45 protein-coding genes and 1 tRNA gene (2 of these 46 running past the window's edge) are annotated in these 57671 nt (G+C 66.9%); 17 read left to right on the top strand and 29 right to left on the bottom strand.

Annotated elements, in window-relative coordinates; translation table 11 throughout:
• Together ACODTJ_RS15220 and ACODTJ_RS15215 are read left to right on the top strand one after the other, a co-directional pair.
• Positions 1-108 carry the 3' portion of a glycosyltransferase gene (locus ACODTJ_RS15220; protein ID WP_454656799.1) on the top strand. Its footprint begins 1125 nt before the window's first position, so 108 of the gene's 1233 nt are visible here — the last part of the coding sequence; its start codon lies beyond the left edge, outside the window; its stop codon occupies positions 106-108.
• A gap of 89 nt (positions 109-197) precedes the next feature.
• Positions 198-824, top strand: coding sequence for a DUF2155 domain-containing protein (locus ACODTJ_RS15215; RefSeq protein ID WP_454656800.1), 627 nt, complete (start codon positions 198-200; stop codon positions 822-824).
• Positions 825-848: 24 nt separating this feature from the next.
• Here the strand turns inward: ACODTJ_RS15215 and aat are convergent, their stop codons facing one another.
• Positions 849-1493, bottom strand: coding sequence for a leucyl/phenylalanyl-tRNA--protein transferase (aat, locus tag ACODTJ_RS15210; protein ID WP_488849277.1), 645 nt, complete (start codon positions 1491-1493; stop codon positions 849-851).
• Between the two features lie 381 nt (positions 1494-1874).
• The gene (gene gyrA / locus ACODTJ_RS15205) at positions 1875-4598 is read right to left on the bottom strand and encodes a DNA gyrase subunit A (RefSeq protein ID WP_454658989.1); all 2724 of its coding nucleotides are present in this window, start codon (positions 4596-4598) and stop codon (positions 1875-1877) included.
• 292 nt (positions 4599-4890) lie between these two features.
• On the opposite strand from gyrA, the gene ACODTJ_RS15200 reads away from it, so the two are divergent.
• The gene (locus ACODTJ_RS15200) at positions 4891-5523 is read left to right on the top strand and encodes a MarC family protein (RefSeq protein WP_454656801.1); all 633 of its coding nucleotides are present in this window, start codon (positions 4891-4893) and stop codon (positions 5521-5523) included.
• A 421-nt stretch (positions 5524-5944) separates the two neighbouring features.
• On the opposite strand, the gene ACODTJ_RS15195 is transcribed toward ACODTJ_RS15200, so the two are convergent.
• Positions 5945-6274, bottom strand: coding sequence for a hypothetical protein (locus ACODTJ_RS15195; protein ID WP_454656802.1), 330 nt, complete (start codon positions 6272-6274; stop codon positions 5945-5947).
• A 276-nt stretch (positions 6275-6550) separates the two neighbouring features.
• On the opposite strand from ACODTJ_RS15195, the gene ACODTJ_RS15190 reads away from it, so the two are divergent.
• From ACODTJ_RS15190 to ACODTJ_RS15180, 3 genes are read left to right on the top strand one after another with little or no spacing between them, the layout of a single operon-like run.
• Positions 6551-6883, top strand: a complete 333-nt coding sequence (locus ACODTJ_RS15190) for an ArsR/SmtB family transcription factor (protein ID WP_454656803.1) — start codon at positions 6551-6553, stop codon at positions 6881-6883.
• Complete coding sequence (locus tag ACODTJ_RS15185) at positions 6880-7239, top strand: SRPBCC family protein (RefSeq protein WP_454656804.1); 360 nt, start codon at positions 6880-6882, stop codon at positions 7237-7239. Before ACODTJ_RS15190 ends, ACODTJ_RS15185 begins: the two co-directional genes overlap by 4 nt.
• 50 nt (positions 7240-7289) lie before the next feature.
• Positions 7290-7901: an ATP-dependent Clp protease proteolytic subunit gene (locus ACODTJ_RS15180; RefSeq protein ID WP_488849273.1), complete on the top strand. Its 612-nt coding sequence runs from the start codon at positions 7290-7292 to the stop codon at positions 7899-7901.
• Positions 7902-8041: 140 nt separating this feature from the next.
• Here ACODTJ_RS15180 and ACODTJ_RS15175 read toward each other — a convergent pair whose 3' ends face one another.
• From ACODTJ_RS15175 to ACODTJ_RS15140, 8 genes are all read right to left on the bottom strand, one after another.
• A complete protein-coding gene (locus tag ACODTJ_RS15175) occupies positions 8042-9220 on the bottom strand; it encodes an E22 family MetX-like putative esterase (RefSeq protein WP_454656805.1) in 1179 nt (392 codons plus the stop codon).
• A gap of 76 nt (positions 9221-9296) precedes the next feature.
• On the bottom strand, positions 9297-11051 hold the full coding sequence (locus tag ACODTJ_RS15170) for an AsmA family protein (protein ID WP_454656806.1): 1755 nt from the start codon (positions 11049-11051) through the stop codon (positions 9297-9299).
• Positions 11052-11147: 96 nt separating this feature from the next.
• On the bottom strand, positions 11148-12806 hold the full coding sequence (locus ACODTJ_RS15165; RefSeq protein WP_488849271.1) for an ABC transporter permease: 1659 nt from the start codon (positions 12804-12806) through the stop codon (positions 11148-11150).
• Positions 12807-12829: 23 nt separating this feature from the next.
• Entirely contained in the window at positions 12830-13840 is a 1011-nt protein-coding gene (locus ACODTJ_RS15160; RefSeq protein ID WP_488849269.1) for an extracellular solute-binding protein, read from the bottom strand.
• A 440-nt stretch (positions 13841-14280) separates the two neighbouring features.
• Entirely contained in the window at positions 14281-15384 is a 1104-nt protein-coding gene (locus ACODTJ_RS15155) for a DUF2865 domain-containing protein (RefSeq protein WP_454656809.1), read from the bottom strand.
• A gap of 142 nt (positions 15385-15526) precedes the next feature.
• Positions 15527-15937 carry an MAPEG family protein gene (locus tag ACODTJ_RS15150; RefSeq protein WP_454656810.1) on the bottom strand — a complete coding sequence of 137 codons (411 nt, stop codon included), beginning with the start codon at positions 15935-15937 and terminating at the stop codon, positions 15527-15529.
• A 70-nt stretch (positions 15938-16007) separates the two neighbouring features.
• Positions 16008-17501: an IMP dehydrogenase gene (guaB, locus tag ACODTJ_RS15145; protein ID WP_454656811.1), complete on the bottom strand. Its 1494-nt coding sequence runs from the start codon at positions 17499-17501 to the stop codon at positions 16008-16010.
• Positions 17502-17684: 183 nt separating this feature from the next.
• Entirely contained in the window at positions 17685-18011 is a 327-nt protein-coding gene (locus ACODTJ_RS15140; RefSeq protein WP_454656812.1) for a hypothetical protein, read from the bottom strand.
• A 317-nt stretch (positions 18012-18328) separates the two neighbouring features.
• On the opposite strand from ACODTJ_RS15140, the gene ACODTJ_RS15135 reads away from it, so the two are divergent.
• Together ACODTJ_RS15135 and ACODTJ_RS15130 are read left to right on the top strand one after the other, a co-directional pair.
• Positions 18329-19768 carry a DHA2 family efflux MFS transporter permease subunit gene (locus ACODTJ_RS15135; protein WP_454656813.1) on the top strand — a complete coding sequence of 480 codons (1440 nt, stop codon included), beginning with the start codon at positions 18329-18331 and terminating at the stop codon, positions 19766-19768.
• 36 nt (positions 19769-19804) lie between these two features.
• Positions 19805-20425: a hypothetical protein gene (locus tag ACODTJ_RS15130; RefSeq protein WP_454656814.1), complete on the top strand. Its 621-nt coding sequence runs from the start codon at positions 19805-19807 to the stop codon at positions 20423-20425.
• Between the two features lie 279 nt (positions 20426-20704).
• Here the strand turns inward: ACODTJ_RS15130 and ACODTJ_RS15125 are convergent, their stop codons facing one another.
• Complete coding sequence (locus ACODTJ_RS15125; RefSeq protein ID WP_454656815.1) at positions 20705-21439, bottom strand: RlmE family RNA methyltransferase; 735 nt, start codon at positions 21437-21439, stop codon at positions 20705-20707.
• A gap of 10 nt (positions 21440-21449) precedes the next feature.
• Positions 21450-22529, bottom strand: a complete 1080-nt coding sequence (locus ACODTJ_RS15120; protein WP_454656816.1) for a Ppx/GppA phosphatase family protein — start codon at positions 22527-22529, stop codon at positions 21450-21452.
• A gap of 257 nt (positions 22530-22786) precedes the next feature.
• On the opposite strand from ACODTJ_RS15120, the gene glpK reads away from it, so the two are divergent.
• A complete protein-coding gene (gene glpK, locus ACODTJ_RS15115; RefSeq protein WP_454656817.1) occupies positions 22787-24289 on the top strand; it encodes a glycerol kinase GlpK in 1503 nt (500 codons plus the stop codon).
• A 201-nt stretch (positions 24290-24490) separates the two neighbouring features.
• Here glpK and ACODTJ_RS15110 read toward each other — a convergent pair whose 3' ends face one another.
• The 5 genes from ACODTJ_RS15110 to ACODTJ_RS15090 form a co-directional block, all read right to left on the bottom strand.
• Complete coding sequence (locus ACODTJ_RS15110) at positions 24491-25657, bottom strand: Gfo/Idh/MocA family protein (protein ID WP_454656818.1); 1167 nt, start codon at positions 25655-25657, stop codon at positions 24491-24493.
• Between the two features lie 200 nt (positions 25658-25857).
• A complete protein-coding gene (locus ACODTJ_RS15105; protein WP_454656819.1) occupies positions 25858-26142 on the bottom strand; it encodes a hypothetical protein in 285 nt (94 codons plus the stop codon).
• 17 nt (positions 26143-26159) lie between these two features.
• The gene (locus ACODTJ_RS15100; protein WP_454656820.1) at positions 26160-26426 is read right to left on the bottom strand and encodes a hypothetical protein; all 267 of its coding nucleotides are present in this window, start codon (positions 26424-26426) and stop codon (positions 26160-26162) included.
• A 60-nt stretch (positions 26427-26486) separates the two neighbouring features.
• Positions 26487-29618 carry an efflux RND transporter permease subunit gene (locus tag ACODTJ_RS15095; RefSeq protein ID WP_454656821.1) on the bottom strand — a complete coding sequence of 1044 codons (3132 nt, stop codon included), beginning with the start codon at positions 29616-29618 and terminating at the stop codon, positions 26487-26489.
• Positions 29619-29622: 4 nt separating this feature from the next.
• Positions 29623-30846, bottom strand: coding sequence for an efflux RND transporter periplasmic adaptor subunit (locus tag ACODTJ_RS15090; protein ID WP_454656822.1), 1224 nt, complete (start codon positions 30844-30846; stop codon positions 29623-29625).
• Here ACODTJ_RS15090 and ACODTJ_RS15085 point away from each other — a divergent pair.
• Positions 30845-31597: a TetR/AcrR family transcriptional regulator gene (locus ACODTJ_RS15085; protein WP_454656823.1), complete on the top strand. Its 753-nt coding sequence runs from the start codon at positions 30845-30847 to the stop codon at positions 31595-31597. The genes ACODTJ_RS15090 and ACODTJ_RS15085 overlap by 2 nt on opposite strands.
• A gap of 104 nt (positions 31598-31701) precedes the next feature.
• Here the strand turns inward: ACODTJ_RS15085 and ACODTJ_RS15080 are convergent.
• Positions 31702-31775, bottom strand: a tRNA-Gln gene (locus tag ACODTJ_RS15080).
• Positions 31776-32017: 242 nt separating this feature from the next.
• Between ACODTJ_RS15080 and ACODTJ_RS15075 the strand changes: the two genes are divergently transcribed.
• Positions 32018-33130, top strand: a complete 1113-nt coding sequence (locus tag ACODTJ_RS15075; protein ID WP_454656841.1) for a M20 family metallopeptidase — start codon at positions 32018-32020, stop codon at positions 33128-33130.
• A 231-nt stretch (positions 33131-33361) separates the two neighbouring features.
• Here the strand turns inward: ACODTJ_RS15075 and accC are convergent, their stop codons facing one another.
• The 4 genes from accC to ACODTJ_RS15055 all read right to left on the bottom strand — a co-directional run bounded on the left by accC (position 33362) and on the right by ACODTJ_RS15055 (position 36679).
• Entirely contained in the window at positions 33362-34723 is a 1362-nt protein-coding gene (gene accC, locus ACODTJ_RS15070; protein WP_454656842.1) for an acetyl-CoA carboxylase biotin carboxylase subunit, read from the bottom strand.
• A gap of 35 nt (positions 34724-34758) precedes the next feature.
• Complete coding sequence (gene accB, locus ACODTJ_RS15065) at positions 34759-35223, bottom strand: acetyl-CoA carboxylase biotin carboxyl carrier protein (RefSeq protein WP_454656843.1); 465 nt, start codon at positions 35221-35223, stop codon at positions 34759-34761.
• Positions 35224-35296: 73 nt separating this feature from the next.
• A complete protein-coding gene (aroQ, locus tag ACODTJ_RS15060; protein WP_454656844.1) occupies positions 35297-35752 on the bottom strand; it encodes a type II 3-dehydroquinate dehydratase in 456 nt (151 codons plus the stop codon).
• 120 nt (positions 35753-35872) lie between these two features.
• Complete coding sequence (locus ACODTJ_RS15055) at positions 35873-36679, bottom strand: DsbA family protein (protein ID WP_454656845.1); 807 nt, start codon at positions 36677-36679, stop codon at positions 35873-35875.
• A gap of 185 nt (positions 36680-36864) precedes the next feature.
• On the opposite strand from ACODTJ_RS15055, the gene ACODTJ_RS15050 reads away from it, so the two are divergent.
• Positions 36865-38055 carry a pyridoxal phosphate-dependent aminotransferase gene (locus ACODTJ_RS15050; protein ID WP_488849262.1) on the top strand — a complete coding sequence of 397 codons (1191 nt, stop codon included), beginning with the start codon at positions 36865-36867 and terminating at the stop codon, positions 38053-38055.
• Positions 38056-38143: 88 nt separating this feature from the next.
• Entirely contained in the window at positions 38144-40453 is a 2310-nt protein-coding gene (locus tag ACODTJ_RS15045) for a mechanosensitive ion channel family protein (RefSeq protein ID WP_488849260.1), read from the top strand.
• Positions 40454-40496: 43 nt separating this feature from the next.
• On the opposite strand, the gene ACODTJ_RS15040 is transcribed toward ACODTJ_RS15045, so the two are convergent.
• Positions 40497-40898: a hypothetical protein gene (locus tag ACODTJ_RS15040; RefSeq protein ID WP_454656848.1), complete on the bottom strand. Its 402-nt coding sequence runs from the start codon at positions 40896-40898 to the stop codon at positions 40497-40499.
• Between the two features lie 158 nt (positions 40899-41056).
• Positions 41057-43825 (bottom strand): Rne/Rng family ribonuclease, encoded by a 2769-nt coding sequence (locus ACODTJ_RS15035; RefSeq protein WP_454656849.1) that lies wholly within the window; start codon positions 43823-43825, stop codon positions 41057-41059.
• Between the two features lie 713 nt (positions 43826-44538).
• Here ACODTJ_RS15035 and ACODTJ_RS15030 point away from each other — a divergent pair.
• The 3 genes from ACODTJ_RS15030 (at position 44539) to prfB (ending at position 49839) form a co-directional block, all read left to right on the top strand.
• Positions 44539-45744, top strand: a complete 1206-nt coding sequence (locus ACODTJ_RS15030) for an N-acetylmuramoyl-L-alanine amidase (protein WP_488849258.1) — start codon at positions 44539-44541, stop codon at positions 45742-45744.
• Positions 45745-46092: 348 nt separating this feature from the next.
• Positions 46093-48543, top strand: a complete 2451-nt coding sequence (locus ACODTJ_RS15025) for a penicillin-binding protein 1A (RefSeq protein WP_488849256.1) — start codon at positions 46093-46095, stop codon at positions 48541-48543.
• Between the two features lie 167 nt (positions 48544-48710).
• A protein-coding gene (gene prfB / locus ACODTJ_RS15020; protein ID WP_454656852.1) for a peptide chain release factor 2 occupies positions 48711-49839 on the top strand; the annotation gives its coding sequence in 2 pieces (ribosomal slippage) (positions 48711-48779 and positions 48781-49839; 1128 coding nt in all).
• A gap of 75 nt (positions 49840-49914) precedes the next feature.
• Here prfB and ACODTJ_RS15015 read toward each other — a convergent pair.
• A complete protein-coding gene (locus ACODTJ_RS15015; RefSeq protein ID WP_454656853.1) occupies positions 49915-51228 on the bottom strand; it encodes a M23 family metallopeptidase in 1314 nt (437 codons plus the stop codon).
• Positions 51229-51332: 104 nt separating this feature from the next.
• Positions 51333-51797: a peroxiredoxin gene (locus ACODTJ_RS15010; protein WP_454656854.1), complete on the bottom strand. Its 465-nt coding sequence runs from the start codon at positions 51795-51797 to the stop codon at positions 51333-51335.
• A 231-nt stretch (positions 51798-52028) separates the two neighbouring features.
• Here ACODTJ_RS15010 and ACODTJ_RS15005 point away from each other — a divergent pair, with 231 nt between their 5' ends.
• Positions 52029-55466 carry a hypothetical protein gene (locus ACODTJ_RS15005; RefSeq protein WP_454656855.1) on the top strand — a complete coding sequence of 1146 codons (3438 nt, stop codon included), beginning with the start codon at positions 52029-52031 and terminating at the stop codon, positions 55464-55466.
• A 150-nt stretch (positions 55467-55616) separates the two neighbouring features.
• Here ACODTJ_RS15005 and tyrS read toward each other — a convergent pair whose 3' ends face one another.
• Together tyrS and ACODTJ_RS14995 are read right to left on the bottom strand one after the other, a co-directional pair.
• Positions 55617-56870: a tyrosine--tRNA ligase gene (gene tyrS / locus ACODTJ_RS15000; RefSeq protein WP_454656856.1), complete on the bottom strand. Its 1254-nt coding sequence runs from the start codon at positions 56868-56870 to the stop codon at positions 55617-55619.
• Between the two features lie 146 nt (positions 56871-57016).
• A protein-coding gene (locus tag ACODTJ_RS14995) for an alpha/beta hydrolase (RefSeq protein WP_454656857.1) crosses the window boundary here: on the bottom strand, positions 57017-57671 show its 3' portion. Its footprint extends 17 nt past the window's final position; 655 of the gene's 672 nt are visible here — the last part of the coding sequence; its start codon lies beyond the right edge, outside the window — the gene reads right to left on this strand; it ends in the stop codon at positions 57017-57019.

Raw genomic sequence — 57671 nt, 5'->3', positions numbered from 1 at the left:
CAGGTGCCGGAAGTGCGAAAGCGCGCCGCTGAGCTCGGGAAAGTGATCCGCGCCGAGCAAGGGGTCGAGGCTGCGGTCATCGATATCGAAGAGCGCATGAGCTGTTGACGAAGCAGAGCGCCCTTTTTCCGCTGCCTTTGCCGTGTTACTGCGCGCCATCGCGGTCCTTCCGCGCTGTCGAAGAGATTCGCGCCCGCATGCCGTCGTTCTTTCGTTTCCCGATCCTGGCAGGCCTCGCCTCGAGCGCGCTGGCAACATTGGCCGCCACAGGCCCGGCGCACGCTGATCGCATCCGCAATCCGACGGCCGTCTTCGCCGGGCTCGACAAGATCACCGGCCGCATCATCTCCTTCGAGGTGGCGATCGACGAGACCGTGCAGTTCGGCGCTCTCCAGTTGACGCCGCGCGTCTGTTGGACGCGGCCGCCGACCGAGGCTCCGCAGACCGACGCCTTCGTCGAGGTCGACGAGGTCACGGTCAAGAACGAGTACCGGCGCATCTTCACCGGCTGGATGTATGCGGCGAGCCCGGGCCTGCACGGCGTCGAGCACGCGATCTACGATGCCTGGCTGACCGACTGCAAAGGCGGCACCGAACTCGTCGTCGATCCCAAAGAGCCGGAAGCGCCACCGGTCGAGGACCCGCGCCGCCCGCGCACGCCCAACCAGCCGCTGCCTGGACAGCAAGCCGCTCCGCCGCCGCCCGGCGGGCGCATCGATGTCGAACCGCCGCGCGGTGTGCCCGTGCAGCCGCAGCGGCCGAGCCAGCGCTTCTTCCCGACCAATCCCGCCCCCGGCCGCGACCCGTATATGGGCGGCAACTGATCCAGCAGGCTCGCGGCAAGGCGCTCAGAGCGAGGCGAGCGCCTCGCGGCCGCTCAGCGGCCTGACCTGCCAGTCGCCCGGGTGCCGCAACGCATCGTCGAGCAGGCCGCGATAGCCGTCGCGCGGGATTTCGATCGTGCCGAACTGGGCGAGGTGGCCGGTCTGGAACTGGGTATCCAATAGCCGGTAGCCGCCCTGCCTGAGGCGGGCGACGAGATGGACCAGTGCGACCTTCGAGGCGTCGGTCTCGCGGTGGAACATGCTCTCGCCGAAGAAGGCACCGCCGAGCGAAAGCCCGTAGAGGCCGCCAACCAGCCGGCCCTCGCGCCAGCACTCGACCGTATGGACATGGCCGAGCGCGAAGAGCTCGCCGAAGATCTCGCGGATGCGCGTATTGATCCAGGTTTCGGCCCTGTCCGGCTTGGCCTCGGCACAAGCCGCGATGACGGCGTCGAAGGCGGTGTCGACCCGGATCTCGAAACGGTCCGAGCGCACGGTGCGGGCGAGCCGCGCCGAGAGATGGAAGCGGTCGAGCGGGATGATGCCGCGCAGTTCCGGCTCTACCCAGAACAGGCTGGGGTCGTCGGCGCTCTCCGCCATCGGGAAGATGCCGGCGGCATAGGCGCGCAGCATGATCTCCGGCGTGATCGCAGGGGAACGGACGGGCACGGAACGAGCCTTCATGACCGGATGGGAGCGTGAGGCGGGCTTTGAGTCAAACGGAAGCGGTGAGGGTTGATCGTACTTGCGAGGAGCGAGGCGACGAAGCAATCCAGGGGGCTGGTGAGACGTTCGACCCAGTTTCCTGGATTGCTTCACCGCGCTCGCAATGACGGCTGGTGCCGAGGTTGCGCAAGGGAGCCTCCGCGTCATCCCGGACAAGCGGCGGAGCCGCGCCGATCCGGGATCCATCGTAGGATGGTGCGCTCTACGATGGATTCCGGGTCAAGCCCGGAATGACGGCGAGGTTCAGTGCGAACTTGAGGCTCCCGCAGCAGGCGCCATGGCTTCAGATCAAGCCTGAAGCCATGGCCGCAAGCGGCTGATGGATCAGCCTTTCGTCGGCTCGGCACCCGGCGTTTCGTTGCCAGCCTCGCCGTCCTCGTCTCCTTCGCCGTCGTCGTTGATGCACTCGACCGAGACGACCTTCTCGTCCTTGGCGGTGTTGAACACCGTCACGCCTTGCGTCGAGCGTCCGGCGATGCGGATGCGATTGTCCGGGCCGGCATCGACGGGGACGCGGATGAGCTGGCCGCCATCCGTGACCAGCATCAGCTGGTCGCTGTCGAGGGCCGGGAAGGAGGCCACGAGCTTGCCGTTGCGGTCGTTGACGACCATGGCGACGATGCCCTTGCCGCCGCGTCCGGTGACCCGATACTCGAAGGACGAGGTACGCTTGCCGTAGCCGCGTTCCGAGATGGTCAGGATGAACTGCTCGGCTGCGCCCATCGCGGCGTATTTCTCCTGACCGAGCTCGATATCGCCGGCGCTTTCCTCCGCATCGGCCTCGGTCGCCGCCGTGGTCTCCGCACCGTCCTCGGCCTCGCCGGTCAGCGCCCTGCGGGCGGCCGCGGCGCGCTTGAGATAGGCGGCGCGCTCGTCCGGTGTCGCATCGAGATGGTGCAGGATCGCGAGCGAGATCACCTCGTCACCCTTGGCCAGATTGATGCCGCGCACGCCGGTCGAATCGCGGCCCTTGAAGACGCGAACCTCCTGCACCGCGAAGCGGATGCACTGGCCGTCGGCCGTGGTCAGCAGCACGTCGTCGTTCTCGGTGCAGATCTGCACGTCGACGATATGGTCGCCCTCGTCGAGCTTCATCGCGATCTTGCCGGCGCGGTTGACGTTGACGAAGTCGGAGAGCTTGTTGCGACGCACGCCGCCCGAGGCGGTGGCGAACATCACGTCGAGCGTCTCCCAGCTCGCCTCGTCCTCCGGCAGCGGCATGATCGTGGTGATGCGCTCGCCGGCCTCGATCGGCAGCATGTTGACCAGCGCCTTGCCGCGGGCATTCGGCGCCGAGAGCGGCAGGCGCCAGACCTTTTCCTTGTAGACCTGGCCTTCGGAGGAGAAGAACAGCACCGGCGTATGGGTGTTGGCCACGAAGAGCCGGGCGACGAAATCCTCATCCTTGGTCGCCATGCCGGAGCGACCCTTGCCGCCGCGGCGCTGCGCCCGATAGGTCGAGAGCGGCACGCGCTTGATGTAGCCGCCATGGCTGACGGTGACGACCATGTCCTCGCGGGCGATCAGATCCTCGTCGTCGAGGTCGGAACCCCAATCCTGGATCTCGGTGCGGCGCGGCGTGGCGAAAGCGGCCTTCACCTCGGCGAGTTCGGTCTTGACGATCGTCTGGATGCGAAGGCGCGAGCGCAGGATCTCGAGATAGTCGGCGATTTCCTTGGCGAGCTTCTCCAGCTCGTCGCCGATCTCGTCGCGGCCCAGAGCGGTCAGGCGGGAGAGGCGCAGTTCGAGGATCGCCTTGGCCTGCGCGTCCGAAAGCCGGTAGGTGCCGTCCGGATTCATCGGGTGGCGCGGATCGTCGACGAGCGCGATCAGCGGGGCGATATCGTCGGCCGGCCAGTCGCGCGCCATCAGCGATTCATGCGCCGCGGCAGGCGTCGGCGCCGTGCGGATCAGGCGGATGACCTCGTCGATATTGGCGACGGCGGTGGCCAGGCCGCAGAGCACATGGGCGCGCTCGCGGGCCTTGTTCAGCAGGTAACGCGTCCGCCGCGAGACCACTTCCTCACGGAACTCGACGAAGGCCGAGATGAAGTCCTTGAGGTTCAGCACCTCGGGCCGCCCGTTGTTCAACGCCACCATGTTGGCGCCGAAGGAGGTCTGCAGCGGGGTGAAGCGATAGAGCTGGTTCAGCACGACATCGGCGACGGCGTCGCGCTTGACCTCGATGACGACGCGCACGCCCTCGCGGCTCGATTCGTCACGCAGGTCGGAGATGCCCTCGATGCGCTTCTCGCGCACGAGATCGGCGATCTTCTCGACCATCGAGGCCTTGTTCACCTGATACGGGATCTCGGTGACGATGATCGCCTCGCGCTCCTTGCGGAGCTCCTCGATATGCGTCTTCGCGCGCATCACGATCGAGCCGCGGCCGACATGGTAGGCGGCATGGATGCCGCTGCGGCCCATGATCGAGGCGCCGGTCGGGAAGTCGGGGCCGGGGATGATCTCGATCAGGTCGTCGATCGAGATCTCGGGATCGTCGATATAGGCGACGCAGGCATCGATGACCTCGCCGAGGTTATGCGGCGGGATGTTGGTCGCCATGCCGACGGCGATGCCGCCCGCGCCGTTGACGAGCAGGTTGGGGAAGGTCGCAGGGAGGACCTTGGGCTCCAGGCGGCTGTCGTCGTAAGTGGGCTGGAAATCGACCGTGTCCCGGTCGAGGTCGCTGAGCAGGGGCATGGCCGGCTTGGCCAGCCGGCTTTCGGTGTAACGCATGGCCGCCGGGGGGTCGCCATCCATCGAGCCGAAGTTGCCCTGGCCGTCGACGAGCGGCACGCTCATCGAGAAAAGCTGGGCCATACGGACGAGCGCATCATAGATCGCCTGGTCGCCATGCGGATGGTACTGACCCATGACCGCGCCGACGATGTTCGCCGATTTGACGTGCTTCTTCTCCGGGGTCTGGCCGTTCTCCCACATCGAATAGAGGATGCGGCGGTGGACCGGCTTCAGGCCGTCGCGGACATCGGGCAGAGCGCGGCTCACGATCACGCTCATGGCGTAATCGAGATAGCTCTTCTTCATCTCGTCGGTGATCGCGATCGGCTTGATGTCGCCGCCGAGATCCGGGGCTCCGTCGCGCTTGTCGTCGGTATCGTCGCTCAAGGAGAAATGTCCCGATTCCTGCTGGTTTTTCAGCCTTCTGGCTAGCCGATTCCAGCAGGAGAAGCCAGCAAAAGCGGGTGCTGTCCCGGCAAAAATTACGCCAATAAATTCAGCGCGTTAGAAGGCGTTCTCGAAGGTCTTCCGGCGCGCTGCCTCATTCCGGCCTTTCTTGGCGCGTGACGGCGGGCTTTCGGCATGCTGATGTGCCGCCATGTTCATCGAATTCGCCACTGCAGCCCTGGTCACCATGCTGGTGACGCTCGATCCTCCGGGCCTCGCGCCGATCTTCCTGTCGCTGACGCGCGGGATGTCGGAAGGCGAGCGCAAGCAGGTCGCGATCCGTGCCTCGATCATCGCCTTCTGCATCATGGCCTTCTTCGCCGTGGCCGGCGACATCGTGCTGAAGGCGCTCGGCGTCTCGCTGCCGGCCTTCCGCATCGCGGGCGGGCTGTTGCTGTTCTGGATCGCCTTCGAGATGGTGTTCGAGCGCCGCACCGAGCGCAAGCAGCAGACGGCGGACACCGCGATCACGCAGGATCATATCCGCAACGTCGCGGCCTTCCCGCTGGCGATCCCGCTGATGGCGGGGCCGGGCGCGCTGACGGCGATGATCCTGCTCGCCGGCCGCGCCCATGGCGATCCGCTGCTGCTGGCGACGCTCGCGGTGATCTGCGGGCTGGTGGTGCTGTCCTGCCTTGCTGTCTTCCTGACGGCGACGCCGATCGCGAAGCTCCTGGGCGTCACCGGCAATATCGTGCTGACGCGCCTGCTCGGGGTGATCCTGGCGGCGCTGGCCGTGCAGTTCGTGATTGATGGGATCAAGGCTGCCGCGCAGGGGGGGTAGGCGGAGGGGATTTGCCTGCTTTCGACCCATTGCGGAAGTCCATCGATCACCATGGTTTGCTATGATCGCGACGGAACTGCTTGAGCCAACGATTTCGCAGGAACCGGCGAACGGCCAGAATGCCCATGAGGGTAAGCAATACAAAGAAGGCGAGCCAGCCTGACAACCCCAAGAAAAACCAAAAGGGGCTGTCTCCAATCGAATAGTAGCGGCTAACTCCCTTGGGACCTGCCAAGATTGAGCCTTGCCGAACAACGTGGATCAATTGCCATCCTGAAAACGCCCAGAACGAGAGACCCACAAGACAGAGGAAAATCGCTTTCAACTCAGGCCCTCGGCGGTTTCCGACTGAAATGTGCCGCAGATGCCGTCAATGATTAGTTACGACCCGTTGCGGACCTCGCAGCACAGCGTACACCAATCAGCGCTTCGGCCCCATCGTCCCAACCGTTCGCAACCGCGCCGACCTGACCCAGCCGCTGATGTCGTTGCTCGTCCGCGGATTGAGATACATGATCGAGGACCAGCCATCCCGCATTTGCACATAGGCGATGACTTCTTCCTTGGGGATGATGAAGACGCCCTTCATCGGACAGGCGCTGTCCGGCGCCGAATGGAATTGCAGGCGGCCTGAGCCGATCACGATCGGGCTCAGCGGCGGTGAGAGGGCGGGAGCCCGGTCCGAGCCGGCCTGCGGCTCGGTGCAAGCGGCCTCTGCGGCATGGGATATAAGCGCCCATGCGAGGAACATGGCTGGCCCCGTCATCCTCAGGGCGTGCTCTTCCGCGCTGTAGGCCGGTTTCGCGAGCACGCTAGAGCATGCCGGCGTCAACGGAACCGCGCCGTCATCCCGGACAAGCTGCGCAGCAGCGCCGATCCGGGATCCATCGTAGAGTTCCGGAACTCTCCGATGGATCCCGGGGTAAGCCCGGGATGACGATGTGGTTCCGAGTTCAAGCCGCGAGCGGGAGGGGCGCCGTCACAGGGCTAGCGGTTTCCGAAACAGCCTCTTGCGATTCACATAAGTATGTGCTTATGTATCGCCATGATCGAGAACGAGGTCTTCAAGGCGCTGGCCGACCCGACGCGGCGCGCCATCCTCGACAAGCTTACTGCGGGCAGCCTGAACGCCAGCGCATTGCGCGAGGGCATGACGATCAGCCAGCCGGCGATGTCGCAGCATCTCGCCGTCCTGCGCGGCGCGGGGCTCGTCCGTGAGGAGCGGCAGGGGCGCTTCGTGAACTACCGGGTCGATCCGGAGGGGCTGGCGCTGGTCGCGCAATGGCTGACGAAATACCGCGCTTTCTGGCCGGCACGGATCGGCGATCTCAGGACCTTGCTCAAGGAGATGGATCAATGAGCGGCGATGACGGCCAGGCGACGATCGATCCTCTCGTCTTCGAATTCCGGTTCGAGGAGCCGCCCGAGAAGCTCTGGCGCGCCCTCAGCACGCCCGGCCTGCGCGAGCACTGGCTGCCCGATGCGGAACTGGCCGATCCCGAACCGAGCGTCGTCACGCCGGGGGCGGCGCTCCGCTATCACATGCGCGACAGCGAGCCGCCCTTTCTCGAAAGCGTGGTCACCTTCCGCATCGACGCCAGCGAGGCCGGCGGAAGCAGCCTGCAGGTGATCCATGAATTGACCGATCGGCGCGTGGGGCTGGAGCTGACCCCGGCGAACAGCAATGCGCCGCCGGTGATGCGCGCCGCCGCCTGAGGCGACGCGAAACCACACCATCCATTTCCCCGAGCCTTTGGAGTTCGCCGATGCGCGAAGCGATGCAACTCGTCCCTATGGTCGTCGAGCAGTCGAGCCGCGGCGAGCGCTCGTTCGATATCTACTCGCGGCTGCTGCGCGAACGGATCATCTTCCTCAACGGCGAGGTCAACGACGCGATGAGCGCGCTGGTCTGCGCGCAGATCCTTTTCCTCGAGGCCGAGAACCCGAAGAAGCCGATCCATCTCTACATCAACTCGCCGGGCGGCGTGGTGACCAGCGGCTTCGCCATGTACGACACGATGCGCTACATCCGCTCGCCGGTGCATACGCTGTGCATGGGCACGGCGCGCTCGATGGGCTCGTTCCTGCTGATGGCCGGAGAGCCGGGCGAGCGCGGGGCGCTGCCCAATGCGAGCCTGCATGTCCACCAGCCGCTCGGCGGCTTCCAGGGGCAGGCCTCCGACATCTTCATCCATGCCGAGGAGATGCGGCAGACCAAGCATCGCCTGACCCGGCTCTATGCCGAGCACTGCGGGCGCAGCTACGAGGAGGTCGAGCGCACGCTCGACCGCGATCGCTTCATGACGGCGGAGGAGGCGCTGGAATGGGGCCTGATCGATCGGATCGTCCATCGGATGGAGGAGCCGGCCGCGGCGTGAGCCCTACACGCGAGGTCATCCCGGGCGGAGCGAAGCGTAGACCCGGGATCCATGCCGGAACGATTCAGGCATGGATCCCGGATCGGCGCCGCTGACGCGGCTTGTCCGGGATGACCGCTCGGGTGAACGAGGGCGTCCGGCTACTTTTCCAGGAACGCCCGGATCGCGCCTTCCGCCTGCTTCATCGACACCACGCCGTCGAGATGGCCGCGGGCGCCGTCGATGGTGGCGTGGGTGATGTCGCGCCCGGCCGCCTTCGCCGTCTTCACCGTCGTCGCGACCATGTCGGGCGTGAAGACGAGGTCCTTCGGCTGGGTGATCAGCAGCATCGGTGCCTTGATCTTCGCCATGCCGTCGGCAAGCGAGGTGCCGCCCGCCGCGAAGAGCTGGTTCGCCTTGACGAGATAGAGGAAATGGTTGGCGTCGGAGAGCTTGGCGCGGGCCATGCCGGCATTGTCGAGCACGCTCTGGACCTGGAACTTGTTGGCGAGTGCCTTGCCGGGTTCATCGCCCTCCTTGGCCGGACGGCGGCCGAAGGTGGCGTTGGCCCAGTCCTGGTGATTGGCCTGCAGCGTCACCGCCGTCAGCGCCTTGGCAAGACCGGCGAGAGGCGGGGCCTTGCCGTAGTAGTCGCCGTTGTTCCAGTTGGGATCGACGAGGATGGGCGCGGCCCAGACGTCGAGCCAGGCGATCAGCATGGCATCGGCCTCGCCGGCGCCGATCACCGGCATGGCCTTGGCGACCATCTCGGGATGGCTCGCCGCCCATTCGAAGGTCTGGAGCGAACCCATCGAGGGACCGGCGACGAGCGCGAGCTTCTTGATCCCGAGGCTCTCGACCAGTGCCTTCTGCACCTCGACGAAATCGCGGACCGTGACGACGGGGAAGTCGAGGCCATAGGGCTTGCCGGTGTCGGGGTTGGTCGAGGCCGGGCCCGTCGTCGTGGTCTTCGGGTCGCCGGTGTTGAGGTTCACCAGCGTGTCCGAGGACAGGACGAAATACTTGTTGGTGTCGATCGCCTTGCCCGGGCCGACGATCGCGTCCCAGTAGCCCGGCGCCGGGTCGCTGGCCGCGTATTTGCCGGCGGCATGCGAATTGCCTGAGAAAAAGTGGCAGATCAGCACGGCGTTGGACTTGTCGGCGTTGAGCGTGCCGTAGCTCTCCCAGCCGACGCGGACATTCTTCAGCGTGCGTCCGCTCTGGGTGGTGAAGCTCGGGAGCTCGAAGACCTTCTTCTCGACCGCCAGATCCTGTGCCTCGGCCATGCCTGCCGTCATCCACCCTGCGAGCGCCAGCGCGCCCATGATCCACATCTTCATCGCTGCATCCTTCCCGCTGCCGCAACCAGATCCGTCCGCATCAGAGCGGATTTACGATGATCGCGAAAGCGGGGATTCAACGCGTGAGCAGCGTCGGAACGAGGGAGGCGCCGGCCGGGCTCACGAGGGCCTCTGTCTCGATCTCGAAGGCTGGAGCATCGACCGGGCCCTTGAGCAGGAAGGGCAGCTTCGTGGCGCCGTTCGGGGAGGCGAGCAGTGCGGTCATGTCCAGGGTGCGGGTGCGCAGCGCGGCGCTGCCGGCAAGGTTGAAGCGGTAGTTCGCGCCGATCATCTGCGCCTCGGTCAGGGCGAGCAGGCCTCCGGCGATACCCGCATTGGCACTGATGCTCTCGTAGGGCGTCTTGCCCTGCCGCCAGTCGCGCAGCGCCTGGACCGGGCTGCGCTCGGCGCGGCGGAGCAATTCGCCGAAGGCGACGCCGCCGATCTCGCCCTGCCGGGCTGCCAGGTTGATCCGGCCGGTGAACGATCCCAGCAGCTCGTCGAAAGTGCGGCCGACGCCGTCCAGGGCAAACTGGAGATTGCCGGTGCCGCTCAGGCGCCCCAGTTGCGGCAGGTCGGATGCAGCCTGGCCGATATTCACCTTGTCGAGCCCGGCCTGAAGCTTGATGTCGACACCGGCGGGGGTGGCGATCGCGAGCAGGCGGCTCTTGATGCTGCCGCCGTAGGCGCCGGCGCGGAGCAGCCCGGTCTCGAAACGCCCCTTCTTGACGAGCAGATAGGTCGCAACGTCGTTGAGCCTCGCGCCCTTTAGGCGGGCTGCGTCGACGGAGATGCGCAGATCGATATCGCGCGCGGTCCAGGCTTCCAGGTCGAAGGGGGTCGTGTCCGCGACATCGACGACCGGGACCGGCAGCCGATCGACGATGCGGCCGAGATCGAGCGTCGCGCCGGCAAGCGTGCCCGACAACGCGAAGCGCCCGCCGGTCTCGGCGAGCTTGATCGCGCCGTCCAGACGCTCGCCATCGAGATTGACGATGGCGTTGCTGAACGAGACCTCGCGCGGCTTCACCTGGATATCGGCCGAGATGGCGACGGCGCCGAGCGCCGATCCCAGGCGCGATTCCTCGTCGAACCAGCCGAGCAATTTTGTCAGCGAAGGGGTGGAGAGGACGAGGGGGCCGCTGATCACGGGCTCGCCGGGGCCGGAGCGGGTGCCTTCGAAGCGCAGCTTCAGCAACGAGGACGTCGCCGACAGGGCCGCCTTGGCGTTGCCGCCGACCATGGGCCAGAGCAGGCTCACCTCGGTCGGGATGCCGCGCCAGTTGAGCTGGCCGGAGAGAGCGAGAGGTTCGTTCCGGCTGCGCTCGTCGATCACGAGGTCGAGATCGCGCACGACGCTCTGGATCGCGCCGTTCGCCCGCAGGAAGACGGAGCCCGCGCTGATGACGATCTTGCTCTGGCTTTGCAGTCGCTCGAGTTCGGCGAGCGCGGGAGCGAGCCATTCGGCGATGCCGTCGCTGCCGGCGGGGCCGGCGATGTCGATCCGGGGCGCGACCAGATCGACCCGGTCGAAGCTGATCTGACCGCTGAACAGCGGCAGCAGGCGCAGATGCGCCTTCATCCGCACGGCCTCGCCGGCGAGTGCACCGTCGCGCTGAGCGAAGGCGACCTGGGACAGGCTGATACGCGGCAAGGGCAGCAGGGCGATCTCGGCACGCTCGATCGTCTTGACGACGAAACCGGTCCGCTCCTCGATCGCCTTGATGGCGCCGCGCTGGACACGCCCGAGGGCGACATCCCAGGACTGCAAGCCCAGGAGGCCGATGGCGACGACGAGGCTGAAAGCGATGATCGCAGCGCGTCTGGTCATGGACTTCCGAATCGGCACCGGGCCGAAAGTCAGCCAGCCCCCTGGCGGCACAGGGTTTAGGCCGATGCGGAGGGCTTGTCGAGGCTGGAAAGCCGGCTATCCCGCCCGATCTGTGCCGGTTTTCGCCAGAACGAAGGCCGGATAGAGGCCGGCGAGGATGATCAGCAGCGCGGCCAGCGCACCGTCCTCGAAGACGCCGCGCGAGGCATGGCCGTAGACGACGGTCGCCAGCGTGTCGATGTTGAGGGGGCGCAGCAGCAGCGTCGCCGGCAGCTCCTTGAGGCAGTCGACGAAGACGAGAAGCGCGGCGGCAGCGATCGCCGGGCGCGCCAACGGCCAGTGAATCCGCCGCTGCAGCTCAGGTCCGGCGGCGCCCAGCGCACGGGCTGCGTCGTCGATCCGCGGCGAGACGCGCGCCAGCCCGCTCTCGACGCCGGAGACGCCGATGGCGAGGAAGCGCACGGTATAGGCGATCACCAGGGCCGCGCCGGAACCGATCAGGATCAAGCCCGGCTTGAGGCCGAACAGGGCGGATGCGGCATCGGCCAGCAGATTGTCGAAGGCGGCGAGCGGGATCAGCAGGCCGAGCGCCAGCACGGTGCCGGGCACGGCGTAGCCGAGGCTGGCGATGCGGGCGAGGGGCTTCAGCCAGGTCTCGCGGCCGCTGCGGCCCGCGGTCGCGATCCCGAGCCCGAGCGCCACGACCAGCATCGCGGCGAGGCCGGAGAGCAGGAGCGCGTTGCCGAGGAGACGGAGCAGCGCCATGTCGAACTGCTGGAGCAGGCCGCGCTGCAGGATCTCGACGACGAGATAGCCGACCGGCAGGACGGCGCCGAACAGCACGGGCAGGACGCAGGCGAGGGCGGCCAGCATCGCCCTACGCCCATGGAGTGGCCGGCGCGTCACCGGCCGGGGCTGGCGTACCGGCAACGCGAAGCGCCTCTGCCCGCGCAGCTTCCTCTCGGCGAGGATCAGGGCGAAGACCATCAGCAGCATGACGCAGGCGATCTGGGCGGCGCCGGGCAGCGAACCGCGATTGACCCAGGTCGTGTAGATCGAGAGCGTCAGCGAGCGGACGCCGAGATATTCGGTGGCGCCGATATCGTTCAGCGTCTCAAGCAGGACGAGGGTGAGGCCCGCGGCGAGTGCCGGGCGCGCGAGCGGCAGGCCGATGCGCCAGAACAGGCGGCCGGGTGCGGCTCCGAGATTGCGGGCGGCCTCGACGATGCTGGCGCCCTGCACGCTGAACAGCGCGCGCGTGCTGAGATAGACATAAGGGTAGAGGACGATTGCCATGATCGCGATCGCGCCCGGCAGGTTGCGCGGATCGGGAAACCAGTAGTCGCGCAGCGAGCGCCAGCCGGTCGCGGCGCGCAGAGCGCTCTGGAGCGGCCCCTGGAAACCGAGGAATTCGACGTAGATATAGGCCGTCAGATAGGTCGGCAGCGCCAGCGGCAGCACCAGCAGCCATTCGAGCGAACGCCGTCCCGGAAAATCGTACTGCGTCACCAGCCAGGCGGTGCCGACGCCGATGACGGCGCAGGCCGTTCCGACGCCGGCCAGCAGCAGGCTCGTCTGGACGAGGGCGGTGGGCAGGACGTTGGCGGCGAGGTGAGGCCAGATCTCGGCAGCCTGCCGGGAGGAGAAGGCCGTCGCGACGAGCGCGAGCAGCGGCAGCAGCACGAGCGCCGCGCCGGCCATGGAGGCATAGGCGAAACGGGTCGACGGCCGCCATCGGAATGGCGGCCGTCGCATAGCGCTGAGTGGTTGACTCAGGCTCAATTGTCGAAGCCGACCTTGTCGACCAGAGTGGCCGCGGCCTTGCGCTGCTTGGCGACCTCGGAGAGCGGCAGCTTGTCCGGCGTCACAGCGCCGAGCAGCTTGACGGCAGAGGAGTCGGCGACGGCAGCATTGACCGGGAACTCGAAATTGCCGTTCGCATAGAGCGCTTGCGCCTTGTCGCCGAGCATGTACTCGACCAGCTTGACGGCGTTCTCCTTGTTCGGGGCGTTCTTGGCGAGCGCGGCGGCCGAGACGTTCACATGGGTGCCACCATTGGCGAAGGTGGTCTTGAGCGGCTTGATCGCGTCGAACCAGCCCTTCTGCTCGTTCTTCGCCTCGCTCATCAGGCCGATATAGTAGGTGTTGATGATGGCGATGTCGCAGAGGCCGGACTGAATGTCGCGAGCCACGTCGCGGTCGCCGCCGCCGGGCTTGCGGGCAGCGTTGGCGCGCACGGCCTTCAGGTAAGTCTCGGTCTTCTCGGCGCCGTGATGGGCGAGATAGGCAGCGAAGAGCGCGTTGTTATAGGGGTGCTGGCCGGCGCGGATGCAGAACTTGCCCTTCCACTTGGGATCGGCGAGGTCCTCATAGGTGATCGCGTCCTGCTTGACGCGCTCCTTCGAGACGACGACGACGCGGGCGCGCTTGGTCAGCGTGACCCAGTTGTTGTCCGGGCGAAGCTGGGCCGGGACGGTCTTGTCGACGAGGTCGGACTTGATCGGCTGGGTGATGCCGGCATCGACCGAGGCGTTGATCTCGCCGACATCGACCATCAGCATGACGTCGGCCGGGCTGTTGGCGCCCTCGGCGCGGATGCGCTCCTGCAGGCCGTCCTTCAGGAAGACCGCGTTGACCTTGATGCCGGTGTCCTTGGTGAAGGCTTCCAGCACGGGGTTGAGCAGGGCAGGCTCACGGGTCGTGTACAGGTTCACGCCCTGCGCGAAGGCCGGGGCAGCGAGCAGGCAGGAGGACAGCGCCAGGGCGTGGAGATAGGTCTTTGCGATCATTCTTCTGCTCCGTCGGTGGGCGCGGTCAGCGCGATGGGCGAGCGATAGAACGCCGCCTGCGGAGCGTCAATGAAGTATTCCTTTGATATCAATGCCTTATAGGAATTCTAGTCTGTTTCCTATTTTGATGAATTCTAATAAGTGGGGCACTGCCTTGGAAAGACGAGGGGATTTCGGACGTGCCCCGGTCGCGGGTCTTTCGGGTGGGACGACCTGTCGCAGCGGAAGCCGGCGATCTCTTGTCGAACGTGGACGGAGTACCGGTTCCCAGGATGTGCCAGCCGTTGTCATTCCGGGGTGCTCCGCAGGAGCGAACCCGGAACCCACGACCGGATGGAGCATTCTATGCCAGGATCTGCAGGTCTCACCCGGTCGTGGCTTCCGGGTTCTTCGCTGCGCGAAGCCCCGGAATGACAAGGGGCGTTGACAGTCTGGAAGGCCTAGCGCGACGGCAGCGAGAGCGGAATCAGGCGGACCGGCTCGCGCGTCGTCGGAGCAACCGTGCCGCGCAGGACCGCGTCGCTGATGACGGTATCGTCCTGCAACTGCGCCTCGCGGACCCGCATCTGGCGCCGGACGCTGCGAGCCTGCGCTTCCATCCGGGAAATGCCGACCTGCTCGTCGATTTGCCGGCGCTGGGTCTTGCTGAGCTCCGAGGCCGTCCGGAAATCGCGGAAGTCGCGCCGGCTATAGGGCCAGCTCGAACTGCCGGCGAAGGTCGAGACCTTGCCGTCGAGCACGACGCTGTCGCCCGGCCGCAAGGTGATGTCGCGCAGCAGCGAAATCCGCCGCTCGCCGGCCTGGACGATGGCCGGGCGGCAGGCCGGATCGGCCACCTTCTCGTGGCTGAAAGCCATGGGCAGGGCGCTATAACGCTTGCCGTCGGCGGCGACTGCGTCGGCGATGCTGGTCCCGCCGGCAGCCATCCTGAAGACCTTTACCGGAACGCCCGGGTTCATCGCCGTGCAGAGCGTTTCATGCGCCTTCATGTCGCCGGCCGAGCGGAGATAGCCGATGGGGGCGTGGAAGCCGTCGCAGAGGCGCACGCAGAAGGTCTGGGCGCGGTCCGCCGCGCCTGAGACCGCGTCGAGCGAAGCGCTGGTCGTGCCGGCTGGCCTGCGCTGACGGTCGGCGGTCTTCTGCGCCGATTTCCGGAAGGGGTTGAGCTCGATCGGTGGATGCGCGAGGCGACCGTCCGGCTGGACCTGCATCAGCGGCAGGCGCCAGCCATTGCCGGCGGGAGCATAGGCATTGGCCTGCGGGACATAGCGGGTCGAGCTGTAGGTCGCGTTCTGCACGCGCCCCTGTTCCCGGCGGGCCGCTTCCTGGAGGAGGAATTCGCGCGCGCTGCCCTCGCTCTCGGCCTGGACCATCGAAGCCGTCAGCACCATGCCGCCGGAGCCGAGCGCGATCCCGAGCGCGGCAAGCGCCAGCAGGCGCGCGGAGGGGCTGCGGCCTGCGAGTTTCACTTTGCCGGAAGTGGCAGCCAGAACCTCACCGTCGCGGGCGAAAACCCGCGCCGGGACTTCACGGACACGCAACATCGCGTCACTCCAAACTACGCTTGTCCACCATCCGCCGCCATTCGGGGTGTAGTTTACTTTTCGTTAAGCCTCAACGCTTCCGGGCGCGTGCTCTCCGGAAACGGACGGGATGCTTAACGGGAGCGAGGAGCGTGGTTCCCGCTCAGAGCACGGAGATCAAGACGCCGAGCCACATGAAGAACAGCGCGATGACGCCGATGCCGTAGACGGCGCCGCGCAGCGGCAGCCTGTTGGAGCCGATATGGATGAAGGTGTGGACGACCCGGGTGGCGACAAAGAGCCAGGCGAGAAGCGCCATGGCGTAGCCGGTGGCACCCGTCTCCATCGCGACCATCACGAGCGCGAAGAAGACCACCGGCGTTTCGAACTGATTGGTGAAGTTCGCCGCGGCGAGCCGCGCCGGCAGAGGATAGCGCTCGGTCGAAACCGACACGTCGTCAGGCCGGACGGCGCCGCTGGTGAAGGCGGTCTTGCGGCGCAAAGCCAGGATGACGCCAACGACGAAGATCCAGAAGATCATCGCCAGCGTCGGGTAGATCAGCTTGAGAGTCATGGTTACGCGTCGCCTTGTGTCGCACCGGCCCGGATGAGCCGGGCCAGTGCTGCACGAAGTTCCAGCCGACTCAAGAGCGGGTCGGGTAGTTCGGGCTCTCGCGCACGATGGTCACGTCGTGGACATGGCTCTCGCGCAGGCCGGCGCTGGTGATGCGGATGAAGCGGGCCTTGTTCTGGTAGTCGGCGAGGTCCTTGCCGCCGACATAGCCCATGGCGGCGCGCAGGCCGCCGGCGAGCTGGTGCAGCACGTTCGAGACCGGGCCCTTGTAGGCGACCTGGCCCTCGATGCCCTCCGGTACGAGCTTCAGCGAATCCTTGATATCCTGCTGGAAGTAGCGATCGGCCGAGCCGCGCGCCATCGCGCCGACCGAGCCCATGCCGCGATAGGCCTTGTAGGAGCGGCCCTGGTACAGGAAGGTCTCGCCGGGGGTTTCGTCGGTGCCGGCCAGCAGCGAGCCGACCATGGCGCAGGAGGCGCCGGCGGCCAGCGCTTTGGCGAGGTCGCCGGAATACTTGATGCCGCCATCGGCGATGACCGGGACGCCGGCCTTCGCGCCGGCCGAGGCCGCATCCATGATCGCGGTGAGCTGCGGCACGCCGACGCCCGCGACGATGCGGGTCGTGCAGATCGAGCCCGGGCCGATGCCGACCTTGATGGCGTCGGCGCCGGCATCGATCAGGGCCTGGGCGCCACCGGCGGTGGCGATGTTGCCGGCGATGACCTGGACCGAGTTCGAGAGCTTCTTCACCCGGCTGACCGCTTCCAGCACCTTGGCCGAATGGCCATGGGCGGTGTCGACGACGATGAGGTCGACGCCGGCATCGATCAGCATCTCCGAGCGCTCGAAGCCCTGGTCGCCGGTCGTGGTCGCCGCAGCGGCGAGGAGGCGGCCATGCGTATCCTTGGCGGCGTTCGGATGGGCGACCTGCTTCTCCATGTCCTTCACGGTGATCAGGCCGATGCAGCGATAGTGATCGTCGACGACGAGCAGCTTCTCGATGCGGAACTGATGGAGCAGGCGGCGCGCCTCCTCGGGGTTGACGCCCTCGCGGACCGTGATCAGGCGCTCCTTGGTCATCAGCTCGGAGACCGGCTGGGCCGGGTTCTGAGCGAAGCGCACGTCGCGGTTGGTCAGGATGCCGACGAGCTTGCCCTTATGGCCCTGCGGCCCACGCTCGACGACCGGGATGCCGGAGATGCCGTTGTTCTTCATCAGCGCCAGCGCGTCGGCCAGCGTCTCGTCGGGGTGGATGGTGATCGGGTTGGCGATCATCCCCGATTCGAACTTCTTGACGAGGCGGACCTGTGCGGCCTGCTGATCGGCGTCGAGATTGCGGTGAATGACGCCCAGCCCTCCGGCCTGCGCCATGGCGATCGCCATCCGGGCTTCGGTGACCGTATCCATCGCCGAGGCGATGATCGGGAGGTTCAGCGAGATCGTCTTGGTAAGCCTGGTGCGGATATCGACATCCGCCGGCATGACCTCGGACGGGCCCGGCTCGAGCAGCACGTCGTCGAAGGTGAAGCCGTCGCGGATCAGGCCGTCGAGGGAAAGCGTCATCGTCAACTCCGAGACCGGGCGGGGCCGGCTTTTCGAGGGGGGCAGGGCGACAGGCCCGGTGCCGAGTTGACGAGGCCCGTTAGCATGGCCGCGGCTGGGCCGCTAGTGCTCGGTGAGGGATTCTTTTGCAGTGCGGAAACGGCGCTGGCGCATGGCGGCGCCGTTTCCGTTGCGTCGTCGACGTCAGTGGGTACGGCCAGCGGCGGCGGGCACCTCCGGCGCGAAGCCGAAGCAGCCGATCCGGGCAATGCTCTGGTCGCCCGCATCGGCCATACGCTGGCAGGTCTGCAGACGCAGGCACATGTCATAACGCAGGCCTTCGCCGCCACTGCCTGGCATCGCCTTGAACTGGCAGCCGGCCTGCCAGCCGGCCTGCCAGCTGGTCATGTCGGCCGCCTTTGCGGCGGGGGCCCAGCTCAGGCTCGTTGCGAGGGCGAGGGTGAAGCCGAGTGCGGTCAGGCCGGGCGACAGGCAGCGAGCGGCGGCGAAAACAGATGAAATATCGATCATGGCGCTTCTCCGGAGAATGAACGCGCGCGCCCCCCCGCGACGGCCCGGCGCGACCGGGCTCCAGAGAAATGGGGGCGCCGCAGCGCCCGAAGGAGAGCGGCCAGCGCATGGCGGCATTGTGCTTGCCGCCGAGGCATAATCCAGGCGCATGGCGGAAACGCGCAGGCAGCGGGCAAATCCAGCGGCAAGCCGCGATTTCGCTCTCGTCACTCCCTACACATCGCATTAATAGCCGAGCTTATGATTTCAAGTGCGCCTAATTCGACGGGCGCGGAAGGTCCGAAGCCCTAAGGTCCGAAGTCTCAAGGTCTACAGACTTGCAGCGCTCAAAACTCCTGCCCCTGATCGTCTCCTGCGCGCTGTTCATGGAGAACACCGACTCGACGGTGATCGCGACCTCGCTGCCGGTGATCGCGCAATCACTGGGCGAGGACCCGATCGCGCTGAAGCTTGCGCTGACCTCCTATCTCGTCAGCCTCGCCGTCTTCATCCCGATCTCCGGCTGGATGGCGGATCGCTTCGGCGCCCGCACGATCTTCCGCTCGGCGCTCTGCGTCTTCATGCTGGGCTCGCTGCTCTGCGCGGTCTCGAACTCGCTCGGCGCTTTCGTCGGCGCGCGTTTCATCCAGGGCATGGGCGGGGCGATGATGGTGCCGGTCGGGCGCCTCGTCATCCTGCGCAGCGTCAGCAAGTCGGAGATCGTCGGCGCGCTCGCCTATCTGACGATTCCGGCATTGGTCGGCCCCGTCGTCGGGCCGCCGCTCGGCGGCTTCATCACCACCTATTTCGACTGGCGCTGGATCTTCCTGATCAACATCCCGATCGGCCTCGTCGGCATCGTGCTGGCGAGCCTGTTCTTCGAGGATATCCGGGAGGAGGATGTTCCGCCCCTCGATATCCGCGGTTTCCTGCTCTCCTCCTGCGGTTTCGCCAGCCTGATGCTCGGGCTCAATACGGGCGGGCGCCATCTGGTGCCAGAGGTCGTATCCTACGCCTGCGTGCTGGGCGGTGCAGCGGCGCTGGCGGCCTACTGGTTCCATGCGCAGCGCGTGCCTTACCCGGTGCTCAACCTGTCGCTGTTCCGGATTCCGACCTTCCGGACCGGCGTGATCGGCGGCTCGGTCTTCCGGACCGGCATCGGCGCGATTCCCTTCCTGCTGCCGTTGATGCTGCAGCTCGGATTCGGACTGGATGCGCTGCAGTCCGGCCTGATCACCTTCGTCTCGGCGGCCGGCGCGCTGATCATGAAGACGCTGGCGAGGACCATCCTGGCCCGTTTCGGCTTCCGGCGGGTCCTGACCGTCAATGCCGTGATCGGTGCAGCCTTCCTCGCGGCGTCCGGGCTGTTCACGCCGACGACGCCGCACGCGATCATCCTCTCCGTGCTGCTGGTCGGCGGCTGCTTCCGCTCGCTGCAATTCACCGGCATCAACGCGCTGAGCTATGCCGACGTCTCCAACCGCGAGATGTCGAGCGCGACCTCGATGTCGAGCGTCGCGCAGCAGCTCTCGCTCAGCATCGGCGTGACGATCGGCGCCTTCGCTCTGGAGACGACCCATTTCCTGCACGGCGGCAAGACGCTCGGGGCGGGGGATTTCTGGCCGGCCTTCCTGATCGTCGGTCTGATCTCGGCCTCGTCGGTGTTCTGGATGATGCAGCTTGCGCCTGATGCCGGCGCCGAGGTTTCTGGCCACGTGCCGGTCAGTGCGCGAAAGGTCACCGCCGAGGCGATTGCGGAGCAGAAGCCGCTCGACTAGCTTGCGGGATTCCCTGACTTGCCGCAGGGTCAGGGCATGCAGGTTGAGCCCGCGCCCTTGGACGAGACGCGCTACACGCTCTGCGTCGGCGACGGCGCGGCCCGGCTCAAGCTCGCCGAAACCGAACTGACGCTCAGCGACGAAGGCATCGCTTACGAGCTCGATGGCCGCTCGGGCTTGCGGCCCTTCGCCAAGCTCACCAGTGTGCGCCTGCAGGCGGTCAATGGCGGCCCGCGATCACCCTGGGAGGCGCTGGCGGAGCTGACATTCTCGGCCGGCCGGCCGCTCTTCGTGCATTCCAGCAGCCCCTGGGGCGTGGACGATCCGCAGCGGGACACCGCCTTCGTCGCCTTCATCGAGGACCTGCATCGCCGCCTCGTTGCCGGCGGGCCGAGCCATGTCGCCTTCCGGCGCGGCATCCCCGAGGGGCGCCACCGTGGTCTGATCGTCGTCGCGCTCATCGCCGCCGTGATCTTCGGCGGCGCCGGGCTGATGGTGCTCTATATCGGCCTGAGCGGCCGGGCCGGCTTCTTAGAGGTGGCGGGACCGCTTTTCGGCCTCGGCGGCTTCGGCTTCTGGATCTGGAACTCGGTCGTCCGGAGCGCTCCGGGGACCTACGATCCGCGCCACCTGCCACGCGATGTCTTTCCGGAGTGAGGGGGGCCTAGAATCCGCAGGCGAGGCATTCGGCGCCATCGGCCGTTCGGTACTCGGCCTTCCAGTAATGCGGGTCGTTCGGAACCGCATGGACGATGCCGGGCGGCGCGGAATAACGCTTCCGGAACGGGCGGGCCAGCTGGACGAAAAGCCGGCAATCAGGCGGCCAATCGCCAACGCTCAGGACGGAATTTCCCCGCGCGAGTTCTGCGTCGAGAATTGCCTGAAGTGCCGGGACCATGCGTGGAACAGGCTGCGCCACGGCCTCTCCGTTGTCGGTCAGGCGTCGCCGCCTTCAGTCCGCTGCTGACGGCGATAGCCGGTCGCGAGGACGTAAAGCTCGGAGGAGTCGGCGCGGCTCGCCGCCGGCTTGACGTTGCGTACCATGGTGAAGTCGCGCTTCAGCGTGGCGAGAAGCTCGGCGCTGTCACCACCCTGGAACAGCTTGGCGAGGAAGAAGCCGCCCGGCGCCAGCACGTCGTGAGCGAATTCGATCGCCGCCTCGGCGAGCGCGATGATCTTGAGGTGGTCGGTTTTCTTGTGACCGGTGGTGTTGGCGGCCATGTCGGACATCACGCCATCGGCGCGGCCGCCGAGGCGCTCGGTCAGCAGGGCAGGCGCTTCATCGGCCATGAAATCGAGCTGGATCAGGTCGACGCCGGGGATCGGATCGACAGCCAGCAGGTCGATGCCGACGATATGGCCCTTGCCTTGCTCCAGTCCGATGCGCTTGGCCGCAATCTGGCACCAGCCGCCCGGCGCGCAGCCGAGATCGACCAGCCGCTGTCCGGGTTTCAGGAACTTGTAGCGGTCGTCCATCTCCTCGAGCTTGAACGCCGCGCGCGAGCGATAGCCCATCTCCCGGGCCCGCTTCACATAGGGGTCGTTGAGCTGGCGCTCGAGCCAGAGCTGCGAGGAATGCTTGAGCTTGCCGGCCTTCTTGACCTTGACGCGCATGTCGCGCGCGCCGGCAGGCTTGCCGCCGGTTTTGCCGCCCGATTTTCCGGTGCTCATTGTATCGAACCTATTTCCGCCGCCACCAGGCGCGGTCCTCATGCATCATGCGCAGCAGGATGCCCTCGCGAAGGCCGCGATCGGCGATACGGACGCGCTCGCTCGGGAACGCGCGGCGGATCGCCTCGAAGATCGCGCAGCCGGCCAGCACCAGATCGGCGCGTTCGCGGCCGATGCAGGCATTCGCCGCCCGGGCGGCATAGTCCATCTCGATCAGGCGGTCGATCACCGTGAGGATATCGCGCTGATGCATCCACAGCCCATCGACCTCGCGCCGGTCATAGCGCGGCAGGTCGAGATGGATGCCGGCGACCGTCGTGACCGTGCCGGAGGTGCCGAGCAGATGGAAGCTGCGGGCGTCCTTGGCTCCGGCGGCCTTCTTCGCGAAGGGCGCGAGCGCCTGCGCGCAATCCTCGACCATCCGCTCGAACAAGTCGCGGCTGACCTCGATGCCGCCATAGCGCTCGGCGACCGTGACGACGCCGATCGGCAGCGAGGCCCATTCGCGGATGCGGGCGGCAGGGTCGCGCGCCTCGCTGCGGCCGCCGAGCCAGACGATCTCGGTCGAGCCGCCGCCGATATCGAAGACGATGACGCTTTCCGCCGCCGGATCGGCCAAGGCGGCGCAGCCGGAGACGGCAAGCGCGGCTTCCGTCCTCTGGTCGATGACCTCCAGCGCGAGTTCCGCCTCCGCCGCGACGCGGCGGATGAAGTCGAGCCCGTTGGTGGCGGCGCGGCAGGCTTCTGTCGTGACGAGGCGGGCGCGGGTGACGCCGCGATTCGCCATCTTGCCGCGGCAGATCTTCAGCGCCTCGACGGCGCGATCCATCGCGGCATCCGCAAGCCGGCTGCTCGCGGCCAGGCCTTCGCCGAGGCGCACGATGCGGGAGAAGGCGTCGACGACGCGAAAGCCGTGCTGCGCCGGCCGGGCGATCAGCAGGCGGCAATTATTGGTGCCGAGATCGAGCGCGGCATAGGTCGCGCCCGGCGGGCGGGAAGCCGCAGGCTGTTCGAAGCTTCTGAACGACGCACCAACCGGGATTGCGCCGTTCCGTTGCGGATCGGCGTCATGTCTCTGTGGCCGCGCCATGGGCGCGACATCCCGTTGTTGCCGGTCCTCGACCGCCACCGATTCAACCTCTCAACCTGTCCGACACCTGGGGCACGGACAGGGGCCGCGACCCGGCGCGGCCCTGCTTCATGATGAGCTAACTACAGGGCAAGCGACATGCCAAGCAGAACCTTGCCCGGCGGGAGACTTGTCGGACATTCGCTTGGGACGCGCTTGCGCGGGGACCGGCTCATCGGCCAGTCTCCGCCGACCAATGAGACGGGCAGGGAACCGACATGGCCGCCAGACATATCCTCGCCATCGATCAGGGCACGACCTCCTCGCGGGCGATCCTGTTCGATGCGTCGCTCGGCGTGGTGGCCAGTGCCCAGCGCGAGTTTCCGCAGCATTTTCCGGCCTCGGGCTGGGTCGAGCATGAGCCCGAGGATATCTGGGACAGCGTGCTCGCGACGGCGCGCGAGGCCATCGCCAAGGGCGGCCTGAGCGCAGCCGACATCGCCGGCATCGGCATCACCAACCAGCGCGAGACGACGCTGATCTGGGATCGCCGGACGGGGCGGGCGATCCACCGCGCCATCGTCTGGCAGGACCGGCGCACGGCAAAGGCCTGTGCGAATCTCGTTGCCGCCGGCCATGAGGAGCTTGTCGCCGAGCGCACCGGCCTGCGCATCGATCCCTATTTCTCCGCGACCAAGATCGCCTGGCTGCTCGACAACGTCCCGGGAGCCCGGCGCCGGGCGGAAGCGGGCGAGCTCGCCTTCGGCACGATCGACTGCTTCCTGCTCTGGCGCCTGACCGGCGGGGCCGTGCATGCGACCGATGCCACCAACGCTGCCCGCACCATGTTGTTCGATATCGGCCGCGGCGTCTGGGATTCGGACCTGCTCGAGCTGTTTGGGATTCCGGTAGCGCTGTTGCCGCAGGTACGCGACTGCTCCGCCCATTTCGGCGATACGGCGCCGGAATTGTTCGGGGCTCCCATCGCGGTGCGCGGCATGGCCGGCGACCAGCAGGCGGCGACGATCGGGCAGGCCTGCTTCTCGCCGGGCATGGTGAAATCGACCTACGGCACCGGCTGCTTCGCGCTGCTGAACACGGGCGACACGCCGGTACGCTCGAAGCACCGCCTGCTCAGCACCGTCGCCTATCAGCTCGGCGGCAAGCGCACCTATGCGCTGGAAGGCTCGATCTTCATCGCAGGCGCGGCGGTGCAATGGCTGCGCGACGGGCTCGGCATCATCGAAAAGGCGAGCGAGACCGGGCCGCTGGCCGAAGCCGCCGATCCCGAACAGCACGTCTATCTGGTGCCGGCATTCGTGGGCTTGGGCGCACCGCATTGGGACGCGCATGCACGCGGCGCCATGTTCGGCCTGACCCGCAACTCCGGCCCGCGCGAATTCGCACAGGCGGCGCTGGAAAGCGTCTGCTACCAGACGCTCGACCTCGTCGAGGCGATGCGGGCCGACTGGCCGGATGCCGGCGCCGGCAAGCAATCCGTGCTGCGGGTCGATGGCGGCATGGTCGCCTCCGACTGGACGATGCAGCGCCTCGCCGACATCCTCGACCTGCCGGTCGACCGGCCGAACGTGCTGGAGACGACGGCGCTCGGCGCCGCCTATCTCGCCGGGCTCGATGCCGGCCTGCTGCCGGAGCCGGGTCGTTTCGCAGACATGTGGCGGCTGGAGCGGCGCTTCTCACCGGCCATGGCCGCCAGCGAACGCAAGCGCAAGGTCACCGGCTGGCGCGACAGCGTGCGGAGGGCGCTGAGCGGGAATTGAGGCAGGGCTCCTCGGTCTGCGCAATTACCTTTGTCATTCCGGGGCTTCGCGTAGCGAAGAACCCGGAATCCACGACTGGGTGAGCGGCTGACATTTGGGTATTGAAGGTCTCGCCCAGTCGTGGGTTCCGGGTTCGCGCCTGCGGCGCGCCCCGGAATGACAAAGGTAGAGTTGGGCGCTGCTGCGATAAGGCCGGAGCGACTAACTTGAGAAGGGCAGCCAGCGCCGCTCGGCGGAGGACACCACCGCGCATTCGATGAAGCGCACGCCGCGGGCGCCGTCACCGACCGTCGGATAGTCCGCATCCAGCGGATCGGCCGTCGTGCCGGCCTTGCGGGCGCGGATATCGGCAAAGACGCCGCGATAGATATTGGCGAAGGCCTCGATAAAGCCCTCCGGATGTCCCGCCGGGATGTGGCCGGCGCGGCGGGCCGATTCGCAGAGCCAGGGCGAGGCGCGCGTGAAGATCTCGGTCGGCCCCTCGCGGCGGTGATGGACGAGCCGGTTCGGTTCCTCCTGCCGCCATTCCAGCGTGCCGTTCTCGCCGGAGACGCGCAGGCGCAGGTCGTTCTCCAGCCCGGCATTGATCTGCGAGGCGACGAGGACGCCGCGCGCACCGCCCTTGAAGCGCAAGAGCATGCTGGCATCGTCGTCAAGTGCACGGCCGGGCACGAGCGCGCCGAGATCGGCGACCAGCTCCTCGATCTGAAGCCCCGCCACGGTCGAGACGAGGTTCTCGGCATGGGAGCCGATATCGCCGAGCGCGCCGGCAATGCCGCTGCGGGCCGGGTCGGTGCGCCAGCTCGCCTGCTTGTTGCCGGTCGCTTCCAATGCGGTCGCGAGCCAGCCCTGGTTATACTCGACCACGACCTTGCGGATGCGGCCGAGCGCGCCGGAGCGCACCATCTCGCGCGCCTGCCGGACCATCGGATAGCCGGTGTAGTTGTAGGTGACGCCGAAGACCGTGCCTTGGCGGGCGACCGTCTCGACCAGTGTCGTGGCCTGTTGGCCGGTATGGGTCAGCGGCTTGTCGCAGACGACATGGAAGCCGGCTTCGGCGAAAGCCTGCGCGATCGGGAAATGCGTGTCGGTCGGCGTGACGATGACGACGATGTCGACGCGCTCCGCCATCGGGCGAGCGAGCTCGGCTTCGAGCAGGGCCTGCCAGCTTGCGTGATTATGCGCATCGGTGAGCCCCAGCGCGCGGCCGGATTCGCGGGCGCGCTCCGGCGTCGAGGAGAGGGCGCCTGCGACCAGTTCCGCCTGTCCGTCGAGCGCGATGGCATGGCGGTGCACGGCGCCGATGAAGGCATCGCGGCCGCCGCCGATCATGGCATAGCGCAGCTTGCGCGGGGTTTCGTCGTTCATCGCGTGACCTGACATTCTAGGCGGTACGGTCAATTGCAAGTTGGCTCCATGTCGGAACCACCTTTGTCATTCCGGGGCTTCGCGTAGCGAAGAACCCGGAACCCACGACCGGGCGTGTCTCTGACTAAGTGGCATGGAACGTCTCGCCCAGTCGTGGTTTCCGGGTTTGCGCCTGCGGCGCGCCCCGGAATGACAACAGACTAGGACAGGCGCCGGTCGAGCGTATCGGCGATCCGCTCGACGAGCGCGGCATGATCCGTCAGCATGTCCTGCAGCGGGCCGATCGGGCGGAAGGCGCGCGAATCCTGCGCCTCCTCGCCCTCGCTCTCCCACGTCTCGATCGCTTCGTCGGCGGCCGTCAGCCAGGATTCCGGCAACGCGCCTTCGATGGGCGTGCCGGCTTCAAGGGCAAGGCGCTCCGCAATTCGCTGGCGGAGCGTGTCTCGGGCGGCGCGAAGCGCATCAAGCTCGTCGGTATGGCGCATGGAACGCTGCCGGCCGCTCAGTGCACGGTGGCGAGGTCGTCGTCGTCCGGGTCGATCAGGCGGTCGAGCCCGAGCTGCTCGACGCCGTCGGTGAACTCGGCGAAGGCGTCGGCATCGGTGGCGAAAGCGTCCTGCCAGACGGTCGAGCCGCCTTGCTCGTCGATGAGCTCGAGGGTCCAGCCGTCGGTGCCCTGGATCTTGTAGATCTCGACCCGCACGGTCAGGCCGTCATGGGTGAAGGACTGCGACAGGGGCGAGCGGATGATGTCGGGAAATTCGGTCATGGCGGCAGTCTAGCAGCTTCGTCGCGGGGGCGCAGCCGTTGCTAGCTGCGCCCCCGTCATTCACTCGGCGGCGGTCGCGCCTGTCGGCTCGGCGCGGCGCAAGCGCCGGACGAGGCGCACGACGCCGACATAGAGAAGCGGAACGAAGAACACGCCGATCACGGTCGCGGCGATCATGCCGCCCATCACGCCGATGCCGATCGAGTTCTGGCTCCCCGATCCAGCGCCCGTGGCAACGGCCAAAGGCGTCACGCCCAGCACGAAGGCGAGCGAGGTCATCAGGATCGGCCGCAGGCGCTGGCGCGCCGCTTCCAGCGTCGCCTCGACGAGGCCCTTGCCCTTGGCTTCCTGCTCGATGGCGAACTCGACGATGAGGATCGCGTTCTTGGCGGCAAGGCCGATCGTCGTCAGCAGGCCGACCTTGAAGTAGACGTCGTTGGTCTGGCCGAAGAGCGTCGCCGCGAGCAGGGCGCCGAAGATGCCGATCGGCACCGACAGCATGACCGCGAAGGGAATCGACCAGCTCTCGTAGAGCGCCGCAAGGCAGAGGAAGACGACCAGCATCGAGAGGGCGTAGAGCGCGACCGCCTGGCTGCCGGAGAGCCGTTCCTGGAAGGACAGGCCGGTCCATTCATGGCCGAAACCAGTCGGCAGTTGCGTGATCAGCCGGTCGATCTCCTCCATCGCCGCGCCGGAGCTGACGCCGGCAGAGGCCGCACCCTGCATCTGGATCGCCGCCGACCCGTTGTAGCGCTCAAGCCGTGGCGAACCGTAGGTCCAGCGTCCTGAGGCGAAGGCGGTGAACGGTACCATCTCGCCGCCCTGGTTGCGGACATACCAGCGCCCGATATCGCCGGGCTGCATGCGGAAGGGCGCATCCGACTGGACATAGACGGATTTCACGCGGCCGCGGTCGATGAAGTCGTTGACATAGGCCGAGCCCCAGGCGGTCGACAGGGTGTTGTTGATCGCGGCGAGGGGCAGGGTCAGCGCGCTCGCCTTCTCCTGGTCGATCTCGACTGAGTATTGGGGGGTGTCCTCCTGCCCGTTCGGGCGCGTGCCGGTGAGCAGCTTGCTTTGAGCGGCAAGGCCCAGCAGCTGGTTGCGGGCTTCCATCAGCCGGGCATGGCCGGCACCGGCGATGTCCTGCAGATAGAAGTCGAAGCCGGCGGTATTGCCGAAGCCCTGGATCGCCGGGGGGGCCAGCGCGTAGACCGTGCCATCCTTGATCGACCGGAAGGCGCCCATGGCGCGGCCGGCGATGGCCTGGGCCGCTGCCTGTTTGCCGGTGCGTTCCGCGAAGGGCTTCAGGCGGACGAAGGCGAGGCCGACATTCTGGCCCTGGCCGGCGAAGCTGAAGCCGGCGACGGTCAGCACGCCCTCGACCAGGTCCTTCTCCTTTTCGAGATAGTGCTTCTGAACCTGGTCGAGCACGCGCAGCGTCCGGTCCTGCGTGGCGCCGACGGGAAGCTGTACGACGGTCAGCAGGATGCCCTGGTCCTCGTCGGGCAGGAAGGAGGAGGGCATGCGGACGAAGAGCCAGGCCATGCCGCCGCCGATCAGCAGGAAGACCATCAGGAAGCGCATGGGCCGCGCGATCATCCCGGCGACGCCGGAGCGGTAACCATTGGTGGTGCGTTCGAAATTGCGGTTGAACCAGCCGAAGAAGCCCTTGCGCGGGCCATGATCGCCGTGCGGCTTGAGCAGCGTGGCGCAAAGCGCAGGGGTGAGCACCAGCGCCACCACGACCGACAGTGCCATCGCGGTGACGATCGTGATCGAGAACTGACGATAGATGATGCCGACCGAGCCGCCGAAGAAGGCCATCGGCACGAACACGGCCGAGAGCACGGTGGCGATGCCGACCAGCGCGCCGGTGATCTCGCCCATCGACTTGATCGTCGCTTCCTTGGGCGAAAGCTTCTCCTCCTGCATCACGCGCTCGACATTTTCGACGACTACGATGGCGTCGTCGACGAGCAGGCCGATGGCGAGCACCATCGCGAACATCGTCAGCGTGTTGATCGAGTAGCCGGCGAGCGCCAGCACGCCGAAGGTGCCGAGCAGCACGACGGGCACGGCCAGCATCGGGATGAAGGTCGCGCGCAGGTTCTGCAGGAAGACGTACATCACGATGAAGACGAGGATGATCGCCTCGAACAGCGTGTGGACGACCTTCTCGATTGAGAGCGTCACGAAGGGCGTGGTGTCGTAGGGGTAGGTGACCTCGACGCCTTCCGGCAGCGTCTGCTTCAGGCGCTCGATCGTCGCGGTCACGGCCTTGGCGGTGTCGATCGCGTTGGCGCCGGTGGCGAGGCTGATGGCGAGGCCGGTCGTCGGCTTGCCGTTGTAGAACGAGACGGTGTCGTAGCTCTTGGCGCCGAGCTCGACGCGGGCGACGTCATTCAGCCGGACGATCGAGCCGGAGGCACCGCTCTTGAGGATGATGTTCTCGAACTGCGAGACCGTCTGCAATCGCGAGAGCGCGGTCACGGTGGCGTTGAGCTGCTGGCCGCCGACCTGGGGCAGGCCGCCGAGCTGGCCGGCCGAGACCTGCGTGTTCTGTGCCTCGATGGCGACGGCAATGTCGCTCGGCATCAGCGCGTATTTGCGCAGCTTGTCGGGGTCGAGCCAGATGCGCATGGCATAGCCGGCGCCGAAGAGCTGGGTCGAGCCGACGCCCTCGACACGCTTCAGCGTGTCGTTGAGGGTCGAGTCGACATAGTCGGCGAGGTCGGTCGTCGACATCCGCCCGTCCTGCGAGACGAAGGCGACGACCATCAGAAAGCCGGTGGAGGCCTTGGCGACCGAGATGCCGGTGCTCTGCACCACGGCCGGCAGCTGGCGCGTGACGAGCTGCAGCTTGTTCTGCACCTGCATCTGCGCGACGTCGGGATCGGCCTGGCTGTTGAAGGTCAGGGTGATCTGGGCGTTGCCGGTCGAGGTCGAGGTCGCCGTCATGTATTGCAGGTTGTCGACGCCGGTCATGCCTTGCTCGATGACCTTGGTCACCGAGTTCTCGACGGTCTGCGCGTCGGCGCCGGGATAGTTGGCACTGATCTGGACGGTCGTCGGCGCGATCTGCGGATATTGCGAGATCGGCAGGCTGCGCAGGGCGAGCAGCCCCGCCAGCATGATGACGATGGCGACGACCCAGGCGAAGATCGGCCTTTCGATGAAGAAGCGCGACATGGCGTCAGTTCTTCGCCGTGTTGCCGGCGGCGGGCAATTCGGCCCGGCGGTTGGCGGATTTCAGCTCGCCAGTTGCTTCATCGACGCTGACCTCGTTCACGGTCACGCTCTGGCCCGGGCGCACGAGCTGGCCGCCCTCGACGATGATGCGCTCGCCATCCTTCACGCCGCTGTCGACCAGCCAGTTGTTGCCGATATGGCGGCGCGTATTCAGCACGCGCTCCTCGACCTTGCCTTCGGCCGAGACGAACTTGGCGGTTGCCTCGCCCTTGGTGTTGCGCCCGACGGCGCGCTGCGGCAGCAGGAAATTGTTCTCGGCGATGCCTTCCTGGATCTCGGCGCGGACGAACATGCCGGGCAGCAGCAGCCGCTCCGGATTCGGGAACTCGGCGCGCACGCTGAAGGTGCCGGTGGTCTCGTTGATGTTCGCCTCGGCGAACTCGAGTTTGCCCGATTGCGCGTAGGCGTCGCCGGTGTCGAGCTTGAGCTTCACCGCGACATTGGGCCCGGTGAACTTCAACCGGCCCGAGGCGATGTCGTTGCGGAACTTCAGCAGATTGGTGCTCGACTGGGTGACGTCGACATTGATCGGGTCGAGCTTGCGGATCGTGGTCAGGACGGCCGCCTGGTTGGCGGTGACTAGCGCGCCCTGGGTCAGCGCCGACTTGTCGACGCGGCCGTCGATCGGCGCGGTGACCTTGGTGTAGGCGAGGTTGATCCTGGCCGCCTCGACATTGGCCTTGGCGGCTGCGACATCGGCCTGAGCCTGGCCCAGGGTGGCGTTGGCGTCGTCCGAATCCTGCTTGCTGCCGGCATTGCGCTGGAGCAGCTCGCGATAGCGATCGGCCCGCACCTGCGCGTTGGCGACGGCGGCCTCGGCCTTGTGCTGGGCGGCGACAGCGCTGTCGAGGGCGGCCTGATAGGGGGCTGGGTCGATCTCGTAGAGCACGTCCCCTGCCTTGACCTCGCTGCCCTCGCGGAACAGCCGCGACTTGATGATGCCATTCACCTGCGGCCGGATCTCGGCGATCAAGCTCGCCGAGACGCGGCCCGGCAGCTCCGCCGTGATCGCCACGGGCTGCGGATGCAGCGTGACGACGCTGACCTGGAACTGCGGCTGCGGCGGCGCCGCCGCCTTCTCGGAATTGCAGGCAGCCAGCATCGCTGCGAGCAGCAGAGCGCTCGGCAGGGCATGGCGGGAAGAGGAGGGGGCGCGCTCGGCCGGCATGCAGACTCTCTTTTGGAAACTGATGAGTTTCTTATCTCTTGATTTCCGCGACTGTCAAACGCAAGAATGCGGCGCGATGGTGGGCGCAGTGATGACAAGCGGAAAAGCGAGCGAAAAATCCGCATCGATCCGGGGGCGTGGGCGCCCCAAGACGCGTTCCGACGATGCCGAGCGTCAGCGGATCGTGCACTCCGCCCGCGATCTGTTCCTCGATGTGGGCTATGGCGGCACGACGATGGATGCGGTGGCGGCGCGCTGCGGCGTTTCGAAGCGCACGCTCTACCAGTTGTTCCCGGCCAAGACCGATCTGTTCCGGGTGATGGTGGCCGATCACCGGCGCTCGATGCTGGCGCTGCCGCGCCCTGGCGGCGAGGCTCTGCCGCTGCTGGAGACGCTTGCCGCGATCTTCCGCCTCGACATCGACGATATCGACAATCGCGATCGATTGGCCTTCATCAGGCTCGTCCTTGCCGATTCGGATCGGTTCAGCGAGATCGGCGAAATGATCGAGCAGGAGGGCGCGGAGCCCGCGCGACGCCTTCTTGAGGATTGGCTCGTTGGCCAGCAGGAACGCGGCATGCTTCGCGCCTTTCCTGCAGATGCGCTGGCTCGCATGTTGATGGACATGATCTTCTCGGTGCTGATCAAGCGCTTTCCCGGCGACCGGCTGCTGACAGTCGAGGAGCGGATGCGGCACGCGCGGCTCTGCCTCACGGTGTTCCTGGAGGGAGTGGCGGCGCAGGCCGGGTGATCGGCAGGATGGCGACGCATGAAGGAGCTGAAGCTCGCTGAAATGCGCGCCCGCCCATTATGTTCGCGAATGATGAGTTTCGGCTTGGCCGAGCCACGCAGGAGTGGCTGGGGGACTAGGATTCGAACCTAGACAACCAGAGTCAGAGTCTGGGGTCCTACCGTTAGACGATCCCCCAACGACAGGGCGCTTGGTGCAGCGCCGCGTTGGTGAGCCGGGGTCTAATCAATGCGATCCGGCTTGGCAAGAGCAGAATTCATCGTCGATGCGAAACGCTTCACAGAAACGTCGTCATGCACCTTCTGCGAGACCGCTCGGGCTCGGTCGTTCCGGCCTGCACTGGCGGTTGCGCTACCGATCTGCGCAGGGCGCATGCAACTCGCCTTGCGCGTCACCGCCCTCATCGGAGAACATCTCGGCATGAATCAGCATGACGCCGCCGCCGCGCTCTCCGTCTGGGTTGCGCTTGAAAGCCCCACCAGCCACCCTGCCGGCCTGAACGGCATGATGGACCTCGTCCAGAAGGAGGTCGCCGGGCTGCCGATCGCGGTCGAGCGCATTCCCGGCCGCGACGGGCTCGGCGACATGGTCGTGCTGCGCGCCGGTCTCGACAACGGCCAGCCCGCTGTCGCCGTGATGTCGCATCTCGATACGGTGCATCCGGTCGGTACCAGCGCCAAGGAATTACCCGTCAGGATCGAGGGAGACCGGCTCTACGGCCCCGGTGTCTACGACATGAAGGGCGGTGCCTGGCTCGCCCTGCAGGCCTTCAAGCAGGTCGCGGCCGCAGGCTCGGCCAAGCGGCCGATGACCTTCCTGTTCACGCCGGACGAGGAGATCGGCTCGCCGACAAGCCGCGCGTTGATTGAGGAGATCGGCAAGGGATCGAAGGCGGTGCTCGTCACCGAGCCAGCGCGCTCGGGCGGCAAGATCGTGACTGCTCGAAAGGGCGTCGGCCGCTTCGACGTCAGGCTGGAAGGGCGTCCGGCCCATGCCGGCTCGAAACATGCCGACGGGCGCAGCGCCATCCGCGAGGCGGCGCACCAGATCCTCGCGATCGAGGGCATGACCGATTATGCGCGCGGCATCACCACCAGCGTCGCGCTGATCGGCGGCGGTACAGCGGCGAATGTCATTCCGCAGCATGCCTGGTTCAGCGTCGATTGCCGCGTCACTACGCTCGCCGATGGCACGATGATGGAGAACCGCATCCTCAGCCTGAAACCGCATGATCCGGATGTTCAGCTCCGCATCACCGGTGGCATGAACCGGCCACCCTACGAGAAGTCGGACGCCGTGGCCGAGCTGTTCGAGCTGGCGCGCAAGGTCGCGGCCGATGTCGGCTTCGACCTGCAGGATTGCCCGATGACCGGCGGCGGCTCAGACGGCAATTTCACGGCGGCACTCGGCGTGCCCACCCTCGACGGGCTCGGCATCGACGGTGACGGCGCCCATACGTTGCAGGAATACGGGCTGATCTCGTCCATCGCGCCGCGGCAGGCGCTGATGAAGGGCCTGCTGCAAACGATCTGAGCGCGATCTGCTTCTGTATCGGTTTTCAAGGACGACGCGGGTCATCCCGGGCGACCGCAGGGAGACCCGGGATCCATGCCTGAACCTTTCATGGAAGCGCTCCGGCATGGATCCCGGGGCTGGGCTTCGCTCCGCCCGGGATGACACGCGGATTTGAATTCGAGAGCAGTGGACAAGAAAAAAGCCCCTCGCATCGCGAGGGGCTTTTTCATATCGGGAGCTGCCGAAGCCTCAGGCTTCCGGCTCGCCCATGCCGCCGGCGGCGAGGAATTTCTCGAGCCAGTGGATGTTGTAGTCGCCGTTGAGGATGTCCTGGTTGCGCACCAGCGTGCGGAACAGCGGGAGCGTCGTATCGACGCCGTCGACGACGAACTCGTCGAGCGAACGGCGCAGGCGCATCAGGCATTCGTCGCGGTTACGGCCATGCACGATCAGCTTGCCGACGAGCGAGTCATAATGCGGCGGGATCGAATAGCCCTGATAGGCCGCCGAATCGACGCGCACGCCGAGGCCGCCCGGCGTGTGGAACGAGGCGATCTTGCCGGGCGAGGGGCGGAAGGTCGCGTGATGCTCGGCATTGACCCGGCACTCGATGGCATGGCCCTCGATGATGATGTCGGACTGCTTGAGCGAGAGCGGCGCGCCCGCGGCGATGCGGATCTGCTCGTTGACGAGGTCGATCCCGGTGATCATCTCGGTCACCGGATGCTCGACCTGGATGCGGGTGTTCATCTCGATGAAGTAGAACTCGCCATCCTCGTAGAGGAACTCGATTGTGCCGGCGCCGCGATATTGCAGCTCGCGCATCGCCTTGGCGCAGATCTCGCCGATCCGGTCGCGCTCGCCGGCATTCAGCGCAGGCGAGGGGCCTTCTTCCCAGACTTTCTGGTGGCGACGCTGCAGCGAGCAGTCGCGCTCGCCGAGATGGATGGCGTTGCCGCGGCCGTCGCCGAGCACCTGGATCTCGATATGGCGCGGCTTCTCGAGGTATTTCTCGATATAGACCGCGTCATCGCCGAAATTGGCCTTGGCCTCGCTGCGAGCGGTGGCGAGCAGGACGGCGATCTCGTCCTCGGTGCGGACCACCTTCATGCCCTTGCCGCCGCCGCCGGAGGCAGCCTTGATGATGACGGGCAGGCCGATCTCGCGGATGATGCGCAGCGCCTCGGCCTCGTCGGCGACGCCGCCCTCGGAGCCGGGCACACAGGGAATGCCGAGGCGCTTGGCGGTGCGCTTGGCCTCGATCTTGTCGCCCATCGAGCGGATATGCTCGGCCTTGGGGCCGATGAAGGTGATGTTGTGCCGGTCCAGGATGTCGGCGAAGCGGGCGTTCTCGGAGAGGAAGCCGTAGCCGGGATGGACCGCATCGGCGCCGGTGATCTCGCAAGCCGCGATCAGGGCGGGGATGTTGAGATAGCTCTCGCGGGCCGGCGGCGGCCCGATGCAGACGCTCTCATCGGCGAGGCGCACATGCATGGCGTTGGCGTCGGCCGTGGAATGCACAGCGACGGTCGCGATGCCGAGCTCCTTGGCGGCGCGCAGCACGCGCAGCGCGATCTCTCCACGATTGGCGATCAGGATCTTGTCGAACATCTTGAAATCCAAATCGGCGGCGCGCGGCGCCACGCTCACTCGATCACCAGCAGCGGCTCGCCGTATTCCACCGGCTGGCCGTCCTCGACCATGATGGCCGTGACCTTGCCGGCGCGGGGCGCGACGATGTCGTTGAAGGTCTTCATCGCCTCGACGAGCAGGATGCGCTCGCCCTGCTTCACGATGCTGCCCACTTCGACGAAGGGCTTGGCATCGGGCGAGGGGCGGCGATAGGCGGTGCCGACCATCGGGGAGGGCACGGCGCCGGGATGGGCCGCGGTCGGCTTGGCCTCGACCGGAGCGGCAACCGCGGCGGCGACCGGGGCCGGCATCGCGACCATCGGGGCAGCGGCGGGAACCTGCACGGTCGTGGAGATGTTGCGGGCGACGCGGACGCGCAGATCGCCCTTTTCGACCTCGATCTCGGTGAGATCGGTCTGGTTCAGGAGCTCTGCAAGCTCGCGGACAAGTTCGGGGTCGATCGGGCTCTTGGTCGCCATGGCGGGTATCACCGTCTTCTTCGGATATTCGGATGGAGGCGACGGCCCTGGCCGTGCTCCCGTTCAAAAAGGTTCAGGCGGTCTTCGCCGCCCGCTTTTCCAGCAGCGGCACGATCGCGTCGAGAGCGAGATCATAGCTCGCGACGCCGAAGCCGCAGATCACGCCGACGCAGACCGGCGCCATATAGGAATGGTGCCGGAATTCCTCGCGCGCATGCACGTTGGAGATATGGACCTCGATCGCCAGCGCATCGACGCCCTTGATCGCGTCGCGCAGGGCCACCGAGGTGTGGGTATAGGCGCCCGCGTTGATGATGACGCCGGCGCCGGCCAAACCCGCCTGCTGGATGAAGGTGACGAGCTCGCCCTCGAAATTGGTCTGGCGGAAGGTGAGATCGACGCCCGCCGCCTCTGCCTTGCGGCGCAGGCGCTCCTCGACGCCGGCCAGCGTGACCGCGCCATAGGTTCCGGGCTCGCGGGTTCCGAGCAGGTTGAGATTGGGTCCGTTCAGGACGTGGACGGCGACCATAGGTGGCGTTGATTCCGGCACCGCGCGCGGGCGGCAGGAGCCGCCCTCATAAACGTTGCAGGCCGGCAGGGGAAGCCTGAAGCACCCTGCCGGCTTATCGGGTTCGTTGGTGGCGGTCGTTCAGCCGGCGCAGTCGGTCTTGCCGCAGCGGCGCACGGAATCGATCTTCGCCTTGAGAGCGGCCTGGCCGACCGCGCCGAAGACGATCTCGTCGCCGATGATGAAGGCCGGCGTGCCGGTGAGGCCGAGGCGGTCGCCAAGCGCGACGGTGTCGGCGATCGCGGCCTTGGTGGCCGGCGCCTCCATGTCCTTCTTCAACTGGGCGACATCGGCGCCGGCTTCCTTGGCGACCTCGAGCGCCTTGGCGGCATTGATCTTGCCCTTCACGGCCATCAGCTTGTTGTGGAACTCGAAATATTTCGGGCCCTGAAGCTGGTTCTTGGCGGCGATGGCGACGCGGCTGGCCTCGACCGAATCAGGTCCGAGGATCGGGAAATCCTTGAGCACGACGCGCAGCTTGGGATCGGCCTTGGAGAGCGCGGTGACGTCCTCCATCGCCCTTTTGCAGTAGCCGCAATTGTAATCCATGAACTCGACGAGGGTGATGTCGCCCTCGGGATTGCCGATGATGACGGACGTCGCCGGATCGGTGATGCGGGCCTTCTCGGCCGCGACCGCGCTGCGCTGGGCATCGGCCTGGGCGACCGTGTTGCGGCGCTCCAGCTCGATCAGGGCGTCCTGGATGATCTCGGGATTCTTCAGGATCGTCTCGCGGATCAGATCTGTCACCGCCTTGCGCTGCTCGGGCGAGAGAGGCTGGCCCTGCGCCATGGCCGGTGCGGCGGAAGCCGCGAGCCAGAGGCTCAGCGCGACGGCAGCTGGCCGCAGGCAGGCACGCGCCATGCTGATGAGGGTCGGGAAAGCCATCTCGTCATCCTTTCAAAGCCGCCAGGCGGAAAATCGCGACTGAAGCAGCGTTTCCAGCCGCGAGGTTGTGGTTGTTCGGGGGGCGAAGGTCAAATCACAGCTCTGCCACCGGATGCGGCCGATGGTTGCAGGGCGCGACAGGCTCGGCTACGCGGGCGGGCCTCCTTACGAAACCGGACAAGCCGATGTCGAAGCCCCTGATCGTGCCCGCCGCCTTGCCCGCTCTGGCCGAGCGGGCCGAGCGCGTCGCCCCCTTCATCGTCATGGACGTGATGAACCAGGCGGCGGCCATCGAGCGCCGCGGCGGCTCGGTCGTGCATATGGAGGTCGGGCAACCCTCGGCGCCGACGCCGGCCTCGATCCGCGCCGCAGCAGCCAAGGCGCTGGAGCATGGCCGGATCGGGTACACGCAGGCGCTCGGCACGGATTCGCTGAGAGAACGCATCGCGCGGCATTATCAGGACGCTTATGGCGTCCAGGTGGCGGCCGAGCGCGTTGTCGTTACGACAGGTTCGTCCGGCGGCTTCATCCTCGCCTTCCTCGCCTGCTTCCAGCCGGGTTCGCGGATCGCGATCACCGCGCCGGGCTACCCCGCCTACCGCAATATCCTGATTGCGCTCGGGCTGGAGCCGGTCGCGATCGAGGTCGGCCCCGAGACGCGCTTCGCGCTGACGCCGGACCTGATCGAGTGCGCCCACCGCGAGAAGCCGCTGGCCGGCGTGCTGACCATGAGCCCGGCCAACCCGACCGGCGTGGTGATGACGCCGGAGGCCATCGCGGATGTTGCCGCCTGCTGCCGCAAGCTCGGGCTCTGGTACATCTCTGACGAGATCTATCACGGCCTGACCTACGAGACCCCGGCGACGACGGCGCTCGCCGCCGATCCCGACGCGATCATCGTCAACTCCTTCTCCAAGTACTACTGCATGACCGGCTGGCGTGTCGGCTGGCTCGTGGTGCCGCAGCGCCTTGTGCGCACGATCGAGCGGTTGCAGCAGAATTTCTCGATCTCGGTGCCCTATCTCAGCCAGGTGGCGGGTGAGGCGGCTTTCGACGCGACGGCGGAATGCGAGGCGATCAAGGCTGGCTATGCGCAAAACCGCGCCTTCCTGCTCAAGGCGCTGCCGGAGATCGGTCTTGGCGACTTCCTGCCGGTGGACGGCGCCTTCTACATCTATCTCGACATCGGCCGATACTCGAACGATTCCATGGCCTTCTGCCGCAGCGTTCTCGAGGAGGCCGGCGTCGCGATCACGCCCGGGCTCGATTTCGACGAGGCGCGCGGCGCGCGCACGATCAGGCTTTCCTTCGCTGGTTCGCTCAGTGAATGCGAGGACGCGGTGACGCGGATCGGCGGCTGGATGAAGAAGCGCTGACGAAAGCTTCGCCCGGCCACGCGAATGGCTTGCAAGATTTAGCGAAACCTCAGCATTCTGCGTCCTGGGGATAGCACGGAGACCTGCCATGAACGTCGCTGCATCGGGCGGAACCGTCCCGCGGCGTAGCATTGTCCGGCCAGCTGTGCTGTTCGGCTGGCTGGCGCTCGCCTTTGCATGTGTCTCGCCGGGCGCGCCAGCGATGGCCGAGGGCCCACCCTCCGTGGTTCTCAACCTGCGCGGCGACGAGACGCCCGAGGCGATCCGCAAGATGGTCGATGCCCTGTCGGCTCCCGGGCGACAGGTTGAGATCAGGGTCGGCGGCGCGACCGCGGTCCCCGTTGCGGCGACACCGGCTGAGCCCGCCGGGAAGGCGAAGCCCGCCGCCACTCAGCCCGCGCCCGCTCTGTCGATGGCGGATGAGGAAGGCTTCCAGGCCGAGGTTAGCGCCCTCGTCGACCGCTTTATCGACGGTGTCGAATATGGCGGCGCTTCGATTCCCGCTATCGGCGAACTGCCGGACAGCTGGGCACGCGCCTGGCTGCGCAATCTCAATGGCCGCGAAGGAGCAACCGCCGGCTGGCGCGTCTTCGGCATCATCTGCCTTGCGCTCACTGCCGCTTTCGCCTTCCGGCTCGCGACCGCCCGCTGGTTCGCGCGCAAGATGCAGCCTGCGGGGCTGGAATTCACGCCTCGCCTCATCGCCTCGTCCTGGGGTCTGCTCCAGGATGTCGCGACACTCCTGCTCGCCCTGGCCGTGGCGCGAGTCACCCGCAATGCCTGGCTGCCTGAGAGCGATTTCGCCAATATCGCTCTCACAACCAGCGCCAACGGCGCGGCGATCGGCGCGCTCTACATGGCTGTCGGCCGTTTCCTGCTCGCACCCGGCGCGCCGGAACGGCGGATCATGCCGCTGCCGCGCGCCGAGGTGCATTTCCGGCGGTTCGTCGCCTACGCGATCCTGACGCCGCTGATCGTGACCAGCATCCTGCTTTCCCACCATGTCAGCGCGGGGCCGCGGCCCGTGACGGGGCTGATCGCGCTGACAGGTCTTCTCATCACGCTGTTCAAGATCTGGTGGTTCCATGACGGGCGGCACGATCTGGCTGCGCTAATCCTGTCGGGCTCCTCCGAGCCCGGCCCGATCCGGCGGCTGATCGCGACCGGTACGGCCTGGTTCTACATCGCCACGACGGCCCTGTTGTGGATGGTCAGCAGCGCCGCCGCGATGATGTCGAATGGCGGGCGCTGGGCCGAAGCCTCGGCGATGACCCAGGTGGCGATCGTCCTGATCCCGATCCTCGCCGTCGGCGTTGCCAGCCTGCTGCGCTGCCATGCGATGCGGCGCGAGGCGGAGCAAGGCGTCACCCCGATGATGCGCGCAAGTGGCGCGGCCCTGCGTGCGGCGGCTGTCGGCGTGCTATGGGCCGCCGGCTTCTTCGTGCTGTCGCGCCTCTGGGCCGGCTTGCTGCTCGGCGTCAGTTCGGCGCAGTTCGCCGCCGTGATGCGCCAGACGGCCGGTGTCGCGATCTTCGCCTTCATCGGCTGGGTGGCACTCGTCTTCCTGCATGCGTTCTTCGATGCCTATACGCCGCGGCGGCGCGTCGTCGGACCCGGCGACGAGGATGTTGCGCATGAGGAGAGCGTGCCGAGCCGGCTGGCGACGGTGCTGCCGGTCCTGCGCGGCGTCGTTCTGGGCGCGGTGCTCGGCCTCACCATCCTCATCGTGCTGTCGCGGCTGGGCGTCGATATCGGCCCGCTGCTCGCCGGCTTCGGCATCCTCGGCCTTGCCCTTTCCTTCGGCTCGCAAGCATTGGTGCGCGATGTCGTCTCCGGCGTGTTCTTCATGCTGGAGGACGCCTTCCGCGTCGGCGAATATGTCGATACCGGCCGGCTCAAGGGCACGGTCGAGAAGATTTCGCTGCGCTCGATGCAGTTGCGCCACCAGAGCGGCCAGATCCACACCGTGCCTTTCGGCCAGGTTCAGTCGCTGACCAATGCCAGCCGCGACTGGGCGACGATCAAATTCAATGTCCGTCTCGACCATTCCGCCGATATCGAGCAGGCCCGCAAGGCGATCAAGAAGACCGGCATCGCGCTGATGGAGGACCCCGAATACGGGCCGCATTTCATCGCCCCGCTCAAGATGCAGGGCGTCGCCGACATCACCGACAGCGCCATCGTGATCCGGTTGAAATTCACCAGCAAGCCGAACCAGTCCTCGATGCTGCAGCGGGAGTCGCTGAAGCGGGTCTATCGCGCCCTCAACGACGCGCATGTGCCCTTCGCCTCGAACGCCGTCACGGTGCGCGGCGGCGAGGGCGGTTCGCAGAGCCAGGCGGCCGCCGCGATCAAGGCCGTGCCGCCGCCGGTCCCGCTTGCGCCAGTCCCGGGTTGAGATGGGCTGATCGTCGCCATCGGCGGATCGGCAGGGCTCGTCTCTACCAGGGCCTGCCCCTCTGGACAGAGTTCCAGAGCGTGCCGCCGAACAGATCGAACAGCTCCGAGAAGCCGGAGCGCCCCCATCCGAGGAAGACCAGCCCGAAGCCTATGACGGCGAGGAGGGCGCCGGCATAGGCGAACAGGCGAGCCGAGGAGGTGAAGGCTGCAATCTCCACGCGCCGGCCCGCCCGCTCGGCAGGGTTTTGCGCGCGCTCGGCGTGGAAATGATCGGCGTAAAGCGTAGGCGTCGTCTGCGTGCCGACGGGACGGTCTCCCTCAAGCTCGACCCTGAGCGCGATGAAAAGCACCAGCAGCCCGAGCATGCCCACGCCGAACCAGCCGATCGCACTCCGTGCGAGATAGGCGAGGCCGAGCAGGCCGATGGCGATCAGCGCAATCATGACGAGACGCTCGCGATTGCGTGGCGGCGGTATCGGCTCCTGCCTGAAGTGGATCGGTCTCCGGGCGGCAATTCTGGCTGGTTTACCCGCCCGTGAAAACAGAAAGCCCGCTGCGGATCGCAGCGGGCTTCGTCATCGTTCGATTCTGGGTGGTTCGATCAGGAGCGACCTGCGAGCCGGTTCCACCAGCCGCCACGCTTGGGCCGGTTCGGGTCAGGCTCGGTCAGCACGACCGCGACAGGCTCCTCCGCCGGGGCCTTGACCGGGGCGGGCTCGGGCGCCGGGGCAGGCTCGGCCGGGGCTGCGACAGCCTCGGGAGCAGCGGCGACCGAAGCCTCGGCCTTCGCCTCGACCGGCGCCGGAGCGGCTTCGGCGACGGCCTCACCGCCCTCGGTGATCGGCACGACCTTCTTGCGCGAGCGGCTGCGCTTGGGCTTCTCGGCCTCGGCGGGAGCAGCCTCTGCCGCGACCGTCTCGGCCTTGGCTTCGGTCTCCTTGGCGGCCTCGGCCTCGGCCTTCGGCTTGCGGGCGCGGCTGCGCTTCGGCTTGGCGGTCTCGGCGGCAGGCGCCTCGACGACCGGCTCCGGAGCCGCTTCGGCAACGGCTTCGGCGACCGGCTCGGCCGCGGCCGGGGTCACGGCTTCATCGCCGTCTTCCTCGCCCTCGTCGCCTTCGTCATCGCCTTGCGCGCCTTCGAGCTGCTGGCCATGATCGTCACGCTCGCCACCACGCCGACGGCGCCGACGACGGCGGCGGCGACGACCGTTCTCGCCCTCGCCACGTTCGGCCTGGGCCTCGTCGGCGGCAGTCTCGGTGCCGCCGGTCTCGGCGTCGAGAGCGGCCGCTTCCGCGGCGGCGTCAAGCGCCTCGTCGTCGACATCCGACGCGATCGCCTCGGCCTTGAAGCTGGTCGGGATGATCCGGCCTTCATTGCCGACGAACTCGCCGCGCTCGACCTCGAAATAGCGGGTGCCGAGCAGGTTGGCGTCGGTCGAGATCGTGATCGCGATGGCGAAGCGGGTCTCGAGATCGGTGAGATGGGCGCGCTTCTGGTTGAGGACGTAGAGCGCGACCTCCGGCCGGGTGCGGACGGTGAGGTTATGCGAGGCGCTCTTGATCAGCGTCTCCTCCAGCGCGCGCAGGATCTGCAGCGCGACCGAGGGGGTCGAGCGGATCATGCCGGCGCCGGCGCAGTGCGGGCAGGGCACCGAGGACGATTCGAGCACGCCGGTGCGGATGCGCTGGCGCGACATCTCCAGCAGGCCGAAGGCCGAGATGCGGCCGACCTGGATGCGGGCGCGGTCGTCCTTCAGGCACTCCTTCAGCTTCTTCTCGACGGCGCGGTTGTTCCGGTTCTCCTCCATGTCGATGAAATCGATCACGATGAGGCCGGCGAGGTCGCGCAGGCGCAGCTGGCGGGAGATTTCCTCCGCCGCTTCGAGATTGGTCTTGAGGGCGGTGTCCTCGATATTGTGCTCGCGGGTCGAGCGGCCCGAATTGATGTCGATCGCGACCAGCGCTTCCGTCTGGTTGATGACGAGGTAGCCGCCCGACTTCAGCGTGACCGTGTTCGAGAACATCGCGTCGAGCTGGCTCTCGACGCCGAACGCGGCGAAGAGCGGGGTCTGCTCGCGATAGGGCTTCACGCTCTTGGCATGGCTCGGCATGAGCATGCGCATGAAGTCCTTGGCCTCGCGATAGGCGTTCTCGCCGGCGACGTGAACTTCGTCGATATCCTTGTTGTAGAGGTCGCGGATCGAGCGCTTGACGAGGTTGCCCTCCTCATAGACCAGCGCCGGGGCAACCGAGGCCAGCGTCAGCTCGCGCACGCTTTCCCACATGCGCATCAGATATTCGTAGTCGCGCCGGATCTCGACCTTGGTGCGCGAGGCGCCGGCCGTGCGCAGGATCAGGCCCATCCCCTCCGGGACCTCCAGCTCCTGGGCGATCTCCTTCAGGCGCTTGCGGTCCTCGGCATTGGTGATCTTGCGCGAGATGCCGCCGCCCTTGCCGGTGTTCGGCATCAGCACCGAATAGCGGCCGGCGAGCGAGAGATAGGTGGTGAGCGCCGCACCCTTGTTGCCGCGCTCTTCCTTGACGACCTGCACCAGGATGATCTGGCGACGCTTGATCACCTCCTGGATCTTGTACTGGCGGCGCGACTGGCGCTGCGGGCGCTCCGGCATGTCGTCGAGCGCGTCGCCGCCGCCGAGCTGCTCGGGAGCCTCCTCGGCGTCCTCGTCGCCGTTCTCGTCGTCGCCATCGTCCTCGGAGCGCTTGCGGGCCTCAGCCGCAGCGCTCTCCGGCGCTTCGGCCGAAACGACGGTCTCCTCGACCGAGACGCTCGCCTCGACGGTCTCGAAGGTCAGCGGAGCCGCGTTCGGGGCGGCATCCTCGGTGGTCGATTCGGCGACGTCCGGGGCGAAGAACTCGCCGAAGGCCGGGCCGCCCTCGTTGACCATCGCGGCTTCCTTGCCGTCGGTCTCGACCTGTACATCCTCGCTGGTCGCCTCGACCTCGGCCGAGACGGTCTCGTCGGCGGCAGCCTTCTTGGCGCGGTTGTCGCGATCGCCGCGACGGCCGCGGTCACGGCGGCCGCGCTTCTCGCGGCGCTCCTCGTCGCGCTCCTCGTCACGCTCGGCGCGGGCCTCGTCCTCGAGCAGCGCCTGCCGGTCGGCGACCGGAATCTGGTAGTAGTCGGGATGGATCTCGGAGAAGGCGAGGAAGCCGTGGCGGTTGCCGCCATACTCGACGAAGGCCGCCTGGAGCGAGGGCTCCACGCGGGTCACTTTGGCGAGATAGATATTGCCGCGGAGCGGCTTTCGGCTTGCAGACTCGAAATCAAATTCTTCGACGCGGGATCCGCGGACCACCACGACCCGGGTCTCCTCCGGGTGGGTGGCATCGATAAGCATCTTGTTGGCCATAAGAAATTTCCATTGGCGCGGCCGCCAACCAAGGCTGCGCGGCTACGGATGCGAATCCGCTGCCGCGTGCAAGGGCGCCGCGAGAAGGCCGGAGAAAGCCGGCATGTTGCAGGAGGGAGGAGGAAGCGGTCGAGACAGGAAGGCGGCTCGGAACAGCCACTCGGGCGGCAAGCCCGGCGCGGTTCCGCAGGTTCGGACGGTTCACCGATGGTGCTAGCGGCGTCTTATGCCCCGTCATCTGTCCTGACCTGCGATGCTCCGGCCAGGCAGCCAGGCGCATCGCGTTTGCACGCTCGCAAGACAGGGCAGGGCGCAGAAAACACGCAATCCCGATGCCAACCGTCTGCGGACGATCCGTTGCGGTCGTCTTGTTGCCGTCGCTCCGAGGAGGAGCGGCAGCCCAACCTGCTTCGGACGCCGACGGATCGCACGATCCGGATGTGTCTCTCGGGCAGGCTGACAAGCAACCTGTTCCATTACAGACAGGTGATGGTGATTTGCAAGTCACATGACGGCTGCATCGCACCCGGCCCTCGGCAGGACGGTTCACGGTCTCGGGAAGAGGTGGTAACGGGCTGTTAGGATTTCAGCTCCGTTATGGTTAAGCCCTCGTAATAAGAGACGGGATTTTTCAGCTGTTCTCGTGCCTCCACCGCGCCGATTCGAGCCGTTACGATGCGCCGTGGCGATTGCGGGCGCTGCGGAGCGCGTTGGTGGTCGCTTGCCTGCTGGTGGCCGCCGCCATGCCGGTATCGGCGCAGACGAAGGCCGAACCACGGCCGCAGAGCGAATACCCGGTCGCAACCGACGCCCGCATCGAGCAGGCCGGCGAGACCGTTCGCCTGACGATGACGTTGTCTTCGTCGGTTGCGGTCGATGCCTGGGTGCAGGCCGGGCCGGACCGCATCATCGTCGAGTTGCCTTCGACCAATTTCCAGATCCAGCCCGCCGCCAGGCGTAGTGCCGGTTTCGTGAGCGGCTATCGCTTCGGCCTGTTCACCGCCGACAAGGCCCGAATCATCATCGATCTGTCCCATCCCGCGACCATCGCCAGGGCGGAGGTGAAGACGGTGCGCGGCGGCTTCGGCGAGCTGACGATCGAATTGAAGAAGGCGGCGCGTGCGGATTTCCTCGCCGAGGCCGGCAAGGTGCTCAAGCCGGCGCCCGCCGTCCCCACTCCCGTGCCCGCCAAGGCGGCGGGCGAAACCCGCCGCACCATCGTGATCGATCCCGGCCATGGCGGCATCGACCCCGGCGCGACCGTCGCCGCGATCGCCGAGAAAACGGTGGTGCTGGCCTTCGGCAAGGCGCTCAAGGATCAGCTTGAAACCAGCGGCCGCTATCGCGTCGTCATGACCCGTGACGACGACCGTTTCGTCTCGCTCGGCGATCGCGTGCAGATCGGACGCGGAGAGCAGGCCGATCTGTTCATCTCGATTCATGCCGATTCGCTGTCCCAGGCCCAGGAGGTGCGCGGCGCCACGGTCTATACGCGTTCCGAGCGCGCGACCGACGCGGAGGCCGCCCGGCTCGCGGCCAAGGAGAACGAGGCCGATGCTGTCGCCGGCCTGGAGACCAGCGAGGAATTGCAGGACGTCGCCGGCATCCTGATGGATCTCGCCCGGCGCGAGACGCGGACCTTCACCGGGGTTTTCGCGCGCAATCTGGTCGAGAAGCTCGGCGGTTCGATCAAGATGCACAAGATTCCGCTGCGCTCGGCGCGGTTCTGGGTTCTGAGCGCGCCGGATGTGCCGTCGGTTCTGATCGAGCTCGGCTATATGTCGAGCCCGAAGGACGCCGAACTGCTGAACTCGCCGGAATGGCGCGGCAAGGCCGTGGCGGCGGTCTCGGCCGCGATCGACGATTATGTTGCCCGCGAGCGGGCCTCGGTCGGCAAGGCGGCGGAAAGCCGGAACTAAACACCTAGGTCGGGCTGTGATGTCCGGCAAAGCCAGGCTGTCATCCCGTGCGCGCTGCGGCGCGCAGTGCCGCTGCGCAGACACGGGACCGTCACCCGGAAGGGGCGCCGTTTCGGGCGGCGAGGAGGATCGGAGTACGAAGCGGCACGCGGTCCCGTGTCTGCGCAGCGGCATTTCATGCCGCAGCGCGCACGGGATGACAGCGCGGCCTCGCAAGGACGGTGCTAGATGATGCGGAATGTGGTCGTGAGGCCACGGTTCCGCCATCTCCGTCATGTTATAGCTATGATTTGCGAAGCGCCCTGATTTGGCGCCAGCCGATGGCAGTTACGGGGTCCAGGGCCTGAGATGCGGTTCATTCTGCGAATCTTCGGATGGTTGTTCGCCGCCGGCGCGATCGCTTTCGTGATCGGCGCCGCCATCGCGGGCGGCTTGATCTGGCACTACTCGCGCGACCTTCCGGACTACGCCCAGCTCCGGAATTACGAGCCGCCGGTGATGACCCGCGTCCATGCGGGCGACGGCAGCCTGATCGCCGAATATGCGCGCGAGCGGCGCCTCTACCTGCCGATCCAGGCCGTGCCGAAGCTCGTCGTCGACGCCTATCTCTCGGCCGAGGACAAGAATTTCTACAAGCATGTCGGCGTCGATCCGGAAGGCCTGGTTCGTGCCGCGATCTCCAATTTCCGCAACCGCGGCGCGAATCGCCGCCCGCAGGGCGCCTCGACCATCACCCAGCAGGTCGCGAAGAACTTCTTCCTGAGCCCGGAACAGTCGATCGAGCGCAAGATCCGCGAGGCGCTCGTCGCGCTGAAGCTCGAATCGACCTACTCGAAGGACAAGATCCTCGAACTCTACCTGAACGAGATCTATCTCGGCGCGCCGGCGCCGGGGCAGGGCAGCTACGGCATCGCCGCGGCGGCGCTGAACTATTTCGGCAAGTCGGTGCATGAGATCAATCTGCAGGAAGCGGCCTATCTCGCGGCCCTGCCGAAGGCGCCGACCGACCTCCACCCCTTCCGCAACCGCGACCGCGCGATCGAGCGCCGCAACTACGTCATCGACCGCATGGTCGAGAATGGCTACGTCAAGCGCGAGGCGGGCGAGAACGCCAAGAAGCAGCCGCTCGGCGTCAATCCGCGCACGGTCTCGCCGAACCAGATCGCCGCCGGCTATTTCGCCGAGGAGATTCGGCGCGAGTTGCAGGACCGCTATGGCGAGAAGAAGCTGCTGGAAGGCGGCCTCTCGGTCCGTGCCACGGTCGATCCCAAGACGCAGCTGATGGCGCGCAAGGCGCTGGTCGACGGTCTCGTGCGCTTCGACGAGGCGCGCGGCTGGCGCGGCGCCATCCAGAAGATCGATCTCGGCGGCAAGGAGTGGGGCACGGTTGTCGGCGAACTGCCGGTGCTCGGCGACGTCGCGCCGTGGCGGTTGGCCGTGGTGCTCGAGGTCAACGGCGACAGCGCCAGGCTCGGCCTGCATCCGCTGCGCGACAATGCCGGTCATCTCAACAAGGAGCGCCAGATCCTGACGCTCGCCGCCGACGGCATCAAATGGACCCGCCGCGCCCGCGTCTCGCAGGCCGTCTCGGTCGGCGACATCGTCTATGTCGAGCCGATGGACAGCCGGCCGGGCTTCGCGCGGCTGCGGCAATTGCCGGAGGTCAACGGTGCCATCGTCGCGATGGATCCGTTTTCGGGCCGCGTGCTCGCCATGGTCGGTGGCTTCAGCCACGACCAGTCGGAGTTCAACCGCGCGACGCAGGCGCTGCGTCAGCCCGGCTCCTCGTTCAAGCCCTTCGTCTACGCGACCGCGCTCGACAACGGCTACACCCCGTCCAGCATCATCCTGGACGCACCGATCGAGGTCGATCAGGGCCCGGGCCTCGGGATGTGGCGGCCGGAGAACTACGACGGCAAGTCGACCGGCCCGCGCACGCTGCGCTACGGCATCCAGTTCTCGAAGAACCTGATGACGGTGCGGCTCGCCAAGGATGTCGGCATGCCGCTGATCGCGGAGTATTCCCGCCGCTTCGGCATCTATGACGACCTCCAGCCGGTGCTGTCGATGTCGCTCGGTGCCGGCGAGACGACCGTGATGCGTATGACCGCCGCCTATTCGATGCTGGTCAACGGTGGCAAGCGCATCCGGCCGACCTTGATCGACCGTATCCAGGACCGCTCGGGCTCGACGATCTTCCGGCACGACCAGCGGGTCTGCGAGGGCTGCAACGCCGAGAAATGGGCGAACCAGCCCGAACCGCGCCTGGTCGACAACCGCGAGCAGGTTCTCGACCCGCTGACCGCCTACCAGATGGTCTCGATCCTCGAAGGCGTGGTCAATGCCGGCACGGCGACGGTGGTCAAGTCCGTCGGCAAGCCGCTCGCCGGCAAGACCGGCACGACCAACGATGCCAAGGACGTCTGGTTCGTCGGCTTCTCGCCGGACCTCGCCGTCGGCGTCTACATGGGCTTCGACAAGCCGAAATCGCTCGGCACATCGGCGACGGCCGGCCAGTACGCGGCGCCGATCTTCCGCGACTTCATGAGTGTGGCGCTGAAGGAGAAGCCGGCGACGCCGTTCCGTGTTCCGGCCGGCATCAAGCTGATCCGCGTCGACCCTCGCAGCGGCATGCGTGCCGGCGGCGAAGGCGGCATCCTCGAAGCCTTCAAGCCGGGCACGGCGCCGCCGGACAGCTATTCGGTGATCGGCGCCGCCGGTGACGGCAGCGCGCCGCTCAGCGTCGGTCCGGGGGGCGGCGGCCGTGCCGTCGGTTCCGGCACCGGCGGGCTGTACTGAACGCCGCACACATGATTTCAGGCGCCCGGAGTTCATCTCCGGGCGCTGTCTTTTGAGGGCTATGTTCCCGCTGTGGCGGCCGGATGATGCCGCGGGCGTTTACAGCCGGCGCGTTCGCCCCTATCTCAGCCCCCAAGCTCAGTTCACAAGGACGTTCAGACGGAATCATGCGCCCCGAAATCCAAACGCAGCTCGATAACGCCAAGCAGTCGATCGGACTGCTGAGGAGGCATCTTTGACTGGGATCAAGCCCAGCGCCGCCTAGCGGAACTCAACGCCCTCTCCGAGGGTCCCGATTTCTGGAACGATGCCGAAACCGCGCAGAAGCTGATGCGCGAGCGCACCTCGCTGGAAACCCAGATCGAGGGCATCATCAAGCTCGAACGCGAGCTCGATGACGCGCTGACGCTGATCGAGCTCGGCGAGATGGAAAGCGACGACGCCACCGTCACCGAGGGCGAGCAGGCGATCAAGGCCGTGCAAGACGAGGCGGCGCGCCTCCAGGTCGAGACCTTGCTCTCCGGCGAGGCCGACATGCTCGACACCTATGTCGAGATCCATCCCGGCGCGGGCGGCACCGAGAGCCAGGACTGGGCCGAGATGCTGCTGCGCATGTATCGGCGCTGGGGCGAGCGGCGGAAGTTCAAGGTCGAAACGCTCGAATACCAGGACGGCGACACAGCCGGCATCAAGTCGGCGACGCTCCAGTTCAAGGGCCATAACGCCTATGGCTGGCTGAAGACCGAATCGGGCGTGCACCGGCTGGTGCGCATCTCGCCCTTCGACTCCAATGCGAGACGCCAGACCTCGTTTGCGTCGATCTGGGTCTATCCCGTCGTCGACGACCGCATCGTCATCGACATCAACGAATCGGACTGCCGCATCGACACCTATCGGGCGCAGGGGGCCGGCGGCCAGCACATCAACACGACGGATTCGGCCGTGCGCATCACGCATATCCCGACCGGCATCGCGGTGTCCTGCCAGCAGGAGCGCTCGCAGCACAAGAACCGGGCCAAGGCCTGGGACATGCTGCGCGCCCGCCTCTACGAAGTTGAGCTGAAGAAGCGCGAGGACAAGGCGAATGCCGAGCAGGCCTCCAAGACCGATATCGGCTGGGGCCACCAGATCCGCTCCTATGTGCTGCAGCCCTACCAGCTTGTGAAGGATCTGCGCACGGGCGTCAGCTCGACGGCGCCGTCCGAGGTGCTCGACGGCGATCTCGACGCCTTCATGGAAGCGTCGCTGGCACAGCGCGTCTACGGAACGCAGGTCGACGTCGAGGACATCGACTGACTTCGGGCTCCAAGCCGGACTGCAAACAAAAAGGCCGCGCTTCGAGCGCGGCCTTTTTCGTTTAGGGGCGTTCTCTCAGAGCGCGTTCGCGAGCAGCTTGCCGCCGGCACGCAGGAAGCGGGTCGGGTCGACCGGCTCGTCGTTGATCCGGGTTTCGTAGTGCAGGTGCGGGCCGGTCGAGCGGCCGGTGGACCCGACCCGGCCGACCACCGTGCCGGCCTTGACCATCTGGCCGGTCGTGACCGAGATCGCCGACATATGGGCGTAGCGGGTGGTCAGGCCATTGGCATGCTCGACCTCGACCATGTTGCCGTAGCCGCCATTGTACTCGGCGACCACGACCTTGCCCGGCGCGGTCGCCATGATCGAGGAGCCGGTCTCGGCCCGGAAATCGACGCCGGTATGCATCGCGAGGCCGCGGGTGAACGGGTCGGTGCGGTAGCCGTAATTCGAGGAAAAGTCGTGGTCGCCCGCCATCGGCCGGGCGAGCGGCAACTGGTCGATCACCCCGCGCAGGCGCATGACCGCCGCCAGGCGCGGCTGGAGGGCGTTGAGGGTGGCCGCGAAGGGACCTTCCGACGGATCGAGCTTCACCGGCACGAACGGTCCGCCCATGCCGCCGGTCGCGGAGGCCGGAGCGGCTAGGCGCTCGAGATCCAGCCCGGTTTCGGCGAGTGCGCTGCGCAGGCGCTTCTGAGCGGCCGCGACACGCTCGTCCATGTCCTTCAAGGCCGAAAGCTGGGCGTCCGAGCTTCTCGCCATGGCGCCGTCGAGCCTGGTCAGCGCGGCATCGACGCGCTTGGCCGGCGGTTCGGCCGGCGGGGTTTCGCCGGATTGCCAGCCGCCCGCCGCGCCGCCATCGGCGCCACGCAGCGAAGGCGTCTCGGGCGCCGGCGTCGGCTTATTCGGCAGGATCGGGGCGAAGCTGGTCACGCCGGAGGCGCGGATCGGTTCGCCGGGCTTGATGACCTGCGAGCGCAGGGGCAGCTTCGCGGCCGGGATCAAGCCGCTGGATTGGAGGGTGTCGGTCAGGGCGGCGACCAGCGACTGGCGCGATTCGAGCTCGGCCTGCCGGCTGGCGAGTTCATCGACGCGCGACTCAACGCCATCCTGGTCGAGCAGGGCGCGGCTGGCGTAGCGGTCGATATCGGCCCGCAACGCGGAAATCCGATCCTCATAGGCATACTGGCGCGAGGTCTCGCGGGCGATCAGCCTGGCGGCGAGATCGTCGCGGCTGAGGATGTACCAGCCGGCGCCGCCGCTGCAGGCCGTGCTCAGGGCCAGCCAGGCCAGTCCCGCGAGCATGGTGGAGCGGCGCACCGTATAGGTCTTGTGGACGACGAGGCCGACGGTCGAGAGGGCGGGGGCTGTCTGGGACTGATGATTCATACGCGGAACCGGTAATCACGCTGCCGATACCGTCATCAGACATTGTTAGGGTTAATCTTTCGCAAATCCCGGCCGATGCAACGCCTCTGCAATGCTTCAAAACGTCAAAGCGCCTGCGCTGCCGCGAGGACCTCCTCGGCGTGGCCGGCGACCTTGACCTTGCGCCAGATCCGGGCGAGGTGGCCCTCGGCATCGATCAGGAAGGTCGACCGTTCGACCCCCATATACTTGCGGCCATAGAGGCTCTTCTCGACCCATATGCCATAGGCGTTCGCCAGCGCTTGCGCCTCGTCTGCAAGCAGGGGGAAGTCGAGTTCGTACTTGCGCTTGAAATTGCCGTGCTTCTTCGCCGAATCGGGCGAAACGCCGATGATTTCCGTGCCGCAGGCCGTGAATTCCCGGCGCAGGCGGTTGAAGGCGATCGCCTCCTCGGTGCAGGCCGGGGTGTTGTCCTTGGGATAGGCATAGAGCACGACCTTGCGGCCGCGCAGCGCGCTCAGGCTGATCTCGCCCCCGCCATCGCGGGGCAGCGTGAAGTTCGGCGCCGGATCGCCCTCCTGCAAAGTCATGGCCATTGCCTTCCTTTCGTCGCCTTCTCGCTGCATGGAGCGCTCGACCCGGCAAGGCGGGGCGGCTCGTGGCAGCAGCCAGCGAAACGTCGGATGCCTCCGTTTCCGGATTGCCGAATCGCTTCGTCTGACCGCATCGACATGCATGCCGCCTTCAGGGATTGCGGCAAGGGGCGATCGGCCGCACCCTGACACGAGCCGGCACAGGCGCCGAAGAGGACCACGCGGATTTTGGCCGACCACGAAGCAAAGGCTGCGGCTGCCGGGCAAGACGATGTTTCGCCCGCGGGCGAAGCCTGTGATGTCGCGGCCGTGAAGCGGCGGGCCAAGGCCGGGCTCGCCCTGGTCTGCGTCGCCGTCACGGTCGCCCTTGTGGTGCTGGCCGGTGCGGCGGCGACGCTGCTGGCCACCGGCATCGTTCCGCTCTCGGGTTTCGAGGGACGCATCACCGCCGCCATCGAGGAGAGGCTCGGTCCTGACTGGAAAGTCGCGGCCGCCGCCGCCGAGCTCGGCCGTATCGACGGACGTTCCCAGCTTCGGGTGCGGCAGGTTTCGTTCCAGCATGTCAGCGGCGCCGTGATCCGGGCGCCCGAAGCCGTCCTCGGCTATGCGCCGATGGCGCTGCTTACGGGCGATATCCGGCTCGTCTCCGTCGATCTGCGCGGCGTCAATGTCCGGCTCGGCGTCACCAAGGACGGCGCGCTGGTGGTCAATGCCGATTCGGCGCCGGCCGAGGCACCACCCCAGCCGACCGTGCCGGATGCCGCGCAATGGAACGCCTTCACCGGCATCATGAGCGCGATCTCGACGCTGGCGCGCGGCGACGGCCTCCTCGGTGCGCTCGAGGAAGCCGGCATCAACGGCGCGCGGTTGTCCCTCGTCGACCCGGACGGGCGCCAGAAGGCCGGGCTGGAAGATGTCGAGATCAGGCTGACCCGCATCGCCGAGCGTGGCACGCGGATGACGATGAAGGGGCGGACCGGCCAGCGCTGGAAGGAATTGGCGGTCGATATGTCGACCGAGCCCGACGGCACGCAGCGCGCCGATATCGATATCCTGCGCTTTGAGCCCGCCGAGGTGGTCGCGCTCGCCTTCGGGACCGGCGGCGTCCTGGTCGAGGGCCTGCCGATGCAGGGCCGTGCGACGCTTCGGCAATCCCCGGACGGCAAGAAGTCCATCACGGCGCGGATCGCGGTTCGTGCCGGCACGCTGCGCTTCCCGGAAGGCCCGGTCTCGCCCTTCGCGGTGGATTCGGCCGATCTCGAGCTGGCGAGCGGCGCCGACCTGTCCGAGCTCAATATCGTGCGCAGCGAGATCAAGGCCGGGGCCACGCAGTTTTCGGCAACGGGCTCGTTGCGGGAGGATGATGGCGGTTGGCGTATAGCGCTCGACGGCAAGGGCCAGCTCGCCGGGATCGACGCCGATCCGCCGGTCCAGATCGACAGCCTGAAAGCGACGCTGAAGCTGGACCATGCCAACAATGCCGTGACCATCGATTCGTTGTCCCTGCGCGGGCCGGTCGCGTCCGTCGACATGTCGGCCCTGGTCCAACGGGTGAACGGTTCTCCGCTGCAGCGCTTCGCGATCAAGGCGACGAATTCCGATGCCCGCTCGCTTCTCGCGATCTGGCCGGGCTTTACCTCGCCGCAGGTGCACGACACGCTGCGCCGCCAGCTCGCGGCGGGGCGTCTCAAGTCGCTGTCGGTCGATCTCGATTTGGCGCCGGAGGATCATGCCCGCCTAGTCAAGGGCGAGGGCATGCCCGATGCCTCGCTCTCGGTGATGATCGATGCCGACCGGGTCCGATACCTTCCCGATCCGGGACTTCCGCCTCTGACGGACGCGACCGTGACCGGACGCGTCGGCGGGCGCACCGTCCAGCTCGCCATCGGCAAGGCCACGGCCGAGCTCGGCGGTGGCCGCCAGCTTCAGTTGAGCGAGGGCAGCTTTGCCATGCCCGATTACCATCAGCTTCGCGCGCAGGCTCGGATCGGCTTCCGCGCGGTCGGCGCGATGGATGCGCTGGCGGCGCTGTTCGCCTTCCCATCCCTGAAAGATTTCACCCCCGGCAAGATCGACCCGGCGGCGATCAAGGGTACGAACGACCTGAAGGTCGGCATCGCTCTGCCGCTCGCAGACGACCTGAAGCCGGACGAGGTCATTGTCACCGCCACGGGCACGCTTGCGAATGTCGCGTCTGATACGCTGCTGGGCACGGAGAAGCTCGATTCTGGTACCTTCGCCGTCAATGTCGACCGCAACGGGCTGCTGCTGCGCGGCGATGCGCGCGTCGGTGGCGACAAGGCGCAGGTCGAGCTCAAGCAGAACGGCAAGGGCCAGGGCGAGGCGACGCTCCAGCTCGCGCTCGATGCGGCCGCGCGGCAGCGGCGCGGCTTCGGGAGCGACACCGGCATTTCCGGGACATTGCCGGTGAGGGTGGTCAAGCCGCTCGGCAAGGGCGCGGAGCAGCCGCCGCGCGTCGAGATCGACCTGGCCAAGGTCGCCCTCGACGGCGTCGTGCCGGGCCTGAGCAAGCCGGCGGGGCGGCCCGGCAAGGTCTCGTTCGCCTATGTCGCCGACCCGGACGGGCCCGATCTCGAGGATTTTTCATTCGAGGCTGGCTCGGCCCTGATCAAGGGACGCATGGAGCTGAACAAGCAGAACGGGCTGGACAGCGCGAGCTTCTCGCAGTTCCGCCTCTCGCCCGGCGACAACCTCAAGATCGATGCCAAGCGCGACGGCAATGTCGTCAAGCTGACGGTGCGCGGCGCTGTCGCGGACCTGCGCCCCTTCATCAAGGACCTGCAAGGCCCGGGCTCATCGGGCAAGGGCGACAAGTCCGGAGCCAAGGGCGGCGACTACGATATAGATCTCGACGTACCGATCCTGACCGGCTTCAACAACGAGGCTATCACCAACGGAACCCTGAAATTCGCCAAGCGCGGCGGCGAAATCCGCTCGGCCAACTTCCAGGGGCGGATCGGCCGGGCCGATGTCTCGGCCCGGCAAGGCCGGCAGGGCGAGGGCGGGAAGCTGATCGTACAGTCGGAAAACGGGGGCTCGCTGCTGCGCTTCCTCGACCTCTACAACAAGGCCCATGGCGGCGATCTCGTGCTGACATTGGGGCCGGGGGAGAGCCAGAGCGGTGACCTGCTGTTCCGCAATTTCCTGGTTCGGGACGAACCGGCGCTGCGCCGCGTTGTCAGCTCGCAGCCGGCGAACACCTTTGCCGGCGACAGTGCGGCTGAGCCGCGCATCGATGTCAGCGAAGTCGCCTTCACCAAGCTCAAGGCCGAGTTCACCCGCTCTGCCAGCCGGCTCGATGTCTCCGAGATGGTGATCTGGGGGCAGCAGGTCGGATTCACGCTGCAGGGCCATGTCGATTACGGCCGCGACCGCGTCGATATCGGCGGGACCTTCGTGCCTGGCTACGCCTTCAACAATGCCTTCGCGCAGGTGCCGGTGGTCGGTGCGCTGCTTGGCGGCGGCAGTCAGTATGGCGGGCTCTTCGCGGTGAATTTCCGAATCTCAGGCGCCGCCAGCGCGCCGACCATGTCGATCAATCCGCTCTCGGCGCTGGCGCCCGGCATCCTGCGGCGCTTCGTCGATCCGCTCGGCGGCGCCCCGGCGCAGAAGCCGGTCCAGCCCCGGCAGACGCAGCCGCGCTGAGGCGCGTGTCTTCCCGCACGCGCTGCGGCACGAAGTGCTGCTGCGCAGATGCGGGACCGTCCGCAGGAAAGGCGCCTTCTCGTCGCGCGGTCCCGTGTCTGCGGCGCATCGCTGCGCGCTGCACCGCGCACGGGAGGACAGGTGGAGAGCTTATTCCGGCCGCAGCAGGATGTGCTTCTTCTTGCCGAAAGAGAGCTTGATCACGCCTTCCGAGGTGAGATCGCCGAGGCCGAGCGAGGCACGCTCGTCCGTAACCACCACGTCGTTGACACGCAGGCCCCCGGCCTTGACCTGACGGCGGGCCTCGCCGGTCGAGGGCACGAGCCCGGCCTTGACGAAGGCGGTGAGCACACCGACGCCCGGCTCGATCTCAGCCCGCGCGATCGCGACGCTCGGCAGGTCGGCGGCAAGCGCGCCTTCCTCGAAGGTCTTGCGTGCGGTTTCGGCGGCGGCCTCGGCTGCCTCGCGGCCATGGACGATCGCCGTGATCTCGGTGGCGAGGATCTTCTTCGCCTCGTTCAATTCGGCGCCGCCGAGCGCGGCGAGCCTGGCGATCTCGTCCAGCGGCAGGCGCGTGAACACCTTGAGGAAGCGGCCGACATCGGCGTCCTCGGTGTTGCGGAAATACTGCCAGAAATCATAGGGGCTGAAGACGTCGGCATTGAGCCAGACCGCGCCATTGGCGGTCTTGCCCATCTTGGCGCCCGACGAAGTCGTCAGCAGCGGCGTCGTCAGGCAGTAGAGCTGCGGGCCGCCCATCCGGTGCGAGAGATCGACGCCGTTGATGATGTTGCCCCACTGGTCGGAGCCGCCCATCTGCAGGCGGCAGCCATGACGCCGGTTGAGCTCCGTGAAGTCGTAGCCCTGCATGATCATGTAGTTGAACTCGAGGAAGGACAGCGACTGCTCGCGGTCGAGCCTCAGCTTCACCGAATCGAAGGAGAGCATGCGGTTGACCGAGAAATGCCGGCCGACATCACGCAGGAACTCGACATAGTTCAGCTTCAAGAGCCAATCGGCATTGTTGGCCATCATCGCATCGGTCGGCCCGTCGCCATAGCGCAGGATGCGGCCGAAGACTCGCTTGATGCTCTCGATATTGGTGGCGATCTCCTCGACCGTGAGCAGCTTGCGCTGGTCGTCGCGGAAGGAGGGGTCGCCGACCATGGAGGTGCCGCCGCCCATCAGCGTGATCGGGCGGTGGCCGGTCTCCTGGAACCAGTAGAGCATCGTCAGCGAGATCAGGTTGCCGATATGGATCGACGTTGCCGTCGCGTCATAGCCGACATAGGCCGTCTGGGTTCCCTGCCGGCACAGAGCATCGAGGCCTTCCGCGTCGGAGACCTGATGGATGAGGCCGCGCTCGTCGAGGACGCGCAGGAAATCGGACTTGTAGGTGGTCATGGCGGGGCTCGATGACTTTTCAGTTTTGCCGTCATGGTCGGGCTTGTCCCGACCATCCACGTCTTCCCCTTGGAGGGGCGGTGTTCAAGACGTGGATGCTCGCCACAAGGGCGAGCATGACGCGGTTGTTATTCCCAAGGCGGCGCTCAGACCTGTTCCTGCTCGGTCTTGAGGATCTCCGGGCCGACCTTGGCGTCGAGATAGGCGCCGACCTGGCTCATCAGCACATCGACCTTGCCGTCGAAGAAGTGGTTGGCGCCGTCCACGACCGTATGCTCGATCTGGATGCCCTTCTGGGTCTTCACCTTCTCGATCACCGCCATGACTTCCTTGACCGGCGCGACGCGGTCCTCGGAGCCATGGACGAACAGGCCGGAGGACGGGCAGGGCGCGAGGAACGAGAAGTCGTAGCGGTTGGCCATCGCCGCGATCGAGAGGAAGCCCTCGATCTCCGGGCGGCGCATCAGCAGCTGCATGCCGATCCAGGCGCCGAAGGAGACGCCGGAGATCCAGCAGCTCTTGGCCTCGGGGTTCAGCGCCTGCATCCAGTCGAGCGCCGCTGCCGCGTCCGAGAGCTCGCCCGCGCCATGGTCGAAATGGCCCTGGCTGCGGCCGACGCCGCGGAAATTGAAGCGCAGCGCCGAGAAGCCGCGGTTCACGAATGTGTAGAACAGGTTGTAGACGATCTGGTTGTTCATCGTCCCGCCGAATTGCGGGTGCGGGTGCAGGATGATCGCAAGCGGCGCACCCCGCTTCTTGGCGGGCTGGTAGCGACCCTCGATCCGGCCTGCGGGCCCGTTG

The organism is Allobosea sp. FG18 (assembly GCF_057809495.1).
This window is presented reverse-complemented; position numbering and strand designations above follow the sequence as displayed.

Coding starts and splice junctions, on each gene's coding strand:
- ACODTJ_RS15215 (WP_454656800.1), top strand. CDS start 198: ATGCCGTCGTTCTTTCGTTTCCCGATCCTGGCAGGCCTCGCCTCGAGC.
- gyrA (WP_454658989.1), bottom strand. CDS start 4,598: ATGAAGAAGAGCTATCTCGATTACGCCATGAGCGTGATCGTGAGCCGC.
- ACODTJ_RS15200 (WP_454656801.1), top strand. CDS start 4,891: ATGTTCATCGAATTCGCCACTGCAGCCCTGGTCACCATGCTGGTGACG.
- ACODTJ_RS15195 (WP_454656802.1), bottom strand. CDS start 6,274: ATGTTCCTCGCATGGGCGCTTATATCCCATGCCGCAGAGGCCGCTTGC.
- ACODTJ_RS15190 (WP_454656803.1), top strand. CDS start 6,551: ATGTGCTTATGTATCGCCATGATCGAGAACGAGGTCTTCAAGGCGCTG.
- ACODTJ_RS15185 (WP_454656804.1), top strand. CDS start 6,880: ATGAGCGGCGATGACGGCCAGGCGACGATCGATCCTCTCGTCTTCGAA.
- ACODTJ_RS15180 (WP_488849273.1), top strand. CDS start 7,290: ATGCGCGAAGCGATGCAACTCGTCCCTATGGTCGTCGAGCAGTCGAGC.
- ACODTJ_RS15175 (WP_454656805.1), bottom strand. CDS start 9,220: ATGAAGATGTGGATCATGGGCGCGCTGGCGCTCGCAGGGTGGATGACG.
- ACODTJ_RS15170 (WP_454656806.1), bottom strand. CDS start 11,051: ATGACCAGACGCGCTGCGATCATCGCTTTCAGCCTCGTCGTCGCCATC.
- ACODTJ_RS15165 (WP_488849271.1), bottom strand. CDS start 12,806: ATGCGACGGCCGCCATTCCGATGGCGGCCGTCGACCCGTTTCGCCTAT.
- ACODTJ_RS15160 (WP_488849269.1), bottom strand. CDS start 13,840: ATGATCGCAAAGACCTATCTCCACGCCCTGGCGCTGTCCTCCTGCCTG.
- ACODTJ_RS15155 (WP_454656809.1), bottom strand. CDS start 15,384: ATGTTGCGTGTCCGTGAAGTCCCGGCGCGGGTTTTCGCCCGCGACGGT.
- ACODTJ_RS15150 (WP_454656810.1), bottom strand. CDS start 15,937: ATGACTCTCAAGCTGATCTACCCGACGCTGGCGATGATCTTCTGGATC.
- guaB (WP_454656811.1), bottom strand. CDS start 17,501: ATGACGCTTTCCCTCGACGGCCTGATCCGCGACGGCTTCACCTTCGAC.
- ACODTJ_RS15140 (WP_454656812.1), bottom strand. CDS start 18,011: ATGATCGATATTTCATCTGTTTTCGCCGCCGCTCGCTGCCTGTCGCCC.
- ACODTJ_RS15130 (WP_454656814.1), top strand. CDS start 19,805: ATGCAGGTTGAGCCCGCGCCCTTGGACGAGACGCGCTACACGCTCTGC.
- ACODTJ_RS15125 (WP_454656815.1), bottom strand. CDS start 21,439: ATGAGCACCGGAAAATCGGGCGGCAAAACCGGCGGCAAGCCTGCCGGC.
- ACODTJ_RS15120 (WP_454656816.1), bottom strand. CDS start 22,529: ATGGCGCGGCCACAGAGACATGACGCCGATCCGCAACGGAACGGCGCA.
- glpK (WP_454656817.1), top strand. CDS start 22,787: ATGGCCGCCAGACATATCCTCGCCATCGATCAGGGCACGACCTCCTCG.
- ACODTJ_RS15110 (WP_454656818.1), bottom strand. CDS start 25,657: ATGAACGACGAAACCCCGCGCAAGCTGCGCTATGCCATGATCGGCGGC.
- ACODTJ_RS15105 (WP_454656819.1), bottom strand. CDS start 26,142: ATGCGCCATACCGACGAGCTTGATGCGCTTCGCGCCGCCCGAGACACG.
- ACODTJ_RS15100 (WP_454656820.1), bottom strand. CDS start 26,426: ATGACCGAATTTCCCGACATCATCCGCTCGCCCCTGTCGCAGTCCTTC.
- ACODTJ_RS15095 (WP_454656821.1), bottom strand. CDS start 29,618: ATGTCGCGCTTCTTCATCGAAAGGCCGATCTTCGCCTGGGTCGTCGCC.
- ACODTJ_RS15085 (WP_454656823.1), top strand. CDS start 30,845: ATGCAGACTCTCTTTTGGAAACTGATGAGTTTCTTATCTCTTGATTTC.
- ACODTJ_RS15090 (WP_454656822.1), bottom strand. CDS start 30,846: ATGCCGGCCGAGCGCGCCCCCTCCTCTTCCCGCCATGCCCTGCCGAGC.
- ACODTJ_RS15075 (WP_454656841.1), top strand. CDS start 32,018: ATGAATCAGCATGACGCCGCCGCCGCGCTCTCCGTCTGGGTTGCGCTT.
- accC (WP_454656842.1), bottom strand. CDS start 34,723: ATGTTCGACAAGATCCTGATCGCCAATCGTGGAGAGATCGCGCTGCGC.
- accB (WP_454656843.1), bottom strand. CDS start 35,223: ATGGCGACCAAGAGCCCGATCGACCCCGAACTTGTCCGCGAGCTTGCA.
- aroQ (WP_454656844.1), bottom strand. CDS start 35,752: ATGGTCGCCGTCCACGTCCTGAACGGACCCAATCTCAACCTGCTCGGA.
- ACODTJ_RS15055 (WP_454656845.1), bottom strand. CDS start 36,679: ATGGCTTTCCCGACCCTCATCAGCATGGCGCGTGCCTGCCTGCGGCCA.
- ACODTJ_RS15050 (WP_488849262.1), top strand. CDS start 36,865: ATGTCGAAGCCCCTGATCGTGCCCGCCGCCTTGCCCGCTCTGGCCGAG.
- ACODTJ_RS15045 (WP_488849260.1), top strand. CDS start 38,144: ATGAACGTCGCTGCATCGGGCGGAACCGTCCCGCGGCGTAGCATTGTC.
- ACODTJ_RS15040 (WP_454656848.1), bottom strand. CDS start 40,898: ATGATTGCGCTGATCGCCATCGGCCTGCTCGGCCTCGCCTATCTCGCA.
- ACODTJ_RS15035 (WP_454656849.1), bottom strand. CDS start 43,825: ATGGCCAACAAGATGCTTATCGATGCCACCCACCCGGAGGAGACCCGG.
- ACODTJ_RS15025 (WP_488849256.1), top strand. CDS start 46,093: ATGCGGTTCATTCTGCGAATCTTCGGATGGTTGTTCGCCGCCGGCGCG.
- ACODTJ_RS15015 (WP_454656853.1), bottom strand. CDS start 51,228: ATGAATCATCAGTCCCAGACAGCCCCCGCCCTCTCGACCGTCGGCCTC.
- ACODTJ_RS15010 (WP_454656854.1), bottom strand. CDS start 51,797: ATGACTTTGCAGGAGGGCGATCCGGCGCCGAACTTCACGCTGCCCCGC.
- tyrS (WP_454656856.1), bottom strand. CDS start 56,870: ATGACCACCTACAAGTCCGATTTCCTGCGCGTCCTCGACGAGCGCGGC.